This window comes from Umbribacter vaginalis (assembly GCA_001552935.1).
Lineage (GTDB): Bacteria > Actinomycetota > Coriobacteriia > Coriobacteriales > Eggerthellaceae > Berryella > Berryella vaginalis.
On the sequence record KQ959705.1, the window covers coordinates 176,388 to 234,058 of the forward strand.

The following is a 57,671-nucleotide window of genomic DNA, read 5'->3' on the forward strand; positions in this document are numbered from 1 at the left end:
GGGGGGGGGGTAGGCATTTTTAAAAGATATAATCATACTTACAATTTTTAGGAGAAGGACTGCTGTGCGTTATCAACGTTTAATGAAAAGATTCTGCAATGGTTGTATAGTACTGGCGTTTTTGAGCATTATGATGGGTGTTCATGTAGTAACAACGCATTCATTAGGATATGCGGAAACTCAACCATCAGCTACGCAATCATCAGGCACCCCAACCTCTAATTCTCAACCATCAAATACACCAGCTGCAAACACCCAAGCATCAGGCGCGCCAGCATTAGCCACCTCTTCACCTGCACAAAGCAATAATAATTCTGCAGCTGTAACCGACTCGTCGGATTCCTATAAGCCAGTTAAGCTCACCAATGAACAGATGAAGGAATATTATTTTATAAATCTAACCTTGCAATATAAAGCCCTTGATACGCGCATTGTTCCAGGTGATAAAACTACATTTATCCAACCTGATAGTGATTTCGGGCTTTTGGATACCTCATGGCAAAATGGTTCGAACTCTGATCCACCATACAGAAAGCAGCATAATGATGTACTTGCAAAGTATCGCGCCGTAAAGTTTTGTTTTTTTGACAACACGCTTAAGAAGGAAGCTACCGATATAAAGGAGCTTGATTTTGGCGATCCCGTAAATATCAGCAGGATTTTTTTCGGATTTAATCCCGATCATGAATATAAGATTTCTATTGTTGGTGAAACGGTACCATCACCGTATGCGCTTGGTTTTAGTTTGCGTCATTCTGACCATACAAGCCCTGTTGCTACAACGCTTACCTTTCAAATAAATAAACAATATTCCCTCTCTAGCGGTGCTCCAGTTGAAAAAGGCGATAATTGGAATATTCCTTATCAGTTTATAGATCTTAAAGATCATTTTGTGAAGACTACTCTTTTTATGCTGCCCATGGAGTTTATATTTGCTAATTCTGCACATGATGCGAAAGATGCGTTAACAATTGAAAAAGACCCTGCAACTGCAGATAAGTATTCATTTGTATATCACAACGAAAAGATTTTTAAGCGCGTGCGTATCAAAGATAATAAGCTCGATATTCCAACGGAGGTACCCAAGCGTGCTGGATACAAGTTTTTAGGCTGGGGATATAATCTGTTGTTTCCTAAAAAAGCAGATGGAACCCCAGATGATGATCAAAATGCCTATACTATACACAATGTATTGGAATGTACGCGCCAAGGTAACTTAACACCTGACCAGGAAAATAAGTGTTATAGCGATTATACCAACTGGGCTGCAGAGACAATGCGTTTTGATGCAAGACATATGCGCCCGGCGTATCAGTGGTCTATTATTCGGGATGGTGTTATCAACAAGTACGGCATGCAAAAAGACTTTTTACATGCGGAGTCGCCCGTATTTATCGTATTTGCTGTTTGGAAAAAAATTCCAGCTCATACGGTTACATTTGATCCACAAGGTGGCATCTTGCATGGAAACCCTACGGTAACAGTAGAAGATTCAGCGTTATTACCCAAGCCACAAGACCCTACCAAACAAAATTACGACTTTCTTGGCTGGTATCTCGACAATACGTTATGGGATTTTGACAGCCAAACTGTTACGGGCGATCTTACGTTAAAAGCGAAATGGAAAGAAAAGAAGAAAGCTCCCGAGCCTGCGCCAATACCTACACCACCCACACCCGCGCCTACGCCTGAGCCCGATGTAACTCCAAAGCCGCAGCCAAGGCCACCTGTTCCCTTAACGCCACCTGCCGTTGACCCGAATAAAAGCGCTGATCCTGTTCCAGTACCTACACCATCAGTACCCCTTACACCTTCCCCTGCAGTTCCCCCTGTGTCACCGACAGAGGCAGCGCTCAATCCATCACCAGCAAAGCAACAGATCAAAACGGCATTGCCTCGCACGGATGACGTACCAGCGCTACCTGCATTGGTATTGACTGCATGTGCGTTGATAGCTTCATTATGTGTTATGAGGCAGGCACGTTTGCATCATTAAGCATGCGCGAATGTAATTTTGACGTGCGATCTTTTTGATTCGTTCTTTTAAGATGCGACTTCTTGAAGCTCGTTCTTCTGAAATAAAACGATAACGCGCAGCGTGAGTAGCTCTTAATGGTGGCATAGGGCGTGCCATTTGGTGACAGGGGAATGAAGGGTACTTCTCCAAAGTACAAGGAAGGCTGGTGTGCGAAAGTGCATCAGCTTTTTCTTTTATGGTACGTGCATCGCATATTGTTTGTTGCTGTTTTGCTGTAATATCTGCGCGTCTTGTGGGAAAATCATGGTATAGTAATCAGATTATTTTACAAATGTCCGCCTATATAAGCGAGAATGGATCGGTATGGTCGAACACGATTTTCTAGTGCTGTTTGCAATGCTTTTGTACTTCATTGTTGTGCTGACAATAGGTTTTGTGTATGCGAAGCGCTCAAATTCCTCAACGTCAGAGTACTTTTTAGGTGGGCGCGGCGTTGGCCCCTGGCTTACTGCACTTTCTGCTGAAGCTTCCGACATGTCGGGCTGGCTGCTTATGGGCCTGCCAGGTGTTGCGTATTTCACGGGCGCGTCCGAAGCCGTTTGGACGGGCGTGGGCATTGCGCTGGGTACCTACCTCAACTGGAAGCTGGTTGCCAAGCGTTTGCGCGTGTATTCCGAGCTCACAGAGTCAATTACTCTGCCCGATTTCTACTCTAAGCGCTATGGCGACACCAAAAACATCATCTCGACGGTAGCAGCGCTTATTATCGTGCTGTTTTTCAGCATTTACGTGGGAAGTTGTTTTGTCACGGTCGGCAAATTGTTCGCTACCTTGTTCGGCTTAAACTATGCTGCGATGATGGTGCTGGGTGCTATCATCGTATTTTTGTACACGTTGGTCGGCGGCTACTTATCGGTTGTCGTAACCGATTTTGTGCAAGGCATTCTTATGTTTTTTGCGCTGGCAATGGTGGTGTGCGGCTCAATAATTTGGGCGGGTGGTTTCAACGAAACGCTTGCGTTTCTGCAGGCCATCCCCGGATTTTTGAGCATCACTGAACACGCAAAACCCGTTCTTGATGCCACCGGTTATCAAGTGGCGTTCGATCAGCTTCCTGCGTTTGCAGCACCCGCGCCCTTTAGCGCACTTACGGCGCTTTCCCTGTTGGCGTGGGGTTTAGGCTACTTCGGTATGCCTCAAGTACTCGTGCGTTTTATGTCGGCGCGCCACGTGTCCGACATCAAGAAATCGCGCATCATCGCGGTGTTATGGTGCGTTATCTCTATGGCAAGCGCCATCCTTATCGGGCTTATTTCGCGCGTCATTCTTCCTACATATTTTGGAACGCAATCGCAAGCTGAAAATGCGTTTATTGTGCTTGCACAGATGATGCTGCCGTCGTTTATGTGCGGCGTTGTTGTTTCTGGCATTTTTGCGGCGTCGATGTCGTCTTCGTCATCGTATTTGCTGATTGCAGGCTCATCGGTTGCCGAGAACCTGTATCGTGGCATGCTGCGCCGCCACGCCAGCGATCGGGAAGTGCTTATTGTTGCGCGCTTCACGCTGATTGTGGTATTTATGTTCGGCATTTTGGTTGCCTACGACGAACATTCCTCCATCTTTGCCGTTGTGTCGCATGCGTGGGCAGGGCTTGGCGCGTCGTTTGGCCCGCTGACGCTGCTTGCACTGTATTGGAAGCGCTCAACGAAACAAGGCGCGCTTGCAGGCATGCTCGCAGCAACAGTGTTTGTGATTTTCTGGGTGCAAGTTCTGGCGCCTCTCGGTGGCATTTTTGGCATCTACGAGCTACTTCCTGCATTCTGCGTAGGAACGCTTGTGCATATTATCGTCAGTTTATGCACGTCGAACGCACATGCCGACGCCCAGCAATCGCTTGAACTTTTTGACGCATATCAAACAAAGCTTGCAGAAAAATAAATTTTTGGAAATTATTGCTGAGCAGGCTTTTTGTTGAATTTTGTGCGCCGTATTTTCCACGATATGCGTTTGACGTGGGAAAATGTGCGGAGAGTGTAGATACACCCGGATCCGTGTAAGATGTTGACACGAAACTTTATCTAGCGTATTATTCTCGTGCTCATGTGCGAAGCACCTGTGTACATGTGCAGGAAGCTTGATAACTACACATGAATGAAGCACCAATTATGTGGGAGTGTGCCCGAGTGGTTAAAGGGGACGGGCTGTAAACCCGTTAGCTATGCTTACCAAGGTTCGAATCCTTGCGCTCCCACCATCGCGCCCGTGTAGCTCAGTCGGTAGAGCACTTCGTTGGTAACGAAGAGGTCACCGGTTCAAGTCCGGTCGCGGGCTCCATTTTGGCGGTGTAGCTCAGGTGGTCAGAGCACACGGTTCATACCCGTGGCGTCACTGGTTCGAATCCAGTCACCGCTACCAGTTACCTAACATCCGATATGGATGTTTTAGTATACAATCGAAACGTAACAGTAGGAAATTAGTCGCACGCAAGCGATTAAGCAACAAGGAGGATGATTTCATGGCTAAAGAGAAGTTTGACCGTTCAAAGCCACATGTTAACATCGGTACTATTGGTCACGTAGACCATGGTAAAACAACACTTACCGCAGCAATTTCAAAGACACTGTCACAAAATGACGGTTCACATGGTAGCGCCCATGCCGACTTTACTGCATTTGAAGATATCGATAAAGCTCCTGAAGAGCGTGAGCGTGGTATTACCATCTCAATTGCTCACATTGAGTATGAAACCGATAAACGTCACTATGCACACGTAGACTGCCCAGGCCATGCTGACTACGTTAAGAACATGATTACTGGTGCTGCTCAGATGGACGGCGCAATTCTCGTAATTGCTGCAACCGATGGTCCTATGGCTCAAACTCGTGAGCACATCCTTCTTGCTCGTCAGGTAGGTGTACCTTACATCGTTGTATTCCTGAACAAATGCGACATGGTTGATGACGAAGAACTTATCGACCTTGTTGAAATGGAAACACGTGAGCTTCTTTCAACCTATGAATTCCCAGGAGATGATATTCCTATCATCCGCGGTTCTGCTTTGAAGGCGCTCGAAGGTGACGCAAAGTGGCAGGAAAAGATTTGGGAGCTTATGGATGCTGTTGATACATACATCCCAACTCCTGAACGTGACACCGACAAGCCTTTCTTGATGGCTGTTGAAGATACCATGACGATTACCGGACGTGGTACTGTTGCAACTGGTCGTGTTGAGCGTGGTGTTCTGCACCTGAACGATCCTATGGAGATTGTTGGTATTAAAGATACACAAAGCACAGTTTGCACGGGTATCGAAATGTTCCGCAAGCTTCTTGATGAAGCGCAAGCAGGCGACAACATCGGATGCTTGATGCGTGGTATTAAGCGCGAAGACATCATCCGTGGTCAGGTACTTTGCAAGCCTGGTTCAGTTACACCTCACACCGACTTCAAAGGCCAAGTATACGTTCTTACCAAGGAAGAAGGCGGACGTCACACCCCATTCTTCGATGGTTATCGTCCTCAGTTCTACTTCCGCACCACCGACGTTACAGGTGTTGCACATCTTCCTGAGGGAACCGAAATGGTTATGCCTGGTGATAATGTTGAAATTACCGCTCAACTTATTCACCCCATCGCTATGGAGCAGGGTCTTCGCTTTGCTATCCGTGAAGGTGGACGTACCGTTGGTTCTGGCCGCGTAACTGAAATTATCAAATAGTTTTTGTTGTGCACTTGGTGAGCCCACAGCATTCCTGTGGGCTCGCTTTACTTAAATTCGTGTGTAACAAGCAGAAATGAACAGAACCGTTTTGGTTGCACACGTGTTGCTTATGTCATAAGCGTTGTGCGTCTTTCGCACGCGCAGGCAAGCATACCGCGTATACATGTGAAGTTACATAAGCAAATAAGCAGACACGAGCTCGTTTAAGAGGAGTTATTCATGCGTACAATGGTCACCTTAGCGTGCACAGAGTGCAAGCGCCGTAATTATACGACCACGAAAAATAAGCAGACCTTACCTGATCGCTTTGAAATTAAGAAGTATTGCAAGTGGTGCGGTAACCATACCGTTCATCGCGAGACTCGTTAGTGTTTGATGACACAAGCATAGGCCAGTAGCTCCAATTGGTAGAGCGGCGGTCTCCAAAACCGCATGTTGGGGGTTCGAGTCCCTCCTGGCCTGCCAGCTTGTAAGCAGCTTGCTTTCAGGTTACTATAAGCGTATAGCAATCTGAAGTCAGGCTGCTTGTTTGACGTTTAGTGACACGTTTTAGTGTTGAGTAAAGTAGGTTAGAGTATGGCACATAAATCGAAGACACAGCGTGCGAAAGCATCTGCTGCTCGTAGCGCCCGCAAGGCAGAACGCGAGGAGATGACAAGCACCGATCAGCAAACGCAAGAGCGTGTAGAAACATCTGCTGAAAAACCTAAGAAGTCGATTTTTAAGAAAACAAAGGCAGATGTGCGTACTCAAACGCCTGATGTTCTTGTTTCTAAAAAATCTGAATCAACAGAACCGAAAAAGTCACGCTTGGCATTTTTTAAAGATGTAAAATCGGAACTTAAGCGTGTTACGTGGCCAACAAAAGCGGACGTATTGCAGTGGAGCGTTGTTGTTGTGGCTGCACTTATCTTCTTTGGTATTTATGTTGGCGTCCTTGATAACGCTATTATTACTCCTCTGCTGTTTGCTATTTCGGGGTTAGGGGCGTAATCGTGTCAAAAAAATGGTATGTTCTTCACACGTATTCAGGCTACGAGAATAAAGTTAAAAATACGCTCGAGCAGCGCATTGAGGCGCTCGGTCTTGAAAATAATATCTTTGCTATCGAAATTCCAACCGAAACGGTTACTGAAATTAAAGATGGTGGAAAGCGTGTTGAAGCTGAGCACAAAGTATTGCCAGGTTATGTGCTTGTTCGTATGGAGCTTGACTCACGTAGCTGGTCGTATGTACGTAATACGCCAGGCGTTACGGGCTTTGTCGGTTCACAGGGCAAACCTGAGCCGCTTACTCGTGAAGAATACAATAAAATTATGGGCTATACCAAAAAAGCTGCTGGTGTGCCTGTTAAAACCTCGACCTCTATCTCGGTGGGCGATGCTATTCGCGTTATCTCAGGTCCGCTTGCCGATTTTGATGGTACGGTATCTGAAGTATGTTCTGATACTGGCAAAGTGAAAGTTATGGTTTCGATTTTCGGCCGTGAAACGCCGGTTGAGCTTTCGTTCGATCAAGTTTCACGTATTGAATAAACTCGCAATAAGGTTGCTTATTTGAGCATTCTCATTGTGTGGAAGTGACAAAATTGTTCGCATGCAACAGTTTTGCGACGCGTACTACCGCATGCACATACCTAACCGTCGCGCCTGAGTGGACACAGGGCTTCTCGCGAATAGGTAGAAAGTTGGATTATTGTGAAAGGATTTTCTTATGGCTCCAAAAGCTAAGAAAGCAACCGGTTTTGTTAAGTTGCAAATTCCTGCAGGTGCTGCGAATCCAGCTCCTCCTGTAGGTCCTGCCTTAGGTGCACAAGGCGTTAACATCATGCAGTTCTGCCAAGCGTTTAACGCGCAAACGCAGGAGCAATCGGGAACTATCATCCCTGTTGAAATTACTGTTTATGAAGATAAGTCATTTACGTTTGTGTGCAAAACGCCACCAGCAGCCGTACTTATCAAAGAAAAGCTGGGTATTAAATCGGGCGCTGGCATTCCTCAGTTGCAGTCGGTTGGCACGCTTACGCTTGATCAGCTGCGCGAAATTGCAGAAATTAAGCTTCCTGATTTGAACGCCAACACCATTGAAGCAGCAATGGAAGTTATTGCTGGTACTGCTCGCTCGATGGGTGTTCGCATTGAAGGACGCGAGATGAAGAAGAAATACGTTCCTTCAAAGAAACTTGCTGAAGCACTAAAAGCTGCTTCACAAGCATAAGTGTACCTGTAACGTTATTGCCCGTGCGCGCATGGGTGCGTGCATGTAAGTGGAAGAACATTGTGTTCGTTTCCCTACCACGAAAGGAAGTATCATGGCAAAAGATTCAAAGAACTACAAAGCTGCACATGCAGCGATCGAAAAGGAGCTGTATGCTCCGCTTGAGGCATTTGAGCTGCTCAAAAGCTTTCCTCATGCAAAGTTTGACGAAACAGTTGAAGCGCATTTTCGTTTAGGCGTTGATACGCGCAAGGCTGACCAGCAAATTCGTGGAACGGTAAGCTTGCCTCATGGTTCAGGTAAAACAGTTCGCGTTGCCGTGTTTGCGGAAGGCGATGCTGCTCGTGCCGCTCAAGAGGCTGGTGCGGATATCGTTGGATCAGATGATTTAGTTGCTGATATTCTTGCTGGCAATATTAATTTTGATGCTGCGGTGTCAACGCCTGATCAGATGGTGAAAGTTGGCCGTTTGGGTAAGGTGCTGGGCCCTCGCGGACTTATGCCAAATCCGAAACTTGGTACCGTTACGCCTGATGTTGCAAAGGCAATTGGCGAGCTGAAAGGTGGTCGTGTGGAATATCGCGCCGACCGTTTTGGTATCGCTCATGTTGTGCTGGGCAAAGTAAGCTTTGATGCGAAAGCGCTTGCAGAGAACTATGGTGTGGTATTTGACGAGCTGTTACGTGCAAAACCTGCCAGTGCAAAGGGTCGCTATGTAAAGAGTATTTCAGTCTCTTCAACTATGAGCCCTGGTATTCCTGTTGATTCTGCTGTTCAAAAAGAATACAGCACACCTGTTGCATAAGCTTTTGGTTGCTAAGCTTCTTGTGTAAGAGCGTTACAATTACAGAATAGGGGGGAGCATCGCGGTTACGCGGTGCTCCTTTTTGTTTCTAGAGCGAAACGTGCTGCTGCTTTTGTATAAGTAGTATGCGTATGACAGCGTGTACACATTTCGATTGAGTAATGTGTTGATATTCAGGTGTCTGTAAATAACGATGGAGTGTGTTTTGTGCATGCGCACAGCCGAGTACCTGAAGTGAATAGTATGTGTGAGAAAGTGATCACGATATGATTATCAAGAAAAGCCCTGCTGAAATTGAAGCTATGAAAGTATCAGGCGAGCTGTCGGCGCGCGTGCTGCGCGAAGTGGGAGCACGCTGCGTACCAGGTGTTTCTACGTATGAGCTTGATGCATTTGCCGAGGAGTACATTCGCGCGAACGGCGGTATTCCTACATTCAAAGGCTATTATGGCTATCCAGCGTCGTTGTGTGCATCTATCAATAACGAAATCGTGCACGGTATTCCGTCCAAGAAGAAAATTTTACATGATGGCGACATTATTTCAATTGATATTGGCGCTACGGTGGATGGGTGGGCAGGCGATAACGCGTGGACCTTTGCGGTTGGCTCAATCGAGTCTGAATGGCAGCGCTTGCTTGACGTTACGGAACAATGTTTGTGGGAAGGTATTGCCGCAGCTCAACCGGGTGGACATGTGGGTGATATTGGTTTTGCTGTGTCGCGTGTTGCCAAAGAGGCGCGTTTTGGTGTTGTGCGTGGTTACACGGGGCACGGTATTGGGCGCGATATGCATGAAGATCCTTTTGTTCCCAATGTTGGGTTTCGACATACGGGCTCGAAATTGGAAGTGGGCATGGTGTTGGCAATTGAGCCGATGATTACGCTGGGAAGCCCGCATACACAAGAAGCTGCTGATGGTTGGCTGGTAACAACGAAAGATGGCAGCGTTGCCGCGCATTTTGAGAAGACGATTGCCATTACGAAAAACGGTCCCGTACTGGTTTCGGTTGAACCTGGTCACAGGCGCCCTGTGTAGGTGCGCCATGTAGAGCGGCTGACGATGTTGTGACGTCTCGGCATTGCAGCGCTCCTATCAGGCATAACGAGAGTTCTGCGCCACCTCTCTGACGCGTCCCGTTTTCGTGCACGTTCACGTTCCCAACGCGCACCTGCTGATTCCGTATACGCACGCGCGCTTAGCGAGCAAAGCGCTTTTTCAAACGTTTTAGCATGTTAGCTGCATAGTCTATTTCTGATACGCGCATCCATTTTCCCAGAAGCGCAATTATTGCCAGCCCAACAATGCCGCAACAGATAAGTTCAAGCGCGCCTATACCGATTGATATTTTCCCGGGGAACAGCAGTGCAAAACCGCGTGCTGCGAGATACGCTATACCAGCTCCTATTACACTTGCCACCAGCATTTTTATAGCTGTTTTCACCAGCGGCATCAGCAGAAATGCTCCCACTTTTTTGCGCAACAAGCCAATGAGTATCAGCGCACTGAGCGTGTAATACACAATATCGCTTACGGCAATTCCGTATAATCCTAAAATCTCAGGCTTGCATAAAACGCCATACAGCACACATTGCACAATCATTCCCAGCGTACAAATAAGCGCGTACAGGAAAAATTTCTTGATGCTGGCATACACTTGATACATATACATCGTAATAGCGTATAAGGGTAAGCTGATTACCCATATGCTTAACAGCGATGAAACACCCGCTACATCACTTGCGTTGAACGCGCCTGCACGAAACAAGCTAATAAGAGGTGACGACAGTGCAATGATAAGCGCCGCGCAGGGGATAATAAGTGCTAGCATGACGCTGAGAGACTGACACAGTAGGCGCCGCAGCTTGATAAGTTTGCCACGCGCAGCAAGTGAACTGAGTTCTGTAAACAGCGGCGCGGTAATCGACACGATGATCACGCCATAGGGTAGTTGATACCAAATGCGAGCATAGGCAATAGTTGCAGGTCCGCTTTCGGTACACATAAGCGAAAAGCTGTTTCGACACGAAAATGCTAGCAGTGTTCCTAAAATATACAGAACCGTTGGAAGTGCAATGCGAAACGAATCGCGAAGCGCTTGGTCTCGTAATGAAAGCGTGGCGCTCCACTTAAATTTCACGCGTATCAGAGCAGGAATTTGTATGACGTATTGCACAAATACACCCAGCGTCGTGCCCACACCCAAGATGATAAGTGCCAGTTGAGCGTCGCGTGAGGCAACGATGCTGTACGTTACAAATGCTGCAATCACAACAATATTATTGAGTGTTGGTGCAACGGACGTAAGAAAATATTTGCGGTGCGCATTGAGGATGATGCTGAAAATTCCTCCTAGGCCATATAACAGAATTTGAATGGCAAAAATACGAAACAAGACAATGGCAACAGCGCTTACTTCGGGTGATTGTGCGCTAAACGTTTGTGTTGCTACAGCGTATGGTGCGCCTACGATACAGATAATACTTATACAGCTGAGCACCAGAAATGTAATGTTTAATAGGTTGCTCGCATATGTATCGCTGCGCGCTTGACCTTCCTGCTCTTTCAGCGTGAGGTATAACGGCAGAAAGGCAGCGGTAAGAATACCGCCTGCTACCAGCTCGAAAATAATATTCGGCATGTTGTTTGCTACATTATATGCCGAAGCGATAAGGGTGTTTCCCAGTGCAAACGCCATTGCCCATGTGCGCAACAAGCCAGTAATGCGTGAAAGAAGCGTTGCCGCTGTCATAAGCATGCTAGAGCGCGCTATTGAGCTCGGTGTTGCAGTTTCACTCACATGGAATCCTTATCGTTGTATAAAAATGCGACGTGTCGAGGGTGTCTCTTGTAACGTTAGTTGTTGGGCATGCCAGGTTAATATTCTCGTATAATACAGTATGTGTTGCGATTATGCTTCAATGTATAGTGCGATTATACTCGATATTGGTGCTTGGGGGCAGTTTTGTTATGTCTTCGCATGTTTTCCGAAGGAGCGATGTGGCATGCGCATTTTAATTGTAGTGAATAAACGCAGTAAAAAGGCATGTGAAGCACATTATGCTTTGCTTGCATATTGTGATGCTGCACACATTGAACATTTGAGTTTGACTACTGATGATCTGCCTTTATGTACACAGGTTTACGATTTTATTGATGCGATTGACGGTGATAGTGAAGGTGTCGGCGGCGTTGGTGCTGGGGAAGGTGGTGCTGGTGCAAATACGCGTGCAACATGGGGCGATACCGTTTCCACCAGCAGCAATGCGTCGTCTTTTGCGTCAGGTGATGCGTGTATATGCACGCCTGCTTTGCATGAAGCGCTGCTCAGCACGCTGAAGGCATCGGCGCATGGCGCGGAAGCGGGTGCGGCATCGGGCGCTTCGGCGTCGGGAACGGAAGCACGGTTTGACCTGCTCATCGCGTTAGGTGGCGATGGCAGCGTTCTGCGTTCAAGCCGTCTTGCCGCCATGCTTGACGTTCCAATTTTGGGTTTGAATTTCGGGCATTTGGGATTTTTGTGCAATAACGTTCAGGATAACATGATTGAAATTGTAACTGATGCGCTTGCGGGCGACATTGCGGCAGAAGTGCGCGAAACCTTGTGCATTGATATTGAATGTCCCGCTGATGAGGCTCATAACATCGCTGTTGAACAGCATGCCCAGCCGCTCCATGCGCTACAAGTCAATCAGCTTGCGTGCCAAGGCATCGACCCGCACGCGTTTGCAAACGGTGAGTGTTCATCAGCGCAAACGCTTGCTTCGGGCGTTCCCGCGCAATCCGCACAACATGCGGCTTTGGCGTTTGATGCTGAAGAAAATAATTTGCCCATCGGCTCTGATGTGTTAGCAGCTCAGCGCGAAAAATCCTTGCAAGAACGGCAGCATGGTTTGGGAAGCGGCGCTGTTTTGCCTGCTAAAACGCATAGTCGTCGCCTTTTTGCACTGAATGAAATTACCATCGCGCGCGGCGCGTCAGGCCGTATTTTCGACTTTGACATTGAAATTTCCGGCGATCATGTTGCGCGCATGCGTGGCGACGGCGTGGTCATTTCCTCGGCGACGGGTTCAAGCGCCTACGCGCTTTCGGCAGGCGGACCGTTTATTTCACCAGCTTATAGGGGAGTTTTGGTTGTTCCGGTAGCGCCGCATACGCTTAACTCGCGCGCGATTGTTACCGCTCCGCACGATTGTGTTGAAATTTCTCTTGAGCGGCAGCGCGAGCGCGAAACGGAAGTGTCGTTTTTTGTTGACGGCGACGTTGTTGAGTTCGACGAAAAGGTAGCGCGCGTGAAAGTGTGCAAGGGTGCTCGCCCAATTCGCTTGCTCAAGTACCACAAAGAAAGTTTCTATAAGCTTATCGAGGAAACGTTTTTCAAAAGCTATGAGCACTAGGCGAGCTTTAAGAGAAATGCTGTTGGCGCTGCGCACACTCGCACATACATGCTGGTTCTTGGCAGGGGCACCGTGCGTAACACTTGCAGGCGTTCATGTTTTCGTACCAGTGCCAATACTTACGTTGTTGTAGCACCGCTCGCACGCGTTCCCATACCAGCGCTCGCACACCGCCTCTACCAGCACATCTATCAGAACCGCCTACGTTCCCCACAAAACTGCCCATGCTCACCCGTGTTCCTCATAAACCGCGTACGTTCTCGCGCGTTCTACACGTTCAAGATTTCTTTTGAGAATAGCAGCTTCCATCGCGTGTAAAGCGTGTGTGTGTGGTAACATAGTCTGTTGAACGCAAGGCGTTTGCACATCAAAAATTAGGCAGTTTACGTGCTGTAATCGGTTTGCATACTCAGATACATTGCACAGAAGGAGGAGTTCATGGCTAAGCATATCTTCGTTACCGGTGGTGTTGTTTCTTCACTTGGAAAAGGGATAACAGCCGCTTCGTTGGGGCATTTGCTCAAGTCGCGAGGATATAAAGTAACCATGCAGAAGATGGATCCATATTTAAATGTCGATCCAGGTACCATGTCTCCTTTTCAGCACGGTGAAGTGTTCGTTACGGAAGATGGTCACGAGGGCGACCTTGATTTGGGTCACTACGAGCGCTTTATCGATGAGAACTTGTTTCGCGAGTCGAATTTTACGCAGGGCTCCATTTATCGAACGCTGATTGCTCGCGAGCGTAAAGGTGATTTTCTTGGTGGAACGATGCAGGTTATTCCTCATGTTACCGATGCAATTAAGGAACGTATTTACCGCGCTGCCGATCACTCGGGCGCAGATTTCGTGATTTCTGAGATTGGCGGCACCATTGGCGATATTGAAATTCAGCCGTTTATTGAGGCAATTCGCCAGTTTAAAAAGGAGCGCCCTTCAGGAGACGTACTGTTTGTACATGTAACGCTGGTGCCCTACATTGCTGCAGCTCATGAAGTAAAAACTAAACCGACGCAGCACTCTGTAAAAGAGTTGCGCTCGCTTGGTGTGCAACCCGATTTTATTGTGTGTCGCTCTGACCACGAAATTACCGACTCAGTTCGTGAAAAAATAGCGCTGTTCTGTGACGTCGCACCTGAGGCTGTGCTTGGTTGCGAAGATGCAGCGTCTATTTATGAAGTACCATTTATCTTGCACAGTCAGGGTTTTGATGAAAAAGTGTGCGAGCGCATGCATCTAACGCCTCATGAAGCGAAGCTTGCACCCTTGCGCGATTATAACGAACGCAGCAAAAATGCGCATAAGACCTGCGATATTGCTGTTGTTGGTAAGTATGTTAGCTTACCTGATGCATACTTGTCGGTGCTTGAGGCGTTGCGTCATGCGGGCGTTTCACAAGACGCGCATGTTAATGTGCATTTGGTGGATGGTGAATCGCTCACACCCAAGCAAGCCGCGCGCGTGCTTGGGAAAATGGATGGCATTTTAGTGCCAGGTGGTTTTGGTAAGCGTGCTTTTGAAGGCAAGATTGCTGCCGTGCAATATGCACGCGAACAGGGTATTCCGTTTTTAGGTATCTGTTTGGGCTTGCAGGCCGCTGTTGTTGAATTTGCACGTCATGTAGCGCATATGCCTCAGGCGTCATCAAGTGAATTTGATGACAATTTGGAATTTCCTGTGGTAGACCTTATGCCTGAACAGGAAGAAGTTGAACAAAAAGGCGCTACGATGCGCTTGGGTTCGTATCCATGCCGTGTTACGCCAAACACGCGTGCTGCGCGCGCGTACGGTGCTGACGTTATCTACGAGCGCCATCGTCACCGCTTTGAAGTAAACAATGCATTTCGTGATCGCCTTACAGAAGCTGGTTTGGTAATTTCGGGAACATCTCCCGATGGTCGCCTTGTTGAAATGATTGAATTGCCCGATCATCCATGGTTTGTTGCGAGCCAAGCACACCCTGAGTTTAAGAGCCGCCCTACGAACCCGCATCCTTTGTTTGTTGGTTTTATTGCTGCAGCTCTTGCTCATAAAGCGTAATTTTTCCATGCGTATTTAAAGCATGGATAGTGTCATATATGTGTGTAGGTGCAGGTGGTTTGCTTGCGCGGTATAGTGTGTGCCGCTACAGGTGCTTGCTATGCAATGTATCGCGTGCAGCTGTAGGTTGTACGCTCATGCAACCTGAAGGATGTTGTTGCAGGTAGTTTGCTTGTGTCATTAAGCATGGTTATGCGCTTTTGAATACGCATTGCGTTGGGTTCATTCAAGCAAACAGAAAGCTGCTTTCTATGAATGATGTAGATACTTCTTTATCAGGTGAGTTAAGCCAGGCAGCGCAATTGTATGTTGCGCACTTGGCTGTCGAGCGCGGTGCTGCTGCGCTTACGATATACGCTTATCGTGCTGATCTTAGCGAGTACCTGTTATTTCTGCAGCAACTGCACGTAGCAAGCGTGCATGATATCAGTGAAACTCACATTTTAAAATATCAAGAAATGCTGGTAGCGCGTCATTATGCGCGTACAACCATTGATCGCCGTTTGAGCGTTGTAAAAGGCTTTCACCGTTTTTTGCTCTCGGATGGTATGTGCGAGCAAAATCCTGCTGCACGCGTAGCACTGCTGAAAAAAATGCAGAAGCTGCCCGATGTTATCTCTATTGATCAGGCTCAACATCTTCTTGATTCAATCGATATTTCAACACCGTTAGGCTTGCGTGATCGCAGTGCGCTTGAGCTGTTATATGGCTGCGGTCTGCGCGTTAGTGAATGTGTTCAGCTGCAACTTTCCGCCCTTAATATTGCTGATGGATACATGCGTGTGTGTGGTAAGGGCAATAAAGAACGCATTGTGCCGGTGTCGGGATGGGGCTTAAAAATGCTTGTTCGTTATTTAGAGGATGGGCGACCTGCAATTCTCGCTCGCTTGAAGAGTGCGCCATCTACACAAACGGTTTACCTTAACGTACGTGGGGGAGCGCTTTCACGCCAAATGATGCATCGTATTGTCGCGCGTGCTGGTTTGTCGATTGGCGTGAAAAATTTGCATCCTCATACGCTGCGGCACTCGTTTGCAACGCACATGCTTGCGGGCGGTGCCGATTTGCGCGTTATTCAAGAGTTATTGGGGCACAGCGACATTGCTACAACGCAAATTTATACGCACGTTGATAGGTCGCATATTCGTGAAGAATACGAACACGCCCATCCGCGCGCATGTGCGCACAGGTAAGTGTGCACATGCGTCCACAGCTTCTCCCATTTTCTCCCACCTTACCAACAGAGACGCAATTTTACGTTCTGTTTCGACAGTTTCTCATGCGTGTAGGCAACTGAAAAGGTAATTTGTAAGGGGTTTTTCAAATTTATTTTTCATAGTATGCAATTATGATGTGTACACCACAAAAAATGCATTATTATATAAATTCTCTTATATATAGTATTGAACTGGTATTTTATAAATTTCCAGGATATTCTTATCATATGCTTTTAATATTTGTGTTGTGAAGTGGGAGAAAGTGGGGTAAGATGTGATTGTCATAAGGAAGTCGGAATAAAAGGGATACCCGTGAGCGAAACAAGCACAAAGATCGTCGATTTGAACGGCGCTTTTCGCTATAAAGTTGATGCGAAAGGGCGTGTATGTCTTCCTGCAAAATTCCGTCGTGCCTTATCAAACGATCTTGTAATCACTAAAAGCCCCGATAACGAATGCTTATTTGTATTTGAACCAGACGCGTTTAATGCGTGGGTTGATCAGCTATTTATCGATCGCTTTGGTGCGTATTCCGCGTCTAACAAAAATCACGTTCGCCTGCGCAGTGCTCTTAAAGCGCGCGCGTTTGATTGTCAGGTTGATGCAGCGGGACGCATTGTGCTACCTGCTGACGTTCGCCATGATGTTCATGTAGAGCGTGACGTGGTTGTTGTTGGTAACACGGGATATTTCGAGATTTGGGATGCTTCTCGCTATGACGACATGACTAAGGAAATTGACCTTAGTGTGTTGTTTAGTTAGAAGACGTGCAACATGACAAACGAATATCGACATATTCCTGTTTTGCTTCACGAATGCTTGGAGAATTTAGCACTTAAACGCGGTGGTATCTATGTGGATGCAACGCTTGGTGGAGCTGGACATTCGTATGAAATTGCGAAGCGAATTGGAGTGGATGGTTTACTGATTGGTATCGATCAAGACGATGTTGCACTTTGTGCAGCACGTCAAAAACTCGGGACGATACCAGCGGACAGCTGTCCTGAACTAGCATTACTGAAAGGTAATTTTTCGCAATTAGACGATTTGCTTGTGTCGCAAGCAATTAGCGGCATTGATGGCATTCTCTTCGATTTAGGTGTTTCATCGGTGCAAATTGACACACCTGATCGCGGATTTTCGTTTAAGGAAGATTGTCCGCTTGACATGCGTATGAACCCGCGCGATACACCTATGAGTGCGCACGATGTTGTAATGACGTACTCACAGCGCGATTTAGCACGTATCATCAGCGAGTATTCCGATGAGAAATGGGCATCGCGTATTGCACAGTTTATTGTTCGCGAACGTGAGCAGCATGATATTGCCACCAGTGGACAGCTGGTTGACATTATCAAAGCAGCCATTCCAGCGTCGGCGCGTCGCGTAGGTGGGCATCCTGCAAAGCGTACGTTTCAAGCGCTTCGCATCGAAGTGAACGACGAGCTTGGTGTGCTGAAGCAGGGACTTACGAGTGCGCTACGCTGGCTTAATCCCGGCGCGCGCTTGTGTGTTATTTCGTATCATTCGCTGGAAGATAAACTGGTTAAGCATTTGTTTTACGAATGGTCGCATCGGTGCACATGCCCTGTTGAGTTAGGTATTTGCACGTGTGGCAAGAAGCCGCTTGTCGATATTCTTACTAAAAAAGCTTATGTTGCACAGACGCAAGAAGTGCGTATAAACGCACGTTCGCGCAGTGCAAAATTACGCGTCTGCAAACGTTGCGCAGATAGTTGCGCTTAGAGCGCTTGCAGCGTTTAACGAAAAGGAGAAAGGTAGAAAGCAATGGGAATTCCTGAACGTGCATATCCCTATGAAATACCTGATTATCAACAGGAACAACGCTTTCACGCTCCTTCGATTAATCTTATTACAACGCAGGGTCGTTCAACAAAAACAGCTGCAGGAGCTTCTCTTATTGTAATGGCGCGCGTGATTGCGTGCGTGTTTATTGCACTGGCTCTTATTGGCATGGTTCGTTTGTCGATTGCCTCAGCTGCTGTCAGCGAAATGAAAGTACAAAAAAACCTTACAAGTCAGATTAATAAAGCACGCTATGACATGAGCTTGCTTGAAGTTGAGTACTCAAAATTATCATCTGATATTGACCAAAAGGCATATAGCATGGGTATGCACAAAGTTGCTCAGGTAGAAAATGTGCAACTGCCGCGCGATATTGTTGCGCTTGATAGCAATGGACGCTTGTCATTAAGCGGAAGTATTGCGCGTCTTACGCAAGAACGCTCAGGTGTGGCACATGCTCAACAATCTGATAATTCTTATACTGCTGCATCGACATCTGTATCAAATCGTAGTGTAGCGCGTTCATAAGTAAGGCTCGATGCGTGTGAATACACCAGACTATAACGAGCATAGAACATCTCGGCATTGCACAGACAACCAGCATAACCGCACATCATCGCAACGTCACGACCGTTTTGCACGCAAAGGTTTATTTTCATCGTTTAACGATTTTTTGCAAAAGCGTCCTTTTTTTGCGCCAAACAGCGATGGTGATGCTTCAACACATCATGCTACTGATGTTCCTAGCAATTTCAGCAATCCCGATGAATTTGGTCATCTATCAGCATATTCACCAACTCAAAGAAACCGTGCGCGTAACTATCATGTGCCACAACAAGGAGCGTTGCGCGTTCAAAATTCTTCACGATTATCGTATGTATTGCTCGTTTTTGGTGTTTTATGCGCTTTATTTTTTATTCGCTTGTATTATCTAGGCGTTATTATGCATGATGATTATTCAAATGCAGCTAAAAATACACGCATGACAGGCATGCAAGTAGAAGCGAAGCGCGGCACTATCTACGATAGAAACCATAACGTGCTTGCTATTAGCGTGGAAGCAACAACAGTGTATGCAAACCCCTCTGAAGTGGTCGATGCCGAGTATACAGCACGCACGATTGCTCAGGTGATTGGTGGGCAAGCAGGCGATTATCTGTCAAACTTAGTAAAAAAGGGTTCTAAATTTCGCTATCTTAAGAAAAAAATTGATCCTGCGGTAGCGCTTCAACTTAAAGCCTATGAGCTGCCAGGTATTTATTTCCTCCATGATACAGTACGGCGCTATCCGTATGGAGAAATTGCAGGACAAGTGATTGGCGCATGTAATGTAGAAAAAACCAACGATAACAAGTCTGAAGTGCTCGTAGGGGTCTCTGGTCTTGAGCTTATGTACAATGATGTTCTCTCTGGAACACCTGGCAATTATCGCGCTGAGCTGGGAGCAGATGGTACACCTATTCCAGGTGGTTTGCATACACAAACGCCACCTGTTGACGGCAAAGATATTGTTATCTCTATTGACATTGATATGCAAAAGGCACTTGAACTGGCTTTGCGTAATGGCCTTGATGAGCTGCATACCAATTCCGGCTCAAGCGTTCTTATGGATGCACGAACAGGCGAGATTATGGCAATTGCATCGGCGCCATTTTTCAATCCAAATGATCGATCGGTGGTATTACCAGGTGCGACATCGCTCAAACCTGTTTCAAATTTATTAGAACCAGGTTCAATATTTAAAACAGTATCAGCCATGACCTTGCTTGAAACTAATTCAATGCGTCCGAGTGACACTATTTTTGCTCCGAGTGAAATACATGCGAGCGGTTTTACGGTTCATGATGCGCATGAGCGCGAAGCTAAAACCTATAGTTTACGCCAGATTATGCAGTATTCTTCAAACATTGGTATTTCGCTTTGTACAGAAAAAATGGGGTTTGATCCGTTTTACGAGCATATTTTGCGCTATAAGTTGCATGAAGCAACAGGCATAGATTATCCTGGTGAACAAGTAGGATATTTGCAAGACGTTAAGAAATGGTCTCGGGTAACAGGATGGAACGTAAGTTTTGGGCAAGGTATTTCGCTTACGCCGTTGCAATTAACACGCTTTTATGGTGCCCTTTTAAATAACGGCTATGAAGTTACTCCTCACTTTTTGCTCGAAGCAGGCGGTCAAGCGCATGATGTTTCCAATCAGAAGGTACAAGTGATTGAGAACACGGCTGTCATTCCCGATATGATAAGCATGCTGCAAAGTGTTGTCGATCAAGGAACAGGACGAAAAGCTGAAATTCCTGGTTATCGTGTTGCAGGAAAAACATCTACAGCGCAAATTTACGATCCACAGCATGGAGGCTATAAAAAAGGTTTAAATAATCTGGGCTTTCTTGGATTTATAGCCAATTCGTCGAGCAATTTAGTATGTTATGTAGGTGCTGACAATGTTGCGTCTCAAAGCAGTGTGACATCTATTTTTCACGATATAATGAGTACAGCTATTCAACGATATTCCATTGTGAGTAGATGAGGCCTAATATGAATAAAACGTGTGAAGAATTATTTGCTGGTTATAAGCATAGTATTTTAGGAAATCCACAAGAAGAAGTATCGGGCATTGCTTATCGCAGTGATGCAGTACATCCAGGCGATGCGTTCTTTTGTATTGTTGGTTTAAAAGCCGATGGACATTCATTTGCTCAGGACGCCATCAATCGAGGTGCGCGCGTTATTGTGTGCGAACGGAAGCTCTATTTAGCTGATGCAAGCAATGTGACAATGGTTATTGTTCCGAATTCACGTCGTGCAATGGCGCAAATTTCAGCGCGTTTCTACGATAATCCTTCGCGTTCATTTTCCCTGGTAGGTGTAACGGGAACGAATGGCAAAACCACTACAACGTATCTCGTTGAGCATATTGCTCGTGTTGCTGGCAATAAAACAGGTGTCATTGGTACGGTTGGTGTTCACATTAATCAAGAGGAACATCCTGCCAGTCGAACGACACCTGAATCACCCGATTTACAGCACATTTTTGCTGATATGCGTGATGCTCATGTTGACGTGTGCGCTATGGAAGTGAGCTCTCATGCGCTCGATTTGCAGCGTCCTTTGTGTTCGCATTTTGCCGTTACGGCATTTACGAATTTGACACAAGATCATCTTGATTATCACCATACGTTTGAAGCGTATTTTGAAGCAAAAGCATTGCTATTTTCACGCGAATATCCTGCTAAGCGTGTTATTTGCATCGATGATACGTGGGGACGTGAGCTTCATGCGCGCGTGTGCAACGAGCATGTATGTGCCGATAATGATGCGATGGATGAAGTAATTACCACAGGCTTTAGTGATGATGCGCTTATACATCCTATTTCTGTTGAATATGCACCTCACAGCACACATATAACGCTTGATTGTGTGGGTGAAGTGCTTTCCTTTACCTACCCGCTGGTAGGTAAATTTAATGTTTCAAATGTAATGTTAGCATGCGGTATTGCTCTTCAACTGGGAATTCCTGGAAATGTTATCGCGCGTGCTCTTGAAGATGTGCCTCAAATACCAGGGCGCTTGCAGCGCGTTTCTGATACAAGTTCCGTTGCTGTGTTTGTGGACTATGCGCATACGCCTGATGCACTGAAAAAAGCGCTTGATTGCGTAATGCATATCACTCAAGGTCAGACCATTGTTGTATTTGGTTGTGGTGGCGACAGAGATAAAGCGAAGCGCTCAATTATGGGAAAGGCTTCACTTGCAGCGCATTATGTGATTGTGACGTCGGATAATCCGCGCAGTGAAGATCCATGCGCCATTATTGATGACATTGTGAGCGGCATGAAAGAACAGCCTGATAAGTTTGAAGTTGAACCTGATAGACGTAAGGCTATCGCTCGTGCGCTTGCGTGTGCACATGCTGGTGACTCTATTTTAATTGCTGGTAAAGGGCATGAAACGTATCAGATTGTTGGTTCGCAGGTGCTGCATTTTGACGATACGGAAGTTGCGCGCGAAGAATTGAAGCGCGCTGGTCTTGATAGTCAAGCGCAGGAATAGCACCAGAAAGCAGTAGTAGTATGCAAGCAAATTTACAGCAGGTGCTCAGCGCAACTACAGCGACGCTTTGCAATGTGTTAAGCGATACGCAGCGCGCGTGCTGCGAGGTACGCTGTTTATCATGGGATTCACGCAAGATTGTGCCGTCATCGCTTTATATAGCGCTTGTTGGAAGCAAGGTTGATGGGCACGATTATATTGCTGATGCTCTTTGCGCTGGTGCACATATTATTGTTATCACACATGATATTCCTCAAAACATACTGCACAATGCAACCGAGCGTGGGTGTGCCATCGTACGCTGCAATGATGCGCTTGTGTTTGTAGAACAGCTTGCCGCATGGTGGCGTACGCAACTGAGCGCAACCATCGTTGCTATTACGGGTTCAACAGGAAAAACAACCACAAAAAATCTTATTGCTGAGGTGCTTGGCGCAGCAGGTAGCGTTTGTGCGACGCTTGCAAACCAAAATAACGAACTGGGTGTTCCCAATACTATATTGCGAGCAGAAAAAGACGATCGCTTCGTTGTTGTTGAAATGGGTATGCGCGGTTTTGATCAAATTAGGCACTTGTGCAGCTGGGTTAAGCCTCACTGGGCGCTTATCAGCAATGTCGGCACATCGCATATCGAGTTGCTCGGCTCACGCGATGGCATTGCGCATGCAAAAAGCGAAATTTTCGAGCAGCTTCCTGCCCACGGCGGTAGAGCGTTTTTGAACGCGAGTGATGATTTTCTTCATCAGCAACGCGTATATGGAAATCTTGAAAAGCGCCACGTGCCGTGTGTGTATTTCAATGCCGATATGCGCGATGCAAGCTTACAGCGTGCGTGTACAGAAGGTGACGGCGTGTTGTTTATAGGAGCGCACGATGTGCAGCTTACCGCTTCAGGGCACGCGCAGTTTCTACTTTCGGTGTATGCGCCAATCCAGCGTGTACGCGCCTTACAAAAAGCAGCTGCGCCGATGGAAACGAGCATTACTCGTATACCGAGTGCCATGAGCGCGTCTGGTTCTACAACTGCATCCGCATCAGCACCCTGCACTATAAGCGAAACTGCATCTGTTTTAACGTCTGATGAGCAAAGCGACCTCTGTGAACTGCGTGTGCAGCAGTCTCTTACGCTTGCGTTGTGTGGTGTTCATAATGTATCGAATGCACTGTGTGCTCTTGCAGTTGGTATTGAAGCAGGCATTTCGCTTCCTGATTGCATTGCGCGCGTACAGCGTGTACAGCCTGCTGATGGTCGGCAAAAAATATATCAAGGTGTGCACCATTGTACTGTTATTGATGATGCGTATAATGCAAACCCCGATTCTATGCGTGCTGCTTTGCGCGTATTACAAGCGTTTAATACAAGTGGCAAGCGTATTGCCGTGTTAGGTGATATGGGTGAGCTTGGAAGCTATGCCGTTGATATGCACCGTGCAGTGGGAACATTTGCAGCACATTGCAGTATTGACGTGCTTGTGTGTGTCGGCAAAAATGCGCACGGTATTGCCGAAGCGGCTTTGGAGCAGGGCTTTCCTGCTTGCGCACTCCATACCGCATCGTGTGCACAACAAGCTCTTGAGATGCTGAAACCGCTTATTAGCACCCATGACGTTGTGCTTATTAAAGCGTCGCACTCTATGCATTTAGAAACGATTGTGAAAGGATTGCTTAACTAGTATGCTTGCATCGTTGTTTTCCAGATACCCTACATTTTTAGTATTTTTAGCTTTATTTATATCATTGGTTGTAGCGTTAGTATTAACACCTGGCTGGATTCGATTTTTGAAGTCGCGCCGTATTGGACAACAAGTACGCGATGACGGTCCCAAAACGCACCTGGTAAAACAAGGCACGCCTACGATGGGCGGCATTATTATGCTGCTTGCTGTAATTATTGCGATATTGATAGTGGGCTATCCTACGCCTGAAACCTATGCCATGCTCATAGCAATCATCTTAACAGGCATTTTAGGCTTCATCGACGATGCATCAAAAGTTATCAATCACCGCTCGCTTGGTCTTACGCCGCAAGGGAAGTTGCTCGGGCAGTTTTTGATTGCAACCATTTTTGTATTAATAGCAGTCAACGCGCTTGGTATTGCGCCAACGCTTGAACTGCCGTTTATTGCTCGTATCAATTTGGGGGTGCTGACAACGGTTCTTCCTTTAGGGCACGGTATACAAATTCCGTGGCTTTACGTTTTATATGTTGATATTTTGCTGGTGGGTTTGTGCAATGCTGTTAATTTAACGGATGGTCTTGACGGTCTTGCTGCAGGAACGACGATGGTGTCGATGGTTGTTATGGCAGCTATTGCGTATCGCAATGATATGCTTGAACCTGCAATTTTAGCGGCAGCGCTTGGCGGCGCGTGCATTGGCTTTTTGTGGTATAACGCATTTCCTGCCAATATTTTTATGGGTGATACGGGCTCGCTCGCACTTGGTATGGGACTTGGTTGCTTAGCGGTAGTTACCAAAACTGAAGTGGTTATACTGATTATTGGCGGATTGTATGTTGCTGAAGCGCTTTCAGTAATGCTGCAAGTAGCGTGGTATAAGCGTACGCACAAACGCATCTTTTTGATGGCACCACTTCATCACCATTTTGAGAAAAAAGGTTGGTCAGAAACAAAAGTGGTTGTCCGTTTTTGGATAATTTCAGGCATTATTGCAGCTATTGGCTTTTCGATCTATTTTGCTCATTCTATGTTAGGAGCGTAATATGGAGGAATGCACACGCCGTTTTCCTGTATCCAATTGTAGCGTACTTGTGGTAGGTCTAGGCGTATCAGGAAAAAGTACCTTGCGCTATCTGCGTGAATGTGCGCGTGAGCGCCATTTAGAAGTGTACGTTGCCGATCAAGCTGAAACAGAACAAACGCGCCACTTCTTAGATGAGCTTGCATTTCCCGATTTGCAGCGTTGTTTTGCACCTGATGCTGTTGAAGTATTAGCAGAAAATCGTCACTATACAAAATTTGATGTTTGTATCATCTCGCCTGGTATTCCGTGTTGGGATGATCTGTACTGCCAAGCATATGCCTATTCGCATGAATTGATAAGCGAAGTAGAGTTTGCCTGGCGTGAAAGCGCAACAACATCGCGCTGGATTGCCATTACGGGCACCAATGGAAAAACCACTACGACATCACTGTGTGCTTGTATGTTACAAGATGCAGGTTATAAAGCTGCCGCTGTTGGGAATATTGGTGATACGTGCATTGAAGCAGTACGTCAAAATAAAACTGATGTTTATGTGGCAGAAGTATCATCATATCAGTTGGCGTCCAGCTTGAGCTTTGCACCCAATGTTGTTGTTATGCTGAATATAACGCCTGATCATATTCATTGGCATCAAAGCTATGAAAAATATAAAGAAGCTAAATTTAATCTGTTGCGTAATATTGCACGGTATCGCGATACCACCGTAATTTTTGACATCACAAACGATGTTGAACGCACGCAAGCTTGGGCACAATTAGTGAAATATACGCGGATAGCGTTTTCTAAACACAATGACGCTCAGCACAATGACGCTCAGCACAACAACACTCAGTACAGCGATGACGGTACGCCTCATAGCAACGCTATCTCTTCGAGCAAAGTATGCGCTGATAGCACACTTACGCCTGTCGTACAGGGCGATTGGAATTGCAACGATTGTGGTGAACTTGAAGATGCTCATGCTATTGAGCCACCCGTTTATAACGCCTCGCCGCATTTTGTGTGGATTGGTTCTAAAGCAGGTTTACATTCAAATGCTCAATCAGCCTATACATTGGAAAAAAGAGCACTTTTGAAAGCGGCTGATCCTGCAAAAACGCTCTTGCACGATATATCTGAGAGTACGCACGATGTTTTTGATCCGTGTTTTGAGAAGATGTCTGAAGCTGATTTAGCAGCACTGCCTTTTCCAAAATGCACAGACGACATTGATCTACCGCAGTTGTCGTGTGCGTATGTTAACGAACATAATGAACTGTGCGAAACGCAGCCGTATACGCTGCGTGATGAGCTTCACGCAGGCACTTTGTCATTAGATGCAACACGCGCCCTGAATTTTGGTTCGGTTGATGATTTACACATTAAAGGCGAGCATAATATTAACAATGCACTGTGTGCTGCAAGTGCTGCATTTGCTCTTACGCACAATACGTCTACGTTTGGCAATTCTTTTACACGTTTTATGCCACTTGAGCATCGTATTGAGCCGTGCGGAACAGTTGCTGGTGTTGCGTTTTATAACGATTCAAAAGGCACCAATGTCGATTCAACACTGAAAGCGATTACTTCATTTCCGAATAAGAATTTGATTGTGCTGTTAGGCGGGGAAGATAAGGGTACGTGCATCGATGAGCTTGTTGCATGTGCACATCGCTTTGTACACACTGTTATTGTATATGGTGCGGCACGCTGTCGATTTGATGAGGCATTTAGCAAAAAAGAAAACGATGCGCCTGAACACTTTTGCATATATGGAGCAGCGCATATGCGTGATGCGTTTACCTTAGCATGCGCTCTTGCGCACAAGGGAGATGTAGTGTTGCTCTCTCCGGCATGTGCATCGTTTGATGAATTCAAATCGTTTGAACAGCGCGGTACTATTTTTAAGCAGCTTGTCAAACATAAGCGCTCTGAACTGGGTGAATAGCATGTCCTTACTGACGCCATCGCACGATTTTGAACGCTCGGTTCTTGTGCCACGCATCGGACTTATCTTAGTAACGCTTGCGTTAAGCTTAATTGGTTTAGTGATGGTTTTTTCTGCATCAACAGTTTTAGCTATTCACGAACATACGAATCCTGCATCGTATATGCTTGATCAATGCAAATTTTGCTTGATCGGCGTGGTATGTGCAGTACTGATTGCAAAGTTCTTACCGTATCGTATTTTTGCAGGAAAAGGTTTGTATGTGCTGGTAGCAGGCGCATGCTTATCGCTTATTGCCGTATGTGTGTTCGGACACCATGTTCTTGGCGCACAGCGCTGGCTGCGTTTAGGGCCGCTCAGTGTGCAACCGTCTGAATTTATCAAAATCATTTTGGTGCTTATGGCATGCAAACTTGTGTGTGATGTGCGTGAAGGTCGCATTTCACAATCGAGTGGCTTTAAGCAGTTGCTCGCTTTAGTGGCAGCTCCCCTTATGGTGCTGCTTATTACGCAGTCTGACTTAGGAACGAGCATCATTATCTATGTGAGTATTTTGGTAGTGTTATGGCTTGGCGAACTCGATAAACGCTATTGGATTATTGTTATTGTTGCATCGTGCGCTTTGCTGGTTATGGCAATTATTTTCTCGTCGTATCGCTCGTCACGCTTTTTGTTTCTTAATCCCTGGAACGATGGTGATAACGGTCGCGCAAAGGGCTATCAGCTGGTACATTCCTACTATGCGCTTGCGCAAGGCGGGATTGCGGGTGTAGGGCTTGGCAATTCGCGTGAAAAGTTCCTCTATTTGCCTGAATCGGAAACCGACTTCGTGTTCTCTATTATTGGGGAAGAATTTGGGCTTATAGGGGCGTGTATTGTTATTGCTTTGTTTGTTTTGTTTTTTTACTGCGGTATGCGTATTGCACAAGGAGCGCCCGATTTATTTGGTCGTTTATGCGCTGGTTCACTTGCGTTTATGGTTGCCTTTCAAGCATGTATCAATATTGGTTGTGCGATTGGTGTATTTCCTACAACAGGCAAACCGCTGCCGTTTATTTCCTCAGGTGGATCGTCGCTTGTGAGCACATTTATTATTGTAGGAATTTTACTGAGCATCTCTAAAGCCTCAGGCGAAGGGCGTTTTGCCGAGCGCCGTGGCGAGTTTATGTACGTGCAATCGAACCGCACGCAAAGGAGATAATATGAAGCGTATTGTGTTGTCGGGTGGAGGAACAGCAGGGCATATCAACCCTGCTCTTGCGCTAGCCGACGAGCTTAAACTGCACGATTATCAGGTGCTATTCGCAGGAACGTTTCAAGGTATTGAAGCTCAATTGGTTCCGCGAGAAAATATTGCGTATCAACCGTTTCATGTGCGCGGCTTTAATCGCAAACACCCTTTATCGCTGGTAGGTGCGCTGTATTATGCAGCAAAGGCGCGTAGAAAAGCTGTGTCATGGCTTAAAGCAATAAAACCTGAAGCAGTTGTGTGTTTTGGTGGCTATGTTAGTTTGCCAGTTGGCATGGCAGCTCATGCCTTGCATATTCCTTTGTTTGTTCATGAACAGAATTCTGTTATGGGATTAACGAATGCACATTTGTCAAAATACGCACGTAAAGTATTTCTTACGTATCAGGAAGCGGCATCGCGTATTCCTGAAAAAACACCGTATGACGTGATAGGAAACCCCGTGCGTCGCAGTGTATGCGAAGCAACGCGCAAGCAAGGTAGACAGTTTCTTGGTATTGATGAAGATGCGTTTGTCTTGCTTGTAACAGGTGGCTCGCTGGGAGCAGAGCATATAAACGAAGCTTTATGCGCGTGCAAAGAGAAGCTTCTTGCGCTTCCTAAGCTTCATGTTGTGCATATTACTGGTAAAAAAACATACGAAAAAACGTGCGCGCAGCTTGCCTTAACACCTTTAGAGAAACAGCGTTGGCATGTGTTTGATTATCAATATGAAATGGGGAAGTGTTTAGCAGCAGCCGATGCGATTGTATCGCGTGCGGGCGCTACGTCGCTTGCTGAAATTGCAGCACGTGGGCTTCCTGCGCTTTTAGTGCCATATCCGTTTGCAACAGCGAACCATCAGGAACATAACGCACGTGCTGCCTGTGACGCAGGGTGTGCTCTTGTCTGTTTAGACGATAAACTTGAAACGGATGAATTTTCTACAAACGTGCTAAAATTGTGCTCCGATAAACGCGTATGGAGTGCTATGAAGGCAGCGTGTGAAAAACGTGCTGCGACTCACGCGCGTGAAGCGCTGTATTCAGCTATCGTAGAAAGTTTGTAGCACACATATCAGCAACACAAACGTGCATGGTGTTGCACAAACAGCACCGGTGAATTGGTGCACGTCAAAGCGTTGCAGATAGCATATATCAGTAAAGAAGGGTACGTATGAACAACCAAGCAATTACATCGGCATATTTCATTGGTGTTGGCGGCGTTGGTATGAGTGGTATTGCGCTGGTGGCACACAAGCAAGGTTTGCGTGTTTCAGGTTCTGATATTCGCGAAAGTCGCTATACGAAAGAATTGCAAGATGAAGGCATTGAAGTGCATATTGGTCACGATGCGCATAATATCCCCGATGGCGACCGTACACCCGATGTTGTTGTTACCAGTACGGCTGTTTTGGACAATAATCCTGAGCTGTGCGCTGCCAAACAGCGTGGCATTACGTTGTGGCATCGCGCACAAATGCTTGCCTATGTAGGGCGTGGTCTTCAAACGCTTGCTGTTGCAGGCACGCACGGCAAAACGACCACCTCTTCAATGGTGGCAACAGCGCTCGACGAGATGGGTTTTGACCCCAGTTTTCTTATTGGAGGAATGGTGCGCGCATACCACTCAAATGCGCATTACGGAACTGGCAAGTTTTATGTTGTTGAAGCTGATGAAAGCGATAAATCGTTTACGTATTTAAGTCCCCATGGCGTTATTATTACTAACGTTGAAGCCGATCATCTTGATCATTATCGCGATTTAAACGAAATTCGAGAAAAATTTATTGCATTTATGGGATCAGTGCCTGAGCAAGACGGTTCGTTAGTAGTTTGGGGCGATGATAATTCGCTGCTTGAATTAGCTCAACGCACAAACCGCGCGTATGTTACCTACGGTGAAGCGCCATCGTGTAATTTTCAACTTACTTCCTTTCACCAAGAGGGCATCCGTTCACATTTTACTTTTAAAACACCTGATGGAAAGCAAATTGAGGGAACACTGCCTCAAACACCAGGAAAGCATAATGCACTCAATGCGCTGAGTGTTATCGCATTATTGAGTTGTTATGGTATCGATCCCGCAAAAACTGCAGCGGTACTTGCAAACTTCAAAGGTGTACGCAGGCGTTTTGATGTAACAGGTATCGCTTGTGACGTAACGGTTATTGATGATTATGCTCATCATCCTAGTGAAATTGCGGCTACGATACAAGCAGCGTCACTGCTTAACTACAAGCACATTCATGTTATTTTTCAACCACATCGTTATTCGCGTTTCGGACTGTTTGCACACGTGCTGCACGATTCGTTTGCGCATGCATTCGATAAAGCAACAAGCGTTACGTTTATGGATGTTTATTCTGCAGGCGAAAGTCCTATTGCGGGCATTACGGGTAAGTCGTTTATGAACGTTGTAGCGTCAAATGAGAACCATCCACAGCTTTATTATGTAGCGCACAGGAACGATCTTATTGCGTCAGTGCTTCAGCATGTTGAAGCAGGAGATTTGCTGATTACGATGGGCGCTGGTGATGTGAGCGCGCTTGGTCCGTTGATTGTAGAAGAACTACAACAGCGTAGCGGCACGTCAGATACGTCGGACGTTTCCGCCGCTTCACGTACGTTAAACACTTCTCAAACGCCTAGCACGTCTAACATACCTAACATGGCAAAGGCGTCAAATCCATCGAGTACGTCTGCTTAGGTTGTTCTATGGCTTTGTTTTCACGACATAGGAAGAATGTGCACAACGAGCCTTCTGGTAGTAAGAAACAGATGCAAAGCGCACCGGCGAGTAACGCTACAAGCAGGAGGAGTGCTGCGCGCACCTCTACCATACATGCATCGTCATCCGACAGACATGCACATGTTGTGTCAATGCGCGTCAAAGACATCGATAAACATGAACGACGCACTCATACGTTACGTACAACGCATAAAATACTTCCTTTTGTTATTGCTGGTGTTGTGGTAGCAGCACTTCTTGCGTGCACGTATGCAGTATTGCGTAATTCAGATGTGTTTTCGATACAAGAAGTGCACGTTGAAGGCGTGAATCACTTAACATCATCTGACATGGCAGCGCTTATGCGCGTTAACGCTCACGACAACCTGCTAACCGTTGATACGCATGGCATAACTCAGCGCCTTGAGCGCAACTCGTGGATCGAACGTGCGCAGGTAAGTTGTATTTTTCCGCATACATTGCGCGTGAGTGTGAAAGAACGCAGTATGGCAGCGGTGGTTGAGCTGGTAAGTGCAAGTGGACAAACTAAAAAGTTATGGGCTATTGCGCGCGATAAAACATGGTTAATGCCGCTTCCACAAGCAACAAGCGATGCAGGTAAGCGAACGAACCCTCAGGTATTTGTTGACGCTTCTACAGCATTGAGAATTACCCATGTCGCGCTTGGTGTGCAGGGTGAAATTGGTAAAAAATGCAGCGATGCAAGTATCGTAAATGCTCTTGATATTGCTTCATCACTTACTACCGATCTTGCGCAACGTATCGTGGAAGTACGCGCTTGTACTAATGATGAAACGTCTCTTGTGCTTGACAATGGTGTTGAAGTTGCCTTTGGTCAGGCAACGCACATGCGCGATAAAGAGCGCGTTGTTCTTGAGGTACTTGCGCAATATGAAGGGAAAGTTTCTTATATCAACGTGCGCAATCCGTCAACTCCTACGTGGCGTGCTATTCAGTAGGTGCACATTGCTTGCAATTGCAGCAACGTGGCAAAACGCGCAATTTGTGCAGCGATTCATGCAACGTACATGTTATATAAGTAATCTATCTGCTTATATTGCATTTATAGCGCGAACGTGTAAAAATAAAGAGGATGTGCGAATTCTTTATGTATAGTATTTGAATCGCAACGTAAAGAAAGCTTATGTAATAAAGATGTGGAGGCCATAATGGCTAAAAAGCCTAGCTCTGAACATCTGGCAGTCATCAAAGTCGTTGGCGTCGGCGGTGGTGGCACAAATGCGGTTAATCGCATGGTTGAAGCCGGTGTGCGTGGTGTGGAATTTATCGCCGTAAATACCGATCATCAGGCACTATTATTGTCTGATGCGGATCGTACTATCCATATTGGAGAAGATTTAACGCGCGGTTTAGGTGCCGGCGCAAACCCAGAAGTAGGAGCTCAGTCGGCAGAAGAAAGCCGCGATGCAATTCGTGAAGCTCTTGGCGAAGCCGATATGGTATTTGTTACGGCAGGGGAAGGTGGTGGAACAGGTACTGGTGCTGCTCCTGTTGTAGCAGAGATTGCTCGTGAAGAAATTGGAGCATTGACCGTTGGTATTGTTACAAAGCCATTTTCCTTTGAAGGCCGCACCCGTCGTAATCAGGCAGAACAAGGTGTCGACTTGCTTTCGCAAAAAGTTGATACGCTCATTGTTATTCCAAACGACCGCTTGCTTGAAGTAGTCGACAAAAAAACAAGCATGCTTGATGCGTTCCGTATCGCTGATGATACGCTGCGTCAAGGCATTCAAGGCGTTACCGATCTTATTACTATTCCTGGTCTTATCAATCTTGACTTTGCAGACATTCGCACCGTCATGAAAGATGCAGGTACTGCAATGATGGGAATCGGTATTGCTGAAGGCGAAAATCGCGCTCTTGAAGCAGCTGAGCAAGCAACAAATTCTAACTTGCTTGAAACATCTATTGCAGGCGCATCGCGCGTATTGTTCTCGATTGCAGGTGGCCCCGATTTAACGTTATCAGAAGTTGATGCTGCAGCCCGCACGGTTGAAGCATGCGCAGATGAGAACGCGAATATTATTTACGGACAAATTGTTGACGAAGCTATGGGCGACAAAGTGCGTATTACGGTTATTGCAACAGGATTTAAGACAACACCTGATGCTTCTGATAGGGGATATAGCCGCAAAGACTTGTTTGCCTCTACCGATAGTGCCGTGTCGCGCAGTGCAGCGTTTACGCCTGCTTCAGCGAAAATGTCAAGTGCACCATCATCAAGCGCATCACGCTTGTCAGATGACGACTACATTCCTGATTTCTTAAAACGTCAACGTTAGAGAGATTTTCTTGGACGACTATCACACGAAATGTGAATTACCATTGCCTGTGCTCGATGTGGCCTATAGTGGGTCGCATCGAGTTCGTATTTTAACTGATGAGCATCTGTACGCTGCATTAGGGTTGCGTATTGCGTTTACATCGCGCGAAGGCGGCGTTAGCAAAGGTGCATTTGCATCGCTTAATTTGGCTTCTCATGTCAACGATAATGCACGTGACGTGCAAGAAAATCGCCGCCGTATAGCGCACGTGATGGGATGCACGCCAGAACACGTATGTGTTCCCAATCAAATTCATTCAACGCGCATTATGTGTGTAAGCTCTCGTAGTATCGATGATTTCGCGCGTTTAAGCGCCAATCTTGAACAAAGTTCAGCTTTTGCACAGCAATCCGCTCTTAAAAATAGTCCTGCTTATAAAACGAGCGCTCTTTGCACAACTACTGTTGATTGTGAAAAACAGATATACTCCCATGGCGAGCAATCCCTTTTCGATTTATTGTTATTCCAGCTGATGGATAAAGCATTTCGCTCTATTTTCTTACACAATACGCATATACAAGATCACTTTGATCGGTCGTTTTTATCAAGCGATATTACACAAGCTTTTGATGTTATAACACCTGTCAAGCAGGCACAATCAATGGCATCCAATGGCTTTGATGCGATAGTAGTCGATCGCGCAGATACGTGCCCTTTGCTGTGTTTTGCCGATTGCTTACCGGTAATTATTGTTTCGCCAACAGGTCGTTTTGCAGTTGTACATGCAGGATGGCGCGGCGCTTATGGTCAAATTGCTTCGCGCGCGGCATGTGCGCTTGCGTGTCTTGATGCGCTTGAATGTATAGAGCGTGATACACAGAAGCACGGCTCATGCACTTGCGAAACCTTAGGAGCCACATATCTCAATACCTTGTTTGATACAAGGGCATATGTGCAGATCATGAAGGGCTTTTTGGCTTCATACAATATCTATATAGGGCCTCATATTTCACAAGAAGCTTTTGAAGTAGGCGATGATGTTTCTTCGCATTTTGTAGCAAAATTTGGCGCTCACTGTTCTAACGTTGCCAATCACGTGTCACTTGCACGTGTTGTCGAAGATGATGTATGCGGCGTCGGGTGTTGTGCGCAGCGTATAGCCAATGCGCATCAATGCACTTTTATGCACCCCGATTTGTATTTTTCGTATCGCCATGCGCATGGAGTGTGCGGTCGCATTGGCGCACTTGCGTATCAAACGCATGCGAGCCGCAATAGTAATGTAAAAGAATGCTGATATGTGTTATGGCAGGTGGGTGTATGCTGCGTTGTGCTTGGTGTATACGATGAACGTTTCACGTAGTTTGAAAGCGTTCATAATAAAGTAAAGATGATAGAAAAGGTGAATGTACGTGGATGCTGGCAGTTCCTATTTGAAACTTATCAAGGAAGTTGAAGCAAGTTGCAAAGAAGCAAATCGAGCGTTCGACTCGGTGTGCGTATGTGCGGTGTCAAAAACGGTTGGTATCGACAAAGTGTTGGAAGCGTATCGTGCCGGTGCGCTCGTCTTTGGGGAAAATCGCCCTGATGCTTTGATGGAAAAGCACGATCAGCTTCCGCAAGCTACATGGCATTTCATTGGCAATATCCAGTCGCGTCGCATTGAGGACATCGTGGGACGCGCCACGCTTATCCATTCAGTGTGCGCGATGCGCCACGTTGAAAAAATTGACGAATGTGCTGCTGCGCTCAACATTGCGCAAAAGGTGCTTGTTGAAGTAAACGTGTCAGGAGAAGAAACAAAAAGCGGTATTAGCCCTCGTGAGGTACTTGATTTTCTTCATGAAGCGCATGCGTTTTCCCACGTGCAGATATGCGGTTTCATGACGATGGCACCCCAAGGCGACCCAGCGTATGCGCGTGAAGTATTCGAGCAACTTGCCTATCTGAAAGAGTTTGCGTGTTCGCATGCTGATGAATCGGTTGCTAAACGCATTACTGAACTGTCGATGGGTATGAGCGAAGATTGGCATGAAGCATTGCGCGCTGGTGCAACGATTATTCGTGTTGGCCGTGCGATCTTTTCTGAAGAGTTTTCTACAAATAACTAAACTTTTCTTTCATAATGGTATATTCTTATAAGCTCTGATGAGTGAAGCACTATTCGATAGGGGGTCATGGTGGCACGTTTTTCTTCTGAAGGTGCAGAAAACCTAATCGGCTCGCTGAAAGGGCGTTTGGATATCCTGAAATCGCGTTTTGATCAAGGTCGCAAGCCAGCACCTGCCCCACGCAGCGCCCGTTCGCGTTCGCGTTTTCTTGGTCTTGATGCTGCGCAGGATACTCACACATCTCAAGCATTATCAGCCGATTTTGATGATGAGTATGCGTGTGATGAAAGCACTGCGCGTGAATTTGCTGAATATGGTCCTAGCTATAATGAAGAATCATTACCTGCAAGTGATGTATATGGTGCCAGTGCCGAGTGCGCACCGCTTGTTTCGCAATCTGACATTCGTGCCCGCAAGCAACAAAACACTGAGCCGTCTTTTAATTCCGCTACAGGTCGCATGTTGATTGACCAGCTTACACCTGCATATGAATCGCCGCGTGAAAAAGCAGCACGCATGGCACAAGGACGCGAGCAGTCGCGCAGCGTTGCGTTTTCGGAACAGCTTACACCACGTGGTCGCATGAGTGTTCCGCACGTGAATAACCCTCAACGTGCAGCATACGATTCAGTTGCTTCGCGTAAGCCCAACGAAGAACAGTATTCCGATTATGCGCTGCAAAACGAACAAGCAAGCGCACAGAGCAATGCAAGTACGGGGAGTGGTAGTAGCAGTGTTGCAGGTGCTCAAGGCAATACCGTGCGTACGGATGCTGCTGCAAGCGAGCGTGCACATGCACGTGAACAGCGTGCAAGTGGTTTGCACAGCTTATTTGCGCAGGGGAGCGCTCAGGCAATTCATACATCCGTAAAAAAATCGCCGGATGCACCATCAGCTTCTTCACAGGCAGCACGCACGCATACGCCTGCTCAGCAATTATCTACCGCATCAGGATCATCGTTTGCGCCGTCTTACAATCATGCTGCGAACAGTACTCATATGAACAGTGCTCAATCATCAAGCACTCATACACCATTGAACGCTTCAGCTTTTAAAGCGAGTAGTGCAACACGTAGCATTTGCATGTTAACAGCGCATAATTATAACGATGCTGAGCATATCGTTGACGCGCTCAAACGTGGGGATATAACGGTTCTTGCGCTTAATCTGGTAAGCGATGCTCTCTCAAAACGCATTCTCGATTTTTGTTTTGGTGTATGCGCTGTTCTTGGTGGTCATGTTGATCTTATTAAGCCGGGTGTTTATCTGTTCTATACCGGATCAGCACTGTCTCAAAGTGAATTTAGTGCGCTGCGCGAGCGCGGCGTTTTAATGTAATGGAGTTTTATGTTTCAAGTGTTTTCAATTATTGCGGCGTGTGCCGATGTATATTCAACTATTTTGTTCGTGTACGTGCTTATGTCATGGATTCCTATGCGAGAAGGTATTCTTGCCGATGTCAATGCATTTCTTGCAAAAATCTGCGAGCCATATTTGCAGCTGTTTAGGCGTTTTATTCCTCCTTTAGGCGGAATGATTGACGTTTCTCCTATTGTGGCGCTTGTTGTGCTGCAGTTAGGCGTGCGCCTTTTGTATAGAATATTCTTTATCTAGGGTTTTCAGTACTTGAGCGCATAAGTGTTGCGCTCCTTTGATATAATGCAAGCAAATACAGCAACGAAGGGGTTTTGTTATGGCAATCACTTCCGAGGATATTCAAAAACAAAGTTTTTCTATTGAACGCAAAGGCTACGACGTTGATCAGGTTGACGATTTTCTCGAGCACGTATCAGTAGAAATTGATGCGCTTAATACGCAGGTTGCAAATCTCAAATCGCAGCTTGAACAAGCGCAAAATGCGTGTGAAGATGCACTTTCGCAAGCTACGCGCGTATATGCTCCGCTGAGTGATTCCCCCGATGAACAAGACGATCCACAAGAGTTGCGCGCTCGCGTTCTCGATTTAGAGAACAAGCTCGCTGAAAAATCTGCCAATGATACTGCTATTTCGCAGGCACTTATTGTTGCTCAGCGCTCTGCTGATGACATCGTTGCCAATGCACGCACCCAAGCAAAAACCATTGTTGAAGATGCTCACGACCAGGCATCTCGTATTGTTACAAAAGCTGAAAACGACCGACAGAAAGTTGTTGAGTCAACACAGGTTCTCGAAGACGCGCGTGAAAAAACACGTGGTTCATATCAGCAATTATTAAACGATTTCATCAGTGATGCATCGCATAAGTTAGCAGAAATTGAAGCGGATGCACCACGCCGTCGCTTGTCGTCGTCTGCCGCAAAAGCACCTCAAGTAGCTGCGGTAACGCCCGATGTTGTCGGTCAATCGCATAAAGTGGATACAAGTAGTGAAGCTGCACCTGAAGCTCCGAAAGCCAATGCAGCAAGCTTTGTTGATAAAGATTTTTCGGGCTTTGGCGACGTTGACGACGACTTCGATTTTGACGATCCAGAATAGCCTGCAGAAAATATTCGATAGGATAATGCACAATAGTGCGCTTTCGTTCTTGTTTCTATGCTGCATTATCCGTTGTGCCTGTTGGCGTGCGTTGAGCGTTGGGTTTCGTCTGCGTTTACACTGCGTTTATGTATAAAGAAGCGTACTGAGCCGTGGCGTGCGGTGACGGCTTGATGCATTTTCGCGCGTGATCCCGCTCAGGTACGTTTCCGTATCCGTTTGCGTGCACTCGTTCTTATATGTGTTTATGTTTATGAGAAAGCGAGTGAGCCTATAAGCCGGGTTCTGTCGTGAACGGCCATTTATCTAGAGCATATATCACTACATGCTTCAAGCACGCAACCCGAATGCACAGAAGAGCGCCTGTATCGCATTCCTACTTGCGCTTGCTCCAGATGGGGTTTACCAAGCTACATTGTTACCAATGCACTGGTGCGCTCTTACCGCACCGTTTCAGCTTTTCGCGTTGTATGTTGTCACGAAATGTGGCACGTATACAGCGCGAGTTTTCTTTTCTGTGGCACTTATCCGTCAGATTACTCTGCCCAGCTGTTAGCTGGCATCTTGCTCTTAGGAGCCCGGACTTTCCTCATAATACCTGCAAATACGTGCGTTTTTGAGCGCATATACCGCAGTATCACGCGACCGTTTAGCTCACTCTTTTTTCATAGTAGCAAAAATCTTTCGTTCACGCGCCCGTGAGCGTTCTTTTTGTTTTTTACGCGAACAAAACACATAAAAATGTTTCAACAGCGCAACGCTGTGGTGGTATATCATGCTAGTATCATGCTAGTATCATACTGGTACAAGATAAAACCAACAGAAGGAACTACGATGTCGGTATGTGCATTAGTTGCAGCAAGTGAGTGTAACGAAGAACATTTCAAAACGCTTTTTGATGCTGGTTTTTTTGACGAAGTGTATGCTGTGGACGCTGGTTTTGTGTACACGAAGGCATGCGGATGTGACCCCGATTTGATTATTGGCGATTTCGACTCGCTTGGATATGTACCTGATGCGCAACGCACGGCAGAATATCCCTGTGATAAAGACGAAACCGATCTTGAACTGGCTTTTGACCGAGCCCGTATGCGCCGCTTCGACACGATTTATGTGTACGGAGCTCTTGGAGGGCGCATCGACATGACGCTTGCAACCATGCAAACTATCGTTCGCTATGCTCAGCTGGGCATTACGGTTCATGTGATTGGCCTTGCTGAACAGCTTGATGTAGTGATTGGTCCCGATGCGCTTGAACTGCCTGCTCATAAGGATGGTATCGTGTCGGTGTTTAGCGCAAGTGATGTGTGTGAAGGCGTCATCGAGCGTGGCTTGAAATATGCGTTTAACGATGAGCGCATTACCAACACTACCGTGCGCGGTATATCGAATGAAATGACAGGTTTGCCTGCTGTGATAGGTTTAGAGAAGGGCGTGTTGTGGGTGTTTCACCCTATTGATATGCCTGAACTTCCCTGTACACCACATACAGATTAGGAGATAGATACGTGACTCAAATGGATGAAGCCCGCAAGGGTCATATTACCGATGCAATGCGCGTTGTTGCCGAAAAGGAGCATCGTTCATGTGAATTTATTCGCGAAGGCGTAGCCGCTGGTAGAATTGCTATTCCTGCGAATTATAAGCATACGTCGCTTTCACCGTGGGGTGTAGGCGAAGGCTTGCGCACAAAAGTGAACGTCAATTTGGGTATTTCTGCTGACATTGCAAACGTTGCCGACGAGCATAAAAAAATCGACATCGCACTCAATTACGGCGCGGAAGCGATTATGGATTTGTCGAACTGTGGCAAAACTCATGCGTTCCGATCGCAGCTGGTAGCGCGTTCAACAGCGATGATTGGCACTGTTCCTATGTATGATGCTGTTGGCTATCTTGAAAAAGATTTAGCACATATTACTGCAGATGATTTTTTGCGCGTTATACGAGCTCATGCGGAAGATGGCGTTGATTTTATGACCATTCACGCGGGCGTAAACAGGCGTGCGCTTCATTCCTTCATGAACACCTCGCGCGAGCTGAATATCGTAAGCCGAGGCGGATCGCTTATTTTCGCGTGGATGCAGGCAACAGGCAACGAAAATCCGTTCTACGAGCACTATGATGAACTGCTTGATATTTTGCACGAATACGACGTAACAATTTCGCTGGGCGACTCGCTGCGTCCTGGTTGCATTGATGATGCGAGCGACGCCTCGCAGATTGCTGAACTAGTTGAACTGGGGAAATTAACTCAGCGTGCGTGGGATCGTGGTGTGCAGGTAATTATTGAAGGTCCTGGGCACATGGCAATCGATGAAATTCCTGCCAACATGAAGCTTGAAAAACGCCTGTGCCACAATGCTCAATTTTATGTGTTAGGGCCGCTTGTAACCGACATTGCTCCTGGTTACGATCATATTACATCGGCTATTGGTGGTGCCATTGCTGCTGCACACGGCGCCGACTTCCTGTGCTACGTAACGCCGGCTGAGCATTTGCGCTTGCCCGATGTATCCGATGTGAAAGAAGGTGTGATCGCAGCTAAAATTGCTGCTCATGCGGGAGATATTGCCAAGGGTGTTCCCGGTGCGCGCACGCCTGATACGCAGATGGCGCTTGCTCGACGGGTTCTTAATTGGGAAGAGATGTTCCGTATTGCGATTGATCCTGTTAAACCGCGCGAATACTTTGAAAGTGCACCTCCGTCTATTGAGGGAACGTGCACGATGTGTGGAGATATGTGCGCAGTACGTACGGTGAATATGGCACTTGAAGCGCTTGAGAACTCGCTTGATAGCTCAAAACGCAACAAAGATTGCTAAACTGAGGGTGTTTTATGAAGTTGAAATCAGTTTTGAGTATCGCCGGCTCAGATTCAAGTGGTGGTGCGGGTATTCAAGCCGACATTAAAACCATACAATCGCTGGGTTTATATGCACAAACGGTAATTACAGCCATTACGGCACAAAATACGTTTCAGGTAACACGCGCGCAAGCCGTCGACGACGATCTAATACAAGCCCAGATAGATGCCGTATTTGCCGACATCGTTCCCAACGCGGTAAAAATTGGCATGGTGGCTACGTCGGGCGTGATGCGCACTATTGCGCACGCGCTGCATCCGTATGTACGTCAGCATCATATTCCCGTGGTGCTTGACCCTGTTATGGTGTCTACATCAGGTGCTTTGCTGATTGAACGCGATGCAGTTACAAGCTTGCTTGAAACGCTTGTGCCGCTTGCGCATCTTATCACGCCGAACTTGCATGAAGCACGCGTGCTGGTGGACGCGTTGGGTGTTGGTGCTGGTGCTAGCGCGAGAAAGAATCTACCTGCTGATGGCGCATCTGTTCCCACCGATGAAACAACACTCATCACGAGCGAACAAGCCCAAGCAACAGCAGCGCTGCGAATTGCGTCCGCCACACAAACACGCGTGCTGGTGAAAGGTGGACATGCTCACGGCCATGCAAGTGATGTGCTTGCATATCCTGATGGCCGTATCGTCTGGTTTCGCGCCCCGCGAATCGATAACAAGAACAATCACGGAAGCGGTTGCACCTTATCTTCGGCGCTTGCGTGCGCGTATGCGCAGGGGAAAAGTACGTGCGATGCGGTTCAATATGCAAAAAACTACGTACAAGGTGCTCTTTCAGCACAGCTTAACTTAGGAAAGGGTTCGGGACCGTTGAACCACAATTGGATGCTTGCCAACATCGCGGAATAAGTACCTGTATTTCCCCTTGTAGACACGCTGTTAGTGCATGCCTTCATAAATCCTCAATAATCCCGAAAAAATACCTGTACTACGTTGACTATTTTGCTGATTGCTGATAAAGTAATTTTTCGCGTTTTAATACATTCAAGGAGACCATTCATGTATGCAATTGTAAAAACGGGTGGCAAGCAATATACTGTAGCACCTGGTGATATTTTAAGCATTGAAAAGATTGATGCTGAAGCTGGCGCTCAGGTTGAGTTGCAAACTTTGTGCCTTATTGATAGCAAGAAATCAACCTTTGATGCTGAAAAAGCTTCAAAAACAAAAGTTGTTGCTGAAGTTCTCGAACAATATCGTGGCGAAAAGCAGCTTGTTTTCAAATTCAAGAAGCGTAAAAACTACAAAAAACTTAATGGTCACCGTCAGCAGCTTACTCGCGTACGCATTGTGTCTGTTGGTTCTGAAAAAGCAGCTGCAAGCGCACAAGCTAAATAGCAGGAAAGAGGGATAAACAATGGCACACAAGAAAGGTCTTGGATCATCTCGTAATGGTCGCGATTCTCAGGCGCAGCGTTTAGGTGTTAAAAAATTCGGTGGCGAATTAGTTAAAACAGGGCAAGTGATTGTACGTCAGCGTGGTACTCATTTTCATCCAGGTGAAAACGTTGGTCGCGGTAAAGATGACACCTTGTTTGCACTGTGTGAAGGAACGCTTGAGTTTACACAGGGAGTTAAACGTCGCGTTCATGTAAAGCCACAAAACGCGTAACGGGTAGAAATTTGCTTCATACGTAAATTTGAACTGCGCGGGAGCGTATTCGTTACAGTATAGGTAAAAGGATAAGCGTGCCACCTGAATATAATCAGGGGCACGTTTTTTTGATTGAGGTTCTATGTTTGTTGATAAAGTTCACATCCATGTTAAGGGTGGCGATGGCGGCGCAGGTTGTATGTCGTTTCGTCGTGAAGCGCATGTGCCTAAAGGCGGGCCTGATGGTGGCGATGGCGGTGCAGGCGGAAATGTAATTCTCGAAGCAGATGCAACACTCTCATCGCTGATTGACTACCGTTTTAAGCATCATTTTAAAGCCGAGCGTGGTACGCATGGAAAAGGCTCGCGTATGCACGGGGCAAAAGGCGCCGACTTGATTCTTAAAGTGCCGGTTGGTTGCGTGGTGCGTGAATACGACGAAGAGCGTGCGGAAAGCGGCGAAACCATTGCCGACTTAGTCACGCACGGACAGCAAATTTGCGTTGGACCAGGGGGAACAGGCGGACGCGGTAATATTCACTTTGTGACGTCAACGCGCCGTGCTCCTGCTTTTGCCGAGCTGGGAGTTCCTGCAATTGAACGCTGGGTCGAGCTTGAGATGAAATTGCTTGCTGATGTGGCGCTTGTTGGCATGCCATCGGCGGGAAAGTCGTCGCTGATTGCGAAGCTGTCGGCTGCACGTCCAAAAATTGGAAATTATCCGTTCACAACGCTCGTTCCCAATTTAGGTGTTGCACGCTGCGACGATTTAAGTTACGTAATTGCTGATGTACCAGGCCTTATTGAAGGCGCACACGAAGGCAAGGGCTTGGGACACGAGTTTTTGCGCCACATCGAGCGCTCGGCTGTTTTGGTTCATGTGGTTGATTTAACGGGCGATTTTGAAGCGCGCGATCCTTTGGCCGATTACGAGATTATCAATCACGAACTTGCAGAATATGCCTCTGAGCTCGCCTTTCGTCCGCGCATTGTGGTTGCAAACAAAATTGATGCGTTTGCAGGCAGGCAAGCGGAACTCGACGCACTTCTTGAGCGCTTGCAAGACGCGGTGCGCCGCGATTCTCTTGCTGCTGCGGGCGGCGATGAATTTGCTGAAAGCCCCATCGATCCGAAGCTGTATTGCATCAGCGCGCTAACGGGGCAGGGCGTTGCGTCGCTGAATGCTGCGCTTGCTCATAAGGTGCATGATCTTCGTGAAAAAGAGCTTGCTACCTTGCACGATGCACCAAGCTTCGACAAGGTGTGGAAGCTTAAGCAAGAAGAAAAAGATAACGCGTTTAGCGTGATTCGATTGGGCGACGGGGAGTATCGCGTGGCGGGCGCGCGTGTTGAGCGCATGGTGATTCAAACCGATTGGGATAATGAAGAAGCGATGTCGTTTTTGCAGCATCGCTTGAAGCGCATTGGCGTTGAAAAGGCGCTTGAACAGGCCGGAGCGGTTGATGGCGACACGATTCGCATCTGTGGGCGCGAGTTCGAGTTTGAGTCGGCAAAGATGTCGCATGACATCTTTGAGGAACTTGATATATAGTAGAAGTGACATTTTTCCATGCATGAGCGGCTTCGGGTGTGTAAACTGACGTGGACGCGGGTGCGTAAACTGACGCGGACGCGGGTGCGTAAGCTGATGTGGGTTCGCCTACTGGTTCTGACGTGGGTTCGCGCACTGGTTTCCGCACATGTGCACTGCTGCTTGTGCGGCGTCATAGTGGTGTTGCAACTACGTTTTTGATCTGCGTGTTTGCTAGATGTTCAACATGCGTGCTGCCACATGATTGCGCGTTGCTTCGTTTGCTTATCGCTACACGCAGCATACCATTATACGAAAGAAGTACCAGCATGAATAGTTCTTTGCAAGCGCTCAGCCCTCGCTTTGCGCATTTTGCATCCGATGGACAGCCCCACTGCATTGGCATTTTGGGCGGCACCTTCGACCCCATTCATATCGGACACTTGAACATTGCGCAGCGCGCGCTTGTCGAGGCGCATCTGGACGGCGTACTGTTTGTGCCTGCGTTTGTGTCGCCCTTTAAAACCCCTGGTGATGCGGCTGCGCTGGAGGAGGGTGCGGCACGTTTATATGCGCGTCAGCGTCTTGAGATGTGCAAGCTGGCAACGCATCACAATCCGCTGTTCGACGTGTGCTCCTATGAGGTAGATCGCGCAGGCATTTCGTACACAGTGGATACGCTGGCTGCCTTGCATGAGTATTTTGGCTGTTCGGTGCGCTTTGTGCTTATTTTAGGAAGCGATGCGGCGGCGCAGCTAAGCGCGTGGAAAAATCCTGCTGCGCTGGCGCAGTATGCAACCGTGTTGGTGTTTGATCGCGTCGATGATTGCGCGCCTTACAGGGAACATGACGCAGTGCGTGATACAGCGTGCAATGGTGAACCTTGCGGGGAATACGATGCTGCGCGTGATGTGGTTTCTGATGGGAAACGAGATGGAGACTGCCTAGAACGTGACAGAGAATGTGATGCTGCTTCGACAACGCAGGCTTATAACCTGCATGACGCTGCTCCCGATGCTGCTCCCGATGCTGCCAGGAATACACCGCAAGGTGCGGCACACGCGATATTGCTTGCCGACACGCTCGATGCACTAAGCGCTCAGTACGGCTTTACGTTTCAGCGTGTTCCATCGTTACGTGTGTCCATTTCATCAAGAGTCGTACGTCAGCAATTACAGTTTGGATCCGCACGCTATCTTGTTCCCGACAATGTGTATGATTATATTTGCGAACAGGGTTTATATGGTATTTCGCACAACGAGCTTTCGTATGTACCATCTGCGCAACCAGCACCAAATACTCAATCCGTTTCCGCCGTGCAACCCACTTCAGGCGCGCAATCTACTCAACCTGGACAATCCGCGCCATTTTCGCTCACGGAGAACGCCGATTACGCGCTCAGCGACGAGTTTTTCTCCCGCGCAAAACAGCTGCTTGAGAAGCGCGTGTCGCCGCATCGGTTCACACATTGCTGTTCGGTGGCGCGATACAGCGCTCATCTGGCGAAACTTTACCACTATCCCGAAAAAGAGGCGCGCATAGCAGGCCTTTTGCACGATTGGGACAAAGCGTATACTAACGATGATATTCGCGCGCGGGCGTTGGCTTTTAAGACGCGCATCGATGGCGAAGTGCTTGATTTTCTGCCTGCGCTGTTGCACGGGCCAACGGGTGCGTGTGCGCTTGAGGCCGATTTTCCGTTTCTTGATGGGCGCATTTTACGTGCGATTGAGCGTCACACCGCAGGTCACGAGCAAATGAGCGACCTTGATTGCATCGTTTATGTTGCCGATGCGCTTGAGGAAGGCAGGTCGTATCCAGGTATCGAGGATTTGCGCGCGCTACCAGGCACCGTGTCGCTGCAAGAGCTGTTTTTTGAAACGTATAAACATGTGTTACTATACTTAGTTCAGCGCAACGCACAGCTTCATCCACGCACCGTGTGTGTGTGGAATTGGTACGTGCGCCAACGTTCTAAAGGAGAATTATCATGACAAATGAACACGATAGCTTGCAAAACGCGCAGGTTGTTAACACGTCGCAGGACGCATCCGCTGCTTCACACGCCTCCGCAAGCACTCCCTTAAGCGACAGGGACATTGCGCTTACAGCAGCGCGCGTTGCGAACGAGAAAAAAGCGTTCGACATTGTGGTTCAGCATGTCGAGGAGCTTACGGGTGAAGCTGCGTATTTTGTGACGATGACAGCGCGCAATGATAGGCAGGTCAAGGCGTTGTGCAATGCTATCGAAAAGGCGCTGCGTGACGCGAAGGTTCATGTTCTTCACCGGGAAACAACGCGCGATTCTAGCTGGGAGCTGCTGGATTACGGCGGTGTTGTGGTGCACGTGTTTTACACGACGCGTGAATATTATCGGCTGGAAGAATTGTGGCAACAGGCTCCCGTGGTTGATCTTGCCTCTGAAGTGGGCTTTGAGGGGCTAGAGTACACGCCGCGCATTGAGGAGTTTCTTGCTGGCTGCACGCGTGATGCGTAAAGCGCCTAACAACGTGTGTGGTGCTGGTACGGCGTGTGTGGCGCTGACATGAGTGAGGCTGGTACGAGCAGTTTTGTTGCATAAACACGAAGCTTGGTGCAGCTCGGTTGTTTGGCACTTGTTCGGGTTGGCTGCGTGGTGAGTCGCTTACACGTGAGCAGGATTGCAGCTCGATGGCTTGCCATCCGAGCGGGATGATGACACAGTGCACGGTGCATTCGCGAAGAGTGGCAGCGCTTAGACTTGTTTTTCACCATCTTGTAAGAGCTTAGCTTATTTGGTATTATGCTTCTGTTGCGCGCTTTTGCTCGTGTGCTGCGTATGAGGCTTGGTTGCTAGCGTGGCTCCATGTAAGTAGCTGTTCGGGTTGAAGCATTCGTGAGCAGGTATATTACTGCACTGATGTGCGCATATTCGTTGCGGGCGTGGCGGAATTGGCAGACGCGCCAGATTTAGGTTCTGGTGTCTACGACGTGAAGGTTCAAGTCCTTTCGCCCGCACCATCTTTTCTCATATTGTTTCTTACGAAAATCAATACGCGTTTTCTTTCGTAGCTCTGTAGCAGGTCTTTGATAGTTTTCGTTACGCGTTTCTAATTTTCTCTATACGTTTTCTAGGAAAAAATAGCGCAGGCAAGCAAGATATTAGTGTGTCGTAGTGTTTTATTGTACGATCACAAATCCTACTTAACCTGCGCATACGTCGTGCTTTAATCGCGAGCGCACCGCGCTCCATATCACCATGAAATGCGTTTCAAATATGTACTAAACGTGCATCAAATGCGTTGCCGTCGCCTTACTAGTGCTAGTTCTTCTTAAACGTCGACTTTGCTAACATGGTATGCACATCATTTTCACTTAAGGTTTTGTTGTACATGATCTTATAAAATTCCTGCGTTTCTTTTACAACGTCGAAATTGTACACATCAGGATACAGCAATTTGCTAAGCCACACGAGGCCGATAATGCGGTTTGGTCCGGGTGGGCGATTAAGCCAGTTGTATGGAATATCAGGTATTTCATAATATTTGTTGTCTTTAATAGCTTTAAGCGCTGCCCATGACGGATCGTTTTTTACTTTGTCGTAAATGCTGTCGGATGTAAACAGAATTATATCAGGGTTCCACGCAAGCACTTGCTCAAGCGACACCGTGCCGCCGCCGCGCTGCAGTTGCGCTGAGTTCTTGTCAACAACAACATCGCCGCCAACATATTCAATCGCTTCGGTATGAAGCGTGTGCTGAATAATGGTGCTTAGTGCATCTTTCCCCTGGCCACAATAAATTTTCAGACGTTTATCAGCGGGAATTTTCACCCCTTGCTCTTTTACTTCCTTCAAAATTCTATCCGTGTAGTTGGCAATCGCATTGCCTTTTTCGGGATTACCAAGCAGTTTGCCCAGCATTCTGAAGCTTTCCGCATTTTTTTGCAGCGTGCCATCAAGGCAAATAACCGGTATGCCAATTTGCTCTTGCAGTTTGTCAAGGTCACGCTTGTAGTTTTCATCCCACTGTCCAAAGTCAATTACTACCTGCGGATTTGACGCCATCAAGGCCTCGCGATTGAAGTTGCCTTTTTGGCCGTAGAATTTTCCGTATACCGGCAACTTGTCAAATTTTGGATCGATATAACCCTTTGTTGAAGGCGAGGGTTGCATAGCCCATCCTACAAGCGTATCAGGGTTGATCGCGTAAATGGCAATATTTGCTAGTGGACCTGCGCTTGCTACGCGTTCAATCTTCTTGGGAAGCTGTACCGTTCTTCCTGTTGAGTCGGTAAAGCTTACTGTTTCGTTGGCGTTCGCTTGCTGCGCTGCTGCTGGCGCTGCAGGCTGCTCCTTTGGCGGTGTTGCTGGTGCGCTGCACCCGCTGAGCGCTGCAAACAGGCCTATGCATACAAAAAGTGATAGCATTCGGCGCAATCGGTTCATTCCTTCCTCCTTTTTCCCTTTGCGCTGCTCGTCGAGCACGCGCGCGATATATGCGATAACGGTATGCAAACGCGCATAGACCGATTATCTCTGTGTAGTGCGACACTTTGCACTTCAACAGGAATGTTGTAGAGAGCTTCAAGCGTGTCTTCCGTAAGAACGTCATCTGGCAAACCTGTTTTGAATAACCCGTTACGACCAAGAGCAATAACCTTTGTTGCAAATCTAAATACGTGGTCGGGCTGGTGCGTAATCATGACGATGGTGTAATTCATGCTGGCAAGTTGCTGCACTTGTTCCAAAACGCGTGCCGTATTTCCGAAGTCAAGGTAGGCGCAGGGCTCGTCCATCAGCAGCAATTTTGTGTCTTGAACCAGAGCGCGCGCAATAATGGCAAGTTGACGTTCTCCGCCAGAAATCTCTGTATAATCGCAGGCAGAAAGGTGTTTTATACCCATAAGCTCCAGTGCATCGTCCGCTTTTTGATAGTCGCGTGTCTTTGGTTGCGACAAGTCGCTTAAGTGCGGGTTTCTTCCCATAACAACCACGTCGCGCACCGAAAACGGAAACGGCGGCATATGGCTTTGCGGAACATACGCCACGTGACGTGAAAATTCTTTGCTGGTGTACGATGCAAGCGGTTTTTCGAAATATTCGATGGAGCCACTGAGTGGCTTCAGCAAGCCAAGCATCGTTTTGAACAGTGTCGTTTTCCCGACGCCATTAGGCCCGATAAGGCACGTTACTTCGCCTTCGTTCACGTTAAAGCTGATATCTTCAACGATAGCGTGTTGCGCATATCCGCAGCTCAGATGCTGCACCGAAATAAGTGTTTCGGCCATTATGCACCGAAGCCTTTTCTGTTGCGCAGCATTAAGTAGAAGAAGAACGGTGCACCAATGATGGCTGTAATAATGCTGAGCGGAATTTCAACGGTAAAGAGCATGCGCGCAAACGTGTCTACAAGCAGCAAAAACGATGCTCCCATGATAAGTGTTGCCGGCAAAAGCTTAAGGTAGTTCGAGCCTACCAGCATGCGCGCCAGATGCGGCACCACTAAACCAACCCAGCCGACGTTTCCCGCGATTGATACCGAAAGCGACGTAAGAAGTGTTGCACATATGATGATTATCCAGCGATAGAGCGTAACGTTGACGCCCAGCATGTGCGCTTCTTCATCGCCCATTGCAAGCACGTTTATCTTCCAGCGTACGCACAGCAAAAGCATTATGGTGGGAAGGAAAATAAATACGATGCGCAGATCATCGAGGGTGGTTGACGACAGGCCGCCCATCAGCCAAAAGGTGATAGCAGGCAGTTTTGTGTCAGTATCTGCTACTGCTTTTATCAGTGAAACAAAGGCGTTGAACAGCGATGACACTAAAATGCCGCATAAGATAAGCGTGAGTGTGGATTGTGCGCGCTTCGAGAGGAGCATATTCATGGCAGCGACAATCATTACGGCGATCAGGCCGACGATGAATGATGAAAGCTGAGTGCCAATAATGCCTGCTCCCAGTAGGATAGAGAGCGCGGCACCAAAGGATGCGCCAGATGATGCTCCCAGCAAATCGGGCGACACGACGGGGTTTTTGAACAGCCCTTGAAATGCGGCACCCGATGCGGAAAGCGACGCGCCGATAATCATAGCAATCAGCACGCGCGGCATACGCACGCGGATAAGCGCCAGTTGTGAAGCGTCCATCGGCTGCCCGTTAAGATGTGCCGTCAGTGCTGATGCCAGTGAGTTTATGCTCACGGGATACCGTCCAATCGACAGCGCCGCAATAAGCACTATTGCAGGGATAGCAATAAGAAGCACAATTTCATGCACGTTCCACTGAGTAGTGTGTGTATTGTTGTGTTGTTGTCTCATGAGAGGGGTAGGCTCTCTATCTCATTTAAGAATAATTGCATGTATCAATATAGCGCATGCATGCGTCTTTTGACAATGCTTTGTATTTCCAAATATTGTGAGAGTTGGAACATGAGCTTTGTGGTGGTGCAGATGTATGGGAACGGGTGCATGGTGGCACGGGTACGCAAATGCATGCAGGTTTGTACGCTGGAATGGAGGCGGAAATGGACGCGTGCAGGATCGTGAAAACGTTTCGTTTCTGCTATCGCAATCATACCTCTATTACGCTTGCGAATTTATCGCGCCAACAGCCCCAACAGAAAACCGATGCCCATAGCGGCGGCCGAGAACAGCGCCGCGATGGCGATAAGCTTAACGTCGCGGCGAGCATTTTGCTGGTTGCGCATTTCAAGGCGCGCTTTTTCGGGAAAATACGAATATCCATACGACGAAATAACCACCATATTCCCGCGCCCGCCTTGCTTCAGGCTGAGCACTTTCAGGTCGATAAGCTCGGCTTGCAGGTCGTTGTCGGGACGATAGGGAAAGGCACACCGGAACAGCGGATCGGCATTCGCTTCTGCTAAAGAGCGTTCGTAATCGATAAGACGGTGGAGCTCGCGTTCTTGCGCAAGGTTAAGAGAAATCTTCACGTCAAACGCACCTTTCACATTTTGCTACGGCGTGGCAATACAGAATTCATTGCGCATTTTTGCGCGCGTTTTGTTGCTTCTAATACTATCAGCTTGCGCGCCGTTTTTCCGCCACAAATAGCTATCAGCACAAAATTTTTCAAGTGCATTGTTTTCGTGAGGAACGCTCCACGCGCTACTTTTTGGTAGCGTTTTTTGGTATAGCTATAAAGGTACATGTGCAGGTGCTTGGTATGCACCCGGCATAAAGCAGGTGCTTGGTATGCACCCGGCTGCGAAGAAAGGATTGTTATGAATATCGTTTTACCAGACCACTCCCAAAAAAATCTCCCCGAACACGCAAGCGTTTTTGACCTCGCGCAAAGCATTAGCCCTGCGTTGGCCAAAGCGGCGCTGGGCGGACAAGTGAACGGCGCTTTGGTTGACCTTTCGTGCGAATTGCACGACGGCGACGAAGTTACCATTCTTACTGATAAGTCGAAAGAAGCGCTTGACTTGCTGCGTCATTCCAGCGCGCACGTGCTTGCTCACGCGCTGAAAGATTTGTACGGCGATGTTAAATTTGGCGTCGGACCTGCGGTTGAGGGTGGATTTTACTACGATGTTGAACTTGACCACTCCATTTCAGTTGACGATTTGGAACACATCGAAGAGCGCATGGCTCAGCTGGTTCATGATGCGCTGCCGTTTAAGCGCGAGGTTGTGTCACGCGATGAAGCGCTTAAACTGTTCGCTGACCAGCCATTTAAGTGTGAGCTTATTCGCGAACTTCCTGAAAATGAAACCATTACTACCTACACGGTGGGAACGTTTCGCGATTTGTGTCGCGGTCCGCATGTTCCCGACACGTCAAAAATTGGCGCCTTTAAGCTGACGAAAGTTGCAGGTGCGTACTGGCGCGGCGATGCTGAAAACAAGCAGCTCCAGCGCATTTATGGCACGGCGTTTTTCAAGAAGCGCGACCTGGATTCGTACCTGACTACACTTGCGGAAGCTGAAAAGCGTGACCATCGCAAATTGGGCAAAGACTTGGGAATTTACATGATGAGCGACATGGCTGGTGCCGGTTTGCCGCTGTATCTTCCTAAAGGTGCGCAGGTCATTCGCATTCTTGAGTCGTGGCTGCGCAAAGAGCTGTACGCGCGCGGCTACAAAGAGGTTATAACGCCGCACATCTACAAGGCTGACGTGTGGAAAACCTCTGGTCACTACGATTTCTATCACGACAATATGTACTTCTTTAAAGTGAACGAAGGCACCGACGAGCAGCCGCGCTATTCCGAATACGGCGTGAAGCCTATGAATTGCCCAGGTCACGTAATGCTGTATGCCAATTCTATTCACTCGTACAAAGATTTGCCCGTGCGTTTCTTCGAGTTCGGTACCGTGTATCGTCACGAAATGAGTGGCGCTGTTCATGGACTTATGCGTGCGCGCGGCTTTACGCAAGATGATGCGCATTTGTTCTGTCGCAAAGATCAAATTGTTGACGAAGTGGCTGCCATTCTCGATTTGATGGACACCGTGATGTCGGAATTTGGCTTTACGTATGAAGCTGAAATTTCAACGCGTCCCGAAAAGTCGATTGGCTCGGATGCTATGTGGGAACAGGCAGAAACCGCGCTGAAAAAGGCGTGTGAATTGCGCAAACTTCCGTATGAAATAAACGAGGGTGATGGCGCGTTTTATGGTCCAAAAATTGATATCAAAGTGCGTGACGCTATTGGACGCATGTGGCAATGCTCAACGGTGCAGGTAGACTTCAATTTGCCTGAACGTTTTAACATTACGTATCGCAGTGCCGACAATACCGAAGAGCGTCCTTTCATGCTGCATCGCGCGCTGTTTGGGTCAATCGAGCGCTTCTTGGGCATTCTGATTGAGCATTACGCTGGTGCTTTGCCCTTGTGGCTTGCGCCAACGCAGGTTGTTATTTTGCCAATTGCCGACAGGCATAAGCAGGCGGCACACGACATTGCCAAACAGCTTACCGATCATGGTGGACGCGTGGAAGTGTACGAGCAAAACGAGCCGATGCGCATCAAAATTGCTAAAGCGCAAACAAGCAAAGTTCCTTACATGATTGTATTGGGCGACAAAGAGCTGGAAACGAACACCATTTCAGTTCGCGAACGCAGCGAGGGCGATTTGGGCTCGTGGCCTGTTGAAAAGCTTGCCGCCATTTTGCAGGCTGCGCAGAAATAGTGTGCCATACCGTGTGCGTATCATGATGAGCTGCGCGGCTTTAGTGTTGCAACTTAGCTGTTCACGCGATAAGTTGCGCAGCTTAGCTGGTCACTACTCAGTGACTGGCACAAGTTCACGTGTTGCAGCGGGGGTGTTGCGCTGCGAGCGGTTCCACACAAGAAGCTGCGCAGAAATAGTGCTTTATTACGGTACGTGCTTGATTTATGTTCCATATAAGATATATTGTAAGCAATTTACTTTATGAAAGATTGTATTCGCAGACGAGCTGGGCGAATACCAAACAAAGGAGAAAACATGGCTAGTTTAATTACATCAGCTGAATTTGATGAAAAGGTTTTAAAAGCAGACGGCGTTGTATTGGTTGACTTTTTTGCAACATGGTGTGGGCCATGCAAAATGATGTCACCTGTTGTTGATGAGATTGCTTCTGAAAATGAAGGCAAAGTAGCTGTCTACAAAATTGATATTGATCAGGCACCTGATGTTGCTCAAACCTATGGCGTTATGAGTGTTCCAACCTTTATTGCCTTTGAAGGAGGACAAGTAAAAGCTCAGTTAGTAGGTGCGCAGACTAAGAAAGCATTGCTTGATATTCTGTAATTTGCTTAAGCTATGTGTACTACACGAGTTGTATAGCACCTGTTGACCAATAGTGATAAAATGGCTCGTGTTTGTTGACCGCTCCAACGTTATCTCACTGGTGAGCATTTCCTAACACCTTACAAGTATGAGTTACGCTGAACGATCTTATAGGCTGTTTATAAGCCAAAATATGCCGCCACGCAGGATTATTCTTGCGTGGCTTCTTTAAGAGAGGAAGCGACAATCATGCCAGATGTGTTGGAAGCTATTATGCTTGTGTGTTTCGGTTTATCGTGGCCGCTCAATGCGTATAAGAATTATCGTGCGCGCACAGCCGCCGGAGCTAGTTGGCAATTTATTGCCCTTATTACCTTTGGATATTTTGCTGGCATCGCCGCAAAGCTTGTAGCTGGTTCCATTACATGGGTTCTTATTGTTTATTTATTGAACTTAGTTGCCCTTGCTGCTAACTGGATTGTGTATTTCCGTAACGTGAAATTGGATAAGCAAAAGCGCAATAAGCTTGAAGAAGCGTGGGTTGATCAGTTAAAGAAAGAACAAGCTGAATAAATAAACATAGCCAGCGCTATACTGCTTGGCGCATGTTCATGTGCGCTCGTTTTCGCAAACTATGCCGCACAATCGCCAACGTTCGCGCTCGCTTACGTATGGTGTTCACGCCCGTTACGATACGTGCGCCTGCTTACACGCTCCCATTTCAACATGCTGCGTTCTTAGTGCGCTGTTATTGCGTGTGAGGCACCCAGTTGTGTGTGCTGTACAAGGGTTTATCGTGCCACAACACAACACGCTTTTCAGAGAGTGTTCTTGGCACATCTATCAGACGTTGGTTTGATGATCCGCGAAATCGCAGCGTAATATCTTTTTTCGCTTCTATAAAAGGTCCGTCTACTAATATGTTAATGCATGACAGTATCTGGTTTGTAAATGGTGTGTGGCGCGGTGAGTGCTCGTCAATCAAATTTTCGTAAATATCGCCTGTATAAATCCAGATAGTTTTGTGTGGATACTGCGCATGCACCGCTTGCACCAGTGGCGCTATTCCTGCTTGATTAGCAGGCTCCATAGGCTCACCACCTAAGATGGTAAGCCCGTCCACGTAACGCGGCGCTAGGCTTTCTAAAATGGCATTGAGCGTTGCTTCAGTGAACTCTTCGCCGAACGAAAAATCCCACGTTTGTGGCTGAAAACAATGCGGGCAATGATGCGTGCAACCCGATACAAAAAGGGAAGTTCGCACTCCTTCGCCATTTGCAATATCAAAATATTTAATGGTGCCGAAGTGCATGAACTCCCCTTAGCTCTGATGCGCGGTACTAGTATTGTAAGGTACTCGTATGGTGGTGCGACCTTGGCGCAGGCGCGCGTCCAACTGGTGGTGCACCTTCACGTGCGGATCCTACGCGCCGTCATGTTAACGGCAGCACCTCCACCGTGGCAAGGCAGTTGGTTGCAGCGCTTTCAATGGCGGCTCCCAACTGCGGTACTTTCAGTTGCGGATTTCAACCGCGGTGTCTCCGTGCGCTATAAATGCAAAACGCGGTCGCGAATTTCTTCAGTACGCCCTTGGTTCCAGAACTGCGTTCCAATGTATCCGCAGGTACGGCGGGTTACATTCATCTTGTCTTGGTTGCGATTGCCGCATTGAGGGCACTCCCAGATAAGCTTTTTATCTTCCTCAATGATCTTAATTTCCCCATCGTAGCCGCATTCCTGACAATAGTCGCTTTTGGTGTTGAGCTCGGCATACATAATATGGTCATAGATAAATTGCAACACGCTAATAACGGCCTTTAAGTTGTCTTGCATATTAGGTACTTCAACATAGCTAATAGCTCCACCAGGCGAGAGCGACTGGAATGCACTCTCAAAGGCAAGTTTCTCGTAGGCACTAATTTCTTCGCGAACATTCACGTGATACGAGTTAGTAATATAGCCATGATCCGTTACATTTTTTATAATACCAAAACGACGCTGCAGTGCTTTAGCGAACTTGTAGGTTGTCGACTCAAGGGGCGTGCCGTAAATCGAAAAGTCGATATTGTGTGCTTTCTTCCAGCTTTCGCATTTATCGTTCATGTGCTGCATAATTTTAAGCGCAAAAGGCGTTGCTTCAGGGTCGGTATGGCTTTTACCGGTCAAGTAGTAAACGCATTCCTGCAGGCCAGCATAACCCAAGCTAATCGTTGAATAACCACCATAAAGTAGCTTATCGATTACTTCGCCTTTTTTCAGGCGTGCCAAAGCACCGTATTGCCATAAGATAGGTGCAACATCCGAGCGCGTGCCTTTTAAGCGGTTGTGACGCGCCATAAGTGCGCGGTGGCACAGTTCCAAGCGCTCATCGAAAATTTCCCAGAACTTATCGATGTCTCCGCCAGAAGAAAGCGCTACATCAGGCAAGTTAATGGTAACAACGCCCTGATTAAAGCGTCCGTAGTATTGCGGCTTTCCTTCTTCATTCACATACGGCGTCAGGAAGCTTCTGCAGCCCATCGGCGTGTAGCAATGACCTTCTCCGTTTTTGTCGATCTTGATTTTCTTCATGTACTTTTCAGAAACATAATCGGGCACCAGGCGCTTCGCGCTGCATTTTGCAGCCAGTTCAGTAAGGTAATAGTAAGGCTGGCCTTCCTCGATATTGTCGTCTTCAAGCACATAGATAAGCTTTGGAAACGCAGGTGAAATCCAAACGCCTTTCTCGTTTTTTACTCCTTGGAAGCGCTGGTTGAGCGTTTCTTCAATAATAAGTGCAAGGTCTTTTTTCTCCTGCTCATTTTTCGCTTCGTTGAGGTACATAAACACTGTTACAAAAGGCGCTTGGCCGTTGGTGGTCATGAGCGTAACTACCTGATATTGGATAGTTTGAACACCACGACGTATTTCTTCTCGAACACGTTTCTCAACAGCAGCCGTAAAGTTTTCATGCGAAGTTTCTACGCCCAGTTCACGCAGCTCATCGCGTAGTTCACCCGCTATACGTTCACGGCTAATTTGTACAAAGGGCGCTAAGTGCGTCAGTGAAATAGATTGTCCACCGTATTGACTTGATGCTACTTGCGCAATAATTTGCGTTGCGATGTTGCACGCTGTTGAAAAGCTGTGTGGCTTCTCGATAAGCGTATCCGAGATAACGGTGCCGTTTTGCAACATGTCTTCAAGATTTACGAGGTCACAGTTGTGCATGTGCTGCGCAAAATAGTCTGAATCGTGGAAGTGGATGATTCCTTCCTTGTGCGCTTGCACAATATCAGGATCAAGCAAGGTGCGCATGGTAAGGTCTTTCGACACTTCGCCTGCCATATAGTCGCGCTGTACCGAGCTAATAGTTGGGTTCTTGTTGGAGTTTTCTTGCTTTACTTCTTCGTTGTTGCATTCAATAAGCGCAAGGATGGTGTCGTCAGTTGTATTTTTGTGACGTTCTTCAGAACGTACATAGCGATAAATGATATATTTACGTGCCACTTCAAAGTGGTCAAGACGCATAATCTCATCTTCAACCATGTCTTGAATTTCTTCAACTTGTACCGTATGGCCTGCTTTTTCGCATAAATCGGCTACGTTTGCTGCGGCAAATCCTATTTCACGGTCGCTTAAACGCTGCTGTTCAGGTACTTCGTTATTTGCAGCCTGAATTGCGTTAACGATCTTTGTAAGGTCGAATTCCACTTCCGCGCCGTTGCGCTTAATGATTTTCATGAGCATTCTCCGTTATCGTTGTACGGGTAAGTATTACGTTTTGCTCGGGAGATAGGCGTCGCGCGATTCGAAGGGCACACAAACCAAGCATAAATGACTGATACAATAGTATTGTAAACAATCAAGAACAGCGCAAAAGTTACTCACATGCATATAGTATGCATGTGTAGGCGTAGCTCTTTGAATGGGTTTGCAGTGCGTGCATCGCGTAAGACGTATGTACCTTGCAACATGTGTATCATACTCCAATTCAGCACAAAGATGAGTGAGAAATTCCACAATATATTGTGGAATTTTCGTACATTTTATCTATAAATTGCGATTTTGCAGGTAGATGCGTTGTGATTTTTTCTGAACTGCGATTATAGGTAACACGTATTTTTTACACTCGCTTCACGTTTTTACGATAACGAAACATTTTATTCTCTATAATGGTTTCGTCTGTAAACATTGAGAGGAGCACGAAAACGCATGGACACA

The 57,671-nt window shown here is 47.2% G+C and carries 49 protein-coding genes, 5 tRNA genes and 1 other RNA gene (1 of these 55 only partly in view); 47 read left to right on the plus strand and 8 right to left on the minus strand.

Annotation, left to right across the window (positions count from 1 at the left end):
- Positions 1-82: 82 nt before the first annotated feature.
- The 13 genes from HMPREF3190_RS05445 to map all read left to right on the plus strand — a co-directional run bounded on the left by HMPREF3190_RS05445 (position 83) and on the right by map (position 9,758).
- A complete protein-coding gene (locus HMPREF3190_RS05445; protein WP_449676293.1) occupies positions 83-1,996 on the plus strand; it encodes an InlB B-repeat-containing protein in 1,914 nt (637 codons plus the stop codon).
- Positions 1,997-2,341: 345 nt separating this feature from the next.
- Positions 2,342-3,916, plus strand: a complete 1,575-nt coding sequence (locus HMPREF3190_RS05455; RefSeq protein ID WP_066781130.1) for a sodium/proline symporter — start codon at positions 2,342-2,344, stop codon at positions 3,914-3,916.
- Positions 3,917-4,147: 231 nt separating this feature from the next.
- A tRNA-Tyr gene (locus HMPREF3190_RS05460) sits at positions 4,148-4,232 on the plus strand.
- 4 nt (positions 4,233-4,236) lie between these two features.
- A tRNA-Thr gene (locus HMPREF3190_RS05465) sits at positions 4,237-4,312 on the plus strand.
- 4 nt (positions 4,313-4,316) lie between these two features.
- Positions 4,317-4,393 (plus strand) — tRNA-Met (locus HMPREF3190_RS05470).
- A gap of 100 nt (positions 4,394-4,493) precedes the next feature.
- Positions 4,494-5,696, plus strand: coding sequence for an elongation factor Tu (tuf, locus tag HMPREF3190_RS05475; protein ID WP_066781132.1), 1,203 nt, complete (start codon positions 4,494-4,496; stop codon positions 5,694-5,696).
- A gap of 231 nt (positions 5,697-5,927) precedes the next feature.
- Entirely contained in the window at positions 5,928-6,068 is a 141-nt protein-coding gene (rpmG, locus tag HMPREF3190_RS07325) for a 50S ribosomal protein L33 (RefSeq protein ID WP_449676308.1), read from the plus strand.
- A 19-nt stretch (positions 6,069-6,087) separates the two neighbouring features.
- Positions 6,088-6,164: transfer RNA gene (locus HMPREF3190_RS05480), tRNA-Trp, on the plus strand.
- Between the two features lie 111 nt (positions 6,165-6,275).
- Positions 6,276-6,692, plus strand: a complete 417-nt coding sequence (gene secE / locus HMPREF3190_RS05485; protein WP_066781133.1) for a preprotein translocase subunit SecE — start codon at positions 6,276-6,278, stop codon at positions 6,690-6,692.
- Between the two features lie 2 nt (positions 6,693-6,694).
- The gene (nusG, locus tag HMPREF3190_RS05490) at positions 6,695-7,234 is read left to right on the plus strand and encodes a transcription termination/antitermination protein NusG (protein ID WP_066781135.1); all 540 of its coding nucleotides are present in this window, start codon (positions 6,695-6,697) and stop codon (positions 7,232-7,234) included.
- Positions 7,235-7,412: 178 nt separating this feature from the next.
- On the plus strand, positions 7,413-7,916 hold the full coding sequence (gene rplK, locus HMPREF3190_RS05495) for a 50S ribosomal protein L11 (protein WP_066781137.1): 504 nt from the start codon (positions 7,413-7,415) through the stop codon (positions 7,914-7,916).
- Positions 7,917-8,010: 94 nt separating this feature from the next.
- Positions 8,011-8,721 (plus strand): 50S ribosomal protein L1, encoded by a 711-nt coding sequence (gene rplA, locus HMPREF3190_RS05500; RefSeq protein ID WP_066781139.1) that lies wholly within the window; start codon positions 8,011-8,013, stop codon positions 8,719-8,721.
- A 266-nt stretch (positions 8,722-8,987) separates the two neighbouring features.
- Positions 8,988-9,758, plus strand: a complete 771-nt coding sequence (map, locus tag HMPREF3190_RS05505; protein ID WP_066781141.1) for a type I methionyl aminopeptidase — start codon at positions 8,988-8,990, stop codon at positions 9,756-9,758.
- Positions 9,759-9,918: 160 nt separating this feature from the next.
- Here the strand turns inward: map and murJ are convergent, their stop codons facing one another.
- Positions 9,919-11,520: a murein biosynthesis integral membrane protein MurJ gene (gene murJ / locus HMPREF3190_RS05510; RefSeq protein ID WP_066781143.1), complete on the minus strand. Its 1,602-nt coding sequence runs from the start codon at positions 11,518-11,520 to the stop codon at positions 9,919-9,921.
- 205 nt (positions 11,521-11,725) lie between these two features.
- On the opposite strand from murJ, the gene HMPREF3190_RS05515 reads away from it, so the two are divergent.
- From HMPREF3190_RS05515 to HMPREF3190_RS05615, 21 genes are all read left to right on the plus strand, one after another.
- The gene (locus HMPREF3190_RS05515; protein ID WP_066781145.1) at positions 11,726-13,117 is read left to right on the plus strand and encodes an NAD(+)/NADH kinase; all 1,392 of its coding nucleotides are present in this window, start codon (positions 11,726-11,728) and stop codon (positions 13,115-13,117) included.
- Positions 13,118-13,555: 438 nt separating this feature from the next.
- A complete protein-coding gene (locus HMPREF3190_RS05520) occupies positions 13,556-15,157 on the plus strand; it encodes a CTP synthase (RefSeq protein ID WP_066781147.1) in 1,602 nt (533 codons plus the stop codon).
- A gap of 251 nt (positions 15,158-15,408) precedes the next feature.
- The gene (locus tag HMPREF3190_RS05525; RefSeq protein WP_066781150.1) at positions 15,409-16,350 is read left to right on the plus strand and encodes a tyrosine recombinase; all 942 of its coding nucleotides are present in this window, start codon (positions 15,409-15,411) and stop codon (positions 16,348-16,350) included.
- Positions 16,351-16,686: 336 nt separating this feature from the next.
- Positions 16,687-17,136, plus strand: a complete 450-nt coding sequence (locus tag HMPREF3190_RS05530) for a division/cell wall cluster transcriptional repressor MraZ (RefSeq protein WP_066781153.1) — start codon at positions 16,687-16,689, stop codon at positions 17,134-17,136.
- A 12-nt stretch (positions 17,137-17,148) separates the two neighbouring features.
- Positions 17,149-18,120 (plus strand): 16S rRNA (cytosine(1402)-N(4))-methyltransferase RsmH, encoded by a 972-nt coding sequence (rsmH, locus tag HMPREF3190_RS05535; RefSeq protein ID WP_066781156.1) that lies wholly within the window; start codon positions 17,149-17,151, stop codon positions 18,118-18,120.
- A 42-nt stretch (positions 18,121-18,162) separates the two neighbouring features.
- Positions 18,163-18,708, plus strand: a complete 546-nt coding sequence (locus HMPREF3190_RS05540) for a hypothetical protein (protein WP_066781158.1) — start codon at positions 18,163-18,165, stop codon at positions 18,706-18,708.
- A gap of 16 nt (positions 18,709-18,724) precedes the next feature.
- The gene (locus tag HMPREF3190_RS05545; protein ID WP_449676296.1) at positions 18,725-20,713 is read left to right on the plus strand and encodes a peptidoglycan D,D-transpeptidase FtsI family protein; all 1,989 of its coding nucleotides are present in this window, start codon (positions 18,725-18,727) and stop codon (positions 20,711-20,713) included.
- Between the two features lie 8 nt (positions 20,714-20,721).
- Entirely contained in the window at positions 20,722-22,236 is a 1,515-nt protein-coding gene (locus HMPREF3190_RS05550) for a UDP-N-acetylmuramoyl-L-alanyl-D-glutamate--2,6-diaminopimelate ligase (RefSeq protein WP_066781159.1), read from the plus strand.
- A 20-nt stretch (positions 22,237-22,256) separates the two neighbouring features.
- A complete protein-coding gene (locus HMPREF3190_RS05555) occupies positions 22,257-23,909 on the plus strand; it encodes a UDP-N-acetylmuramoyl-tripeptide--D-alanyl-D-alanine ligase (protein ID WP_066781160.1) in 1,653 nt (550 codons plus the stop codon).
- Between the two features lies 1 nt (position 23,910).
- The gene (mraY, locus tag HMPREF3190_RS05560) at positions 23,911-24,957 is read left to right on the plus strand and encodes a phospho-N-acetylmuramoyl-pentapeptide-transferase (protein ID WP_066781162.1); all 1,047 of its coding nucleotides are present in this window, start codon (positions 23,911-23,913) and stop codon (positions 24,955-24,957) included.
- A gap of 1 nt (position 24,958) precedes the next feature.
- Positions 24,959-26,887 carry a Mur ligase family protein gene (locus HMPREF3190_RS05565; protein WP_066781165.1) on the plus strand — a complete coding sequence of 643 codons (1,929 nt, stop codon included), beginning with the start codon at positions 24,959-24,961 and terminating at the stop codon, positions 26,885-26,887.
- 1 nt (position 26,888) lies between these two features.
- The gene (locus HMPREF3190_RS05570; protein WP_066781169.1) at positions 26,889-28,088 is read left to right on the plus strand and encodes a peptidoglycan glycosyltransferase FtsW; all 1,200 of its coding nucleotides are present in this window, start codon (positions 26,889-26,891) and stop codon (positions 28,086-28,088) included.
- A 1-nt stretch (position 28,089) separates the two neighbouring features.
- Positions 28,090-29,184, plus strand: coding sequence for an undecaprenyldiphospho-muramoylpentapeptide beta-N-acetylglucosaminyltransferase (gene murG, locus HMPREF3190_RS05575; RefSeq protein ID WP_066781171.1), 1,095 nt, complete (start codon positions 28,090-28,092; stop codon positions 29,182-29,184).
- Positions 29,185-29,291: 107 nt separating this feature from the next.
- On the plus strand, positions 29,292-30,824 hold the full coding sequence (gene murC / locus HMPREF3190_RS05580) for a UDP-N-acetylmuramate--L-alanine ligase (protein WP_082715187.1): 1,533 nt from the start codon (positions 29,292-29,294) through the stop codon (positions 30,822-30,824).
- A 38-nt stretch (positions 30,825-30,862) separates the two neighbouring features.
- The gene (locus HMPREF3190_RS05585; RefSeq protein ID WP_066781172.1) at positions 30,863-31,825 is read left to right on the plus strand and encodes an FtsQ-type POTRA domain-containing protein; all 963 of its coding nucleotides are present in this window, start codon (positions 30,863-30,865) and stop codon (positions 31,823-31,825) included.
- A gap of 210 nt (positions 31,826-32,035) precedes the next feature.
- A complete protein-coding gene (ftsZ, locus tag HMPREF3190_RS05590; protein ID WP_066781174.1) occupies positions 32,036-33,169 on the plus strand; it encodes a cell division protein FtsZ in 1,134 nt (377 codons plus the stop codon).
- A gap of 10 nt (positions 33,170-33,179) precedes the next feature.
- A complete protein-coding gene (locus HMPREF3190_RS07675; protein WP_066781176.1) occupies positions 33,180-34,448 on the plus strand; it encodes a laccase domain-containing protein in 1,269 nt (422 codons plus the stop codon).
- Between the two features lie 115 nt (positions 34,449-34,563).
- A complete protein-coding gene (locus HMPREF3190_RS05600) occupies positions 34,564-35,262 on the plus strand; it encodes a YggS family pyridoxal phosphate-dependent enzyme (RefSeq protein ID WP_449674387.1) in 699 nt (232 codons plus the stop codon).
- Between the two features lie 66 nt (positions 35,263-35,328).
- Positions 35,329-36,600, plus strand: coding sequence for a cell division protein SepF (locus HMPREF3190_RS05605; protein WP_082715189.1), 1,272 nt, complete (start codon positions 35,329-35,331; stop codon positions 36,598-36,600).
- A 9-nt stretch (positions 36,601-36,609) separates the two neighbouring features.
- Positions 36,610-36,876, plus strand: a complete 267-nt coding sequence (locus tag HMPREF3190_RS05610; RefSeq protein WP_066781182.1) for a YggT family protein — start codon at positions 36,610-36,612, stop codon at positions 36,874-36,876.
- A gap of 79 nt (positions 36,877-36,955) precedes the next feature.
- Positions 36,956-37,738, plus strand: coding sequence for a DivIVA domain-containing protein (locus HMPREF3190_RS05615; RefSeq protein WP_066781184.1), 783 nt, complete (start codon positions 36,956-36,958; stop codon positions 37,736-37,738).
- A gap of 258 nt (positions 37,739-37,996) precedes the next feature.
- On the opposite strand, the gene rnpB is transcribed toward HMPREF3190_RS05615, so the two are convergent.
- Positions 37,997-38,399: RNase P RNA component class A (gene rnpB, locus HMPREF3190_RS05620), an RNA gene on the minus strand.
- 173 nt (positions 38,400-38,572) lie between these two features.
- Here rnpB and HMPREF3190_RS05625 point away from each other — a divergent pair.
- The 9 genes from HMPREF3190_RS05625 to HMPREF3190_RS05665 all read left to right on the plus strand — a co-directional run bounded on the left by HMPREF3190_RS05625 (position 38,573) and on the right by HMPREF3190_RS05665 (position 46,744).
- On the plus strand, positions 38,573-39,235 hold the full coding sequence (locus HMPREF3190_RS05625; protein ID WP_066781186.1) for a thiamine diphosphokinase: 663 nt from the start codon (positions 38,573-38,575) through the stop codon (positions 39,233-39,235).
- A 20-nt stretch (positions 39,236-39,255) separates the two neighbouring features.
- Entirely contained in the window at positions 39,256-40,563 is a 1,308-nt protein-coding gene (gene thiC, locus HMPREF3190_RS05630) for a phosphomethylpyrimidine synthase ThiC (protein ID WP_066781329.1), read from the plus strand.
- Between the two features lie 14 nt (positions 40,564-40,577).
- Entirely contained in the window at positions 40,578-41,468 is an 891-nt protein-coding gene (thiD, locus tag HMPREF3190_RS05635) for a bifunctional hydroxymethylpyrimidine kinase/phosphomethylpyrimidine kinase (RefSeq protein ID WP_066781188.1), read from the plus strand.
- Positions 41,469-41,618: 150 nt separating this feature from the next.
- Positions 41,619-41,957, plus strand: a complete 339-nt coding sequence (rplU, locus tag HMPREF3190_RS05640) for a 50S ribosomal protein L21 (RefSeq protein WP_066781190.1) — start codon at positions 41,619-41,621, stop codon at positions 41,955-41,957.
- A 19-nt stretch (positions 41,958-41,976) separates the two neighbouring features.
- Positions 41,977-42,231: a 50S ribosomal protein L27 gene (rpmA, locus tag HMPREF3190_RS05645; RefSeq protein WP_066781192.1), complete on the plus strand. Its 255-nt coding sequence runs from the start codon at positions 41,977-41,979 to the stop codon at positions 42,229-42,231.
- 124 nt (positions 42,232-42,355) lie between these two features.
- Positions 42,356-43,765 (plus strand): GTPase ObgE, encoded by a 1,410-nt coding sequence (gene obgE / locus HMPREF3190_RS05650; RefSeq protein ID WP_066781194.1) that lies wholly within the window; start codon positions 42,356-42,358, stop codon positions 43,763-43,765.
- Between the two features lie 308 nt (positions 43,766-44,073).
- On the plus strand, positions 44,074-45,738 hold the full coding sequence (gene nadD, locus HMPREF3190_RS05655) for a nicotinate (nicotinamide) nucleotide adenylyltransferase (RefSeq protein WP_066781195.1): 1,665 nt from the start codon (positions 44,074-44,076) through the stop codon (positions 45,736-45,738).
- Positions 45,735-46,241, plus strand: coding sequence for a ribosome silencing factor (gene rsfS, locus HMPREF3190_RS05660; RefSeq protein WP_082715191.1), 507 nt, complete (start codon positions 45,735-45,737; stop codon positions 46,239-46,241). Before nadD ends, rsfS begins: the two co-directional genes overlap by 4 nt.
- A 419-nt stretch (positions 46,242-46,660) precedes the next feature.
- Positions 46,661-46,744: transfer RNA gene (locus HMPREF3190_RS05665), tRNA-Leu, on the plus strand.
- 301 nt (positions 46,745-47,045) lie between these two features.
- On the opposite strand, the gene HMPREF3190_RS05670 is transcribed toward HMPREF3190_RS05665, so the two are convergent.
- The 4 genes from HMPREF3190_RS05670 to HMPREF3190_RS05685 form a co-directional block, all read right to left on the minus strand.
- The gene (locus HMPREF3190_RS05670) at positions 47,046-48,170 is read right to left on the minus strand and encodes an ABC transporter substrate-binding protein (RefSeq protein WP_066781196.1); all 1,125 of its coding nucleotides are present in this window, start codon (positions 48,168-48,170) and stop codon (positions 47,046-47,048) included.
- Positions 48,167-49,012 (minus strand): ABC transporter ATP-binding protein, encoded by an 846-nt coding sequence (locus HMPREF3190_RS05675; protein WP_066781198.1) that lies wholly within the window; start codon positions 49,010-49,012, stop codon positions 48,167-48,169. Before HMPREF3190_RS05675 ends, HMPREF3190_RS05670 begins: the two co-directional genes overlap by 4 nt.
- Positions 49,012-50,046 carry a FecCD family ABC transporter permease gene (locus HMPREF3190_RS05680; protein WP_066781200.1) on the minus strand — a complete coding sequence of 345 codons (1,035 nt, stop codon included), beginning with the start codon at positions 50,044-50,046 and terminating at the stop codon, positions 49,012-49,014. The genes HMPREF3190_RS05675 and HMPREF3190_RS05680 overlap by 1 nt, the downstream gene beginning before the upstream one ends.
- Positions 50,047-50,324: 278 nt before the next feature.
- Positions 50,325-50,681: a hypothetical protein gene (locus tag HMPREF3190_RS05685; protein WP_066781333.1), complete on the minus strand. Its 357-nt coding sequence runs from the start codon at positions 50,679-50,681 to the stop codon at positions 50,325-50,327.
- A 291-nt stretch (positions 50,682-50,972) separates the two neighbouring features.
- Here HMPREF3190_RS05685 and thrS point away from each other — a divergent pair, with 291 nt between their 5' ends.
- From thrS to HMPREF3190_RS05705, 3 genes are all read left to right on the plus strand, one after another.
- Positions 50,973-52,886, plus strand: a complete 1,914-nt coding sequence (gene thrS, locus HMPREF3190_RS05695) for a threonine--tRNA ligase (RefSeq protein ID WP_066781204.1) — start codon at positions 50,973-50,975, stop codon at positions 52,884-52,886.
- Positions 52,887-53,183: 297 nt separating this feature from the next.
- Entirely contained in the window at positions 53,184-53,489 is a 306-nt protein-coding gene (gene trxA, locus HMPREF3190_RS05700) for a thioredoxin (RefSeq protein WP_066781206.1), read from the plus strand.
- Between the two features lie 228 nt (positions 53,490-53,717).
- On the plus strand, positions 53,718-54,041 hold the full coding sequence (locus HMPREF3190_RS05705) for a hypothetical protein (protein ID WP_066781208.1): 324 nt from the start codon (positions 53,718-53,720) through the stop codon (positions 54,039-54,041).
- Between the two features lie 175 nt (positions 54,042-54,216).
- On the opposite strand, the gene nrdG is transcribed toward HMPREF3190_RS05705, so the two are convergent.
- Positions 54,217-54,780 (minus strand): anaerobic ribonucleoside-triphosphate reductase activating protein, encoded by a 564-nt coding sequence (gene nrdG / locus HMPREF3190_RS05710; protein WP_066781213.1) that lies wholly within the window; start codon positions 54,778-54,780, stop codon positions 54,217-54,219.
- 236 nt (positions 54,781-55,016) lie between these two features.
- Positions 55,017-57,191, minus strand: coding sequence for an anaerobic ribonucleoside-triphosphate reductase (gene nrdD, locus HMPREF3190_RS05715; protein WP_066781215.1), 2,175 nt, complete (start codon positions 57,189-57,191; stop codon positions 55,017-55,019).
- 471 nt (positions 57,192-57,662) lie between these two features.
- On the opposite strand from nrdD, the gene HMPREF3190_RS05720 reads away from it, so the two are divergent.
- Positions 57,663-57,671, plus strand: partial view of an NCS2 family permease gene (locus tag HMPREF3190_RS05720; RefSeq protein ID WP_066781217.1) — the start only. The gene runs 1,314 nt beyond the window's last position; 9 of the gene's 1,323 nt are visible here — the first part of the coding sequence; its start codon is at positions 57,663-57,665; its stop codon lies off the right edge, out of view.

Coding starts and splice junctions, on each gene's coding strand:
- HMPREF3190_RS05445 (WP_449676293.1), top strand. CDS start 83: ATGAAAAGATTCTGCAATGGTTGTATAGTACTGGCGTTTTTGAGCATT.
- HMPREF3190_RS05455 (WP_066781130.1), top strand. CDS start 2,342: ATGGTCGAACACGATTTTCTAGTGCTGTTTGCAATGCTTTTGTACTTC.
- tuf (WP_066781132.1), top strand. CDS start 4,494: ATGGCTAAAGAGAAGTTTGACCGTTCAAAGCCACATGTTAACATCGGT.
- rpmG (WP_449676308.1), top strand. CDS start 5,928: ATGGTCACCTTAGCGTGCACAGAGTGCAAGCGCCGTAATTATACGACC.
- secE (WP_066781133.1), top strand. CDS start 6,276: ATGGCACATAAATCGAAGACACAGCGTGCGAAAGCATCTGCTGCTCGT.
- rplK (WP_066781137.1), top strand. CDS start 7,413: ATGGCTCCAAAAGCTAAGAAAGCAACCGGTTTTGTTAAGTTGCAAATT.
- rplA (WP_066781139.1), top strand. CDS start 8,011: ATGGCAAAAGATTCAAAGAACTACAAAGCTGCACATGCAGCGATCGAA.
- map (WP_066781141.1), top strand. CDS start 8,988: ATGATTATCAAGAAAAGCCCTGCTGAAATTGAAGCTATGAAAGTATCA.
- HMPREF3190_RS05515 (WP_066781145.1), top strand. CDS start 11,726: ATGCGCATTTTAATTGTAGTGAATAAACGCAGTAAAAAGGCATGTGAA.
- HMPREF3190_RS05520 (WP_066781147.1), top strand. CDS start 13,556: ATGGCTAAGCATATCTTCGTTACCGGTGGTGTTGTTTCTTCACTTGGA.
- HMPREF3190_RS05525 (WP_066781150.1), top strand. CDS start 15,409: ATGAATGATGTAGATACTTCTTTATCAGGTGAGTTAAGCCAGGCAGCG.
- rsmH (WP_066781156.1), top strand. CDS start 17,149: ATGACAAACGAATATCGACATATTCCTGTTTTGCTTCACGAATGCTTG.
- HMPREF3190_RS05540 (WP_066781158.1), top strand. CDS start 18,163: ATGGGAATTCCTGAACGTGCATATCCCTATGAAATACCTGATTATCAA.
- HMPREF3190_RS05550 (WP_066781159.1), top strand. CDS start 20,722: ATGAATAAAACGTGTGAAGAATTATTTGCTGGTTATAAGCATAGTATT.
- HMPREF3190_RS05555 (WP_066781160.1), top strand. CDS start 22,257: ATGCAAGCAAATTTACAGCAGGTGCTCAGCGCAACTACAGCGACGCTT.
- mraY (WP_066781162.1), top strand. CDS start 23,911: ATGCTTGCATCGTTGTTTTCCAGATACCCTACATTTTTAGTATTTTTA.
- HMPREF3190_RS05565 (WP_066781165.1), top strand. CDS start 24,959: ATGGAGGAATGCACACGCCGTTTTCCTGTATCCAATTGTAGCGTACTT.
- HMPREF3190_RS05570 (WP_066781169.1), top strand. CDS start 26,889: ATGTCCTTACTGACGCCATCGCACGATTTTGAACGCTCGGTTCTTGTG.
- murG (WP_066781171.1), top strand. CDS start 28,090: ATGAAGCGTATTGTGTTGTCGGGTGGAGGAACAGCAGGGCATATCAAC.
- murC (WP_082715187.1), top strand. CDS start 29,292: ATGAACAACCAAGCAATTACATCGGCATATTTCATTGGTGTTGGCGGC.
- ftsZ (WP_066781174.1), top strand. CDS start 32,036: ATGGCTAAAAAGCCTAGCTCTGAACATCTGGCAGTCATCAAAGTCGTT.
- HMPREF3190_RS05605 (WP_082715189.1), top strand. CDS start 35,329: ATGGTGGCACGTTTTTCTTCTGAAGGTGCAGAAAACCTAATCGGCTCG.
- HMPREF3190_RS05610 (WP_066781182.1), top strand. CDS start 36,610: ATGTTTCAAGTGTTTTCAATTATTGCGGCGTGTGCCGATGTATATTCA.
- HMPREF3190_RS05615 (WP_066781184.1), top strand. CDS start 36,956: ATGGCAATCACTTCCGAGGATATTCAAAAACAAAGTTTTTCTATTGAA.
- HMPREF3190_RS05625 (WP_066781186.1), top strand. CDS start 38,573: ATGTCGGTATGTGCATTAGTTGCAGCAAGTGAGTGTAACGAAGAACAT.
- thiC (WP_066781329.1), top strand. CDS start 39,256: ATGGATGAAGCCCGCAAGGGTCATATTACCGATGCAATGCGCGTTGTT.
- thiD (WP_066781188.1), top strand. CDS start 40,578: ATGAAGTTGAAATCAGTTTTGAGTATCGCCGGCTCAGATTCAAGTGGT.
- rplU (WP_066781190.1), top strand. CDS start 41,619: ATGTATGCAATTGTAAAAACGGGTGGCAAGCAATATACTGTAGCACCT.
- rpmA (WP_066781192.1), top strand. CDS start 41,977: ATGGCACACAAGAAAGGTCTTGGATCATCTCGTAATGGTCGCGATTCT.
- obgE (WP_066781194.1), top strand. CDS start 42,356: ATGTTTGTTGATAAAGTTCACATCCATGTTAAGGGTGGCGATGGCGGC.
- nadD (WP_066781195.1), top strand. CDS start 44,074: ATGAATAGTTCTTTGCAAGCGCTCAGCCCTCGCTTTGCGCATTTTGCA.
- rsfS (WP_082715191.1), top strand. CDS start 45,735: ATGACAAATGAACACGATAGCTTGCAAAACGCGCAGGTTGTTAACACG.
- HMPREF3190_RS05670 (WP_066781196.1), bottom strand. CDS start 48,170: ATGAACCGATTGCGCCGAATGCTATCACTTTTTGTATGCATAGGCCTG.
- HMPREF3190_RS05675 (WP_066781198.1), bottom strand. CDS start 49,012: ATGGCCGAAACACTTATTTCGGTGCAGCATCTGAGCTGCGGATATGCG.
- HMPREF3190_RS05680 (WP_066781200.1), bottom strand. CDS start 50,046: ATGAGACAACAACACAACAATACACACACTACTCAGTGGAACGTGCAT.
- thrS (WP_066781204.1), top strand. CDS start 50,973: ATGAATATCGTTTTACCAGACCACTCCCAAAAAAATCTCCCCGAACAC.
- trxA (WP_066781206.1), top strand. CDS start 53,184: ATGGCTAGTTTAATTACATCAGCTGAATTTGATGAAAAGGTTTTAAAA.
- HMPREF3190_RS05705 (WP_066781208.1), top strand. CDS start 53,718: ATGCCAGATGTGTTGGAAGCTATTATGCTTGTGTGTTTCGGTTTATCG.
- nrdG (WP_066781213.1), bottom strand. CDS start 54,780: ATGCACTTCGGCACCATTAAATATTTTGATATTGCAAATGGCGAAGGA.
- nrdD (WP_066781215.1), bottom strand. CDS start 57,191: ATGAAAATCATTAAGCGCAACGGCGCGGAAGTGGAATTCGACCTTACA.